The organism is Alkalicoccus chagannorensis DSM 18086, assembly GCF_000429725.1.
Classification (GTDB): domain Bacteria; phylum Bacillota; class Bacilli; order Bacillales; family Salisediminibacteriaceae; genus Alkalicoccus; species Alkalicoccus chagannorensis.
In genome coordinates this window covers 1-51,084 of record NZ_AUCK01000028.1, presented here as the reverse complement: position 1 = coordinate 51,084, position 51,084 = coordinate 1, and the positions used below count along the sequence as shown (strand labels likewise).

Here is a 51,084-nt window from a genome sequence, read left to right as displayed (position 1 = left end):
GGAACGATTCCACTGCCGGGACACTGCCGATGATGCTCGGTACATCATGAACAGCAAGCTCCTCGACAGCACTTCGCCACACGGGATCCATGTCGGTTGTAAACGCCGTAAGAATCAGGTGGTGCGGCGGCGTCCGCACAAGCAGGGCCAGGACGTCCTCCTCTTCTTCTACTGCCAGCAGCAGCGGGTGATCGTCCTCCCCAAGATTATGTAAAATACCATAAGGCAGCCCATTAGCAGCCTGATTCGCTTCCAATTTTTCCTGTGTCATTGCCAAAGCTTCCCGGGCATGACGAAGTGTCAACGTGTTCATTGTTTGTGCTCCTTTCTCGTTTTTCATACAGCCAAAATGGGAACGTGAACTCTCTCTAGAACCTCTTCTACTAGGGATTCTCCTTGTGGGAGGCATGGACCATTATCGAATCCACAATCGTGTCTACGATGGCATAGACTGGCTGATTTCCATCAATCACGACATCGGCACTCGGTTTGATGGTATGTAACATCTCCAGGTATGCTGCCCTGCTGCTGGAGCAATAAAATGCCATACGACGTACAATCTCTTCCGTCGAATCATCTGCATAATCCCTGATGATTCGACGAGCCAGAGCTAAATCCAATGGTGTATCAATGAAGACGGAGTAGTCAATATATTCCCTCATCTGCTGATGAATGTAGGAGAAAGGAAAATCCAAAAGAACGTAATCCAACTTCTGCGTCCGTTGATTTTCTACGTCCTCTACTAAGTTCATTACATCCCATTCTTGATAATCAGCTCCTCGCTCAAGCCAATCTACCATATCCGAAGGACCGTCCAAATCGTAGTCATCAAAGAAAATGGCACTGGAGCGAGGCAGGGCCTTTCGCAACTGCTGCGTGACGGTTGTTTTCCCTCCGCCTAAAACACTCGCGATCGTGATGACCGTGGGTTTTCGTCTTTTCATAACATCCCCCTTGTCCAATCAAGATCAAGGGTCGTTTGCTTTCACGTAACGACAACCATTTCCTTCGTGGGTGAACCATCCGCGTCCCCGAAAGCTGACAGTACAACCGAGTAAGAACACTATCGTATAAGAAATATCGCCACCTCAATGCTACACCTTTTTAATGAAAACAATCTGTTTTCTGCCATGATGTTTTTGAAACTCATGTCTAAGTTGAAGAACTCAATAATGACAATTTTTTGTTAATTCCAATTCATTTCACCTCCTGAAGACACAACTGCATTTTCCCATTCTTGATATATACTAGAATCCCCAAATATTTGAGTACCTGAGCGCTCTTCAAATCCTATGGTAGAGGCAATATAATAATCATTTGGGTTATTGGCATCAAATACGATGATGAATCCTGAATTAAAGCCTGCTAATGAATGTTGCTCTTGCTCCTCATCAGAAAGATTGGCCTCATTCAATTGACTGCTAACATGGCCATAATAAAAACTGTCTCCAGTTTCCTCATTTTCTACGTATTCAAAGTCTCCCTCTCCTTCAAACGGAAAGGCTCTTTGCCCTGGCATTTTGAATACACCATTAAATTCACTTTCATAAATAGCTTGATAATCTGATTCCTCGGATTTTTTTTCATCCTCTTTTAATTTCAACGTAAGTTGAAGCATGGTGTTATCTAGTTCTTTATGTGAAGCATCCAATTTGTTTTTAGACTCCTCGACTAAGTTTCCTTCTAATTCACTCATATATTCAGTATTTATGCGGCTATTAAATTTAACAGTTTTTTGTTCGGAGAGCCCATTGCCTTGTAAATATTCAACCCTCTCTTCCACATCCTCTTCTGATCTGTCAGTATCGCCTTCGAAAACAGAGTCAAAAGTTTCAGCACTAATAAGATAAGTCGAAAACAGTACTAAAATACCCAAAGCTGACACAAAAGACACCACATATTTTATATTCATTTGAAACCCCCTACTTCTATATTTAATATTTATTACCTTATGATCTTCGTACAAATCCTTCTAGATCCTGATCAAACTAGGTATTCCCTTAGGGAAGGCCTAGTTTGATCAAGATCTGGAAGCGGGTTTTAAGTTAGAAAATTTGTTCAAGTTTCCTGGTTTACTTTATTCAATCGCAAATAATCATTGTTAAGGAAAGGGGTAAATATTATATAGATTGAAATTGCTAAACAAATCGCACCGAAGATTATGAAAGTGAATTGTGCTGAAATAAAATTAACCAAAAAAGATGAGATAGCACCACCAATTGGAAGGGCAGTAGATTGCAGAGTAAACGCAACTCCTGATACTCTTCCCAACAGATTATTCGGAACTCTTTCTTGTCTCATTGAGTTCCAGCTAATAATAATTAAGACGGCTGATCCATTCAAAAGCATTCCGAACCCTATAACTACGGGATAAATTGTAGTAGCTCCCAAACCAACTAGGGATAAAGAAAAAGCAATACTCCCGACCACAATAAGCGATTCATAGTTATATTTCTTAGCTAAGGTTGGAGCATAAATACCCATAACTAGCATAGGTAGAAATTCAAATAAAGTGAATGAGAACCCAAACATAAAACCTTCTAAATTGAGTCCTTCTCTCAAATAAAACTGAATTAAACTACCCACACTTCCAGTAGCTAAGAAGACTCCAAAAATAATTACAATTCCATGTGTGAGCCAGATATGTTGTCTGACATAGTTAGCACCTTGACTAATGTTTTCTAAAACAGATTCTTTAGTCGATTTCATATCACTATTGATATCGCGCCTTATGAAAATTATCAATATTGCAGAAAATAGAAATGACAATCCGTTCAACAATATATTAGACCAAGGTCCAAAAAAACCGATAATCACTCCAGCAAATACTGGGCCTCCAAGACTTATGAAAGATCTTGAAACATTAAATAAGCCATTTGCATCTACAATTTCCTTATTTGAAACAAGTTTAGGGACTGCAGCATCAAATGAAGGAGTAGAAAGTGCGCTTAATGTAGATAGAGCAAAGGTTAGTATAAATAGTGATAAAACGCCAATAGGCATTGATAATAAATACAGCAACAGGAAAACAGATATCACTAAAAACGCTAGTATATCTCCTGATATTAGAATGAATTTTCTACTATACCTGTCTGAAACAATTCCTCCTAATAGACCAAATATAAATCCTGGAATTAGAGAAACAGTGAAATTTACAGCCATTAAGGCTGCTGACCCAGAAATATCGTAGACTAACCACGGTAGGCCAAACCGATGCATCTGAGTTCCAATTTGAGACAAAATAACTGCCCACATTAATTTATGGAAATCTGGATTATTTTTTAATAAGTTAAAGTAATCAGATTTTATTTTAAATGATTCTAGAATTTTCTTCATAAAATTTCTCCGTTGCTGTAACTGTAAATGATATCATCAATATTTTTGCTTTCTCCTTGCCATAGTATATTTTCTGATAAATCATTACAACACCTATACATTTTTTAAAAATAAGCTTACTTATTTCCACCTAAAATTTTATGGATACGTAGATAATTGTTGTAATTCAATAGAGAAAGTAGTGAGAGGAGTTAGCATGAACTATACATTGTCAAGAATGCATTCAGAAATAATTCCTGTTTCAGGAGCAATTACTATAGGAATGTAACCGTCAAGTAGAAGAGATCACTTTTTCACAAATAAGATAGATCAAGATTCCCCAATTAAGACAGACCACCCTTTTCGGAAAAAATCGTTTTTCGGTATTTCATGCGGATACTGTCTGTTTCGTCGCCAAAGGTGATGATTTCGCTCCGATGGAGCAGGCGATCTAAAATAGCTGTCGTCAACGTAGGATCGCCGAGGAACTTTCCCCATTCATTCGGCCCTTTGTTTGACGTTAAGATAAAGGCAGCTTTATCGTATAGGTCGTAGATGAACTGGAAAAACAAATGGGCTTCGTGCGCTTCATACGTCATGTACATGACATCATCAATAATGATCAGATCAGATCCGATCCAATAATTCGCTTATAGCGGGTATTGGATTTTTTAATATGCTCCCTCGTTTTCAAGATATACATAAGGTGCGCCATGGACACAAAAGAAACTTGGAAGCCTTGCTGCACAGCATGAACGCCTAATGCGACGGACAGGTGCGTTTTACCTGCACCTGTTGGCCCCATTAAAATTAACGTGAAATCGTCTTCGACCCAATGCAATTCTTTCAACACATGAAATTCCTTTTCTCCTAAAGCGTTTTGTTCCTTAAGATCATAGGCGTCCAGCGTCTTCACTTCCGGGAAATCCGCCCATTTCATCAAGCGCTCGACCGTCTTTTGTTCCCGGCATTGCAATTCATAGGAAAGAAGTTCATGCGTGAACTCGTGATACGTCCAACCTTTCGCTTCTGCCTTGCGTAGAAGGGTGGGCAGCTCTTTTGCCGTCTCTGCCAACCGTAAGGTTCGGCATTGTTGTTGTAAGGAATCAAAAGGATGGCTCATGATTTTCGACCTCCACTCAAAACACTCAGGTAGGTCGCACTGGAGCGTTCGGGCGCTGCCAGATCGATGTACTTTTGATTCAATGTCAGGTCAGAAGCAGGCGGTTCCTGGCTCAGGTTTTGCAGTTCTAGGGAGGAAATAATATCGCGAAAATCATTACCGCTGATTAATTGCAGCTTCTGCACCTCTTTCAACGCGCCATCGGCACTTGTTGGATGGTGGCGGATAGCTTTTTGAATCACTTTCAGCTGATCAACCAAATGCCGTGGATACTTTTCCGAAAGGGCTTCGATAAACTATTGGATGCCCGCTTTATCTGAAAAAGCTTCGGTCAGCTGGTGAACCAATAGGCTCCGTGTTGATTCTTTCTTCTCCCGGTGTAGTGGATCGGAAATGACCAAGCCTTTTTCCAGTGAGAGTGCATGCTGAGCCAAGACCGGTCCCGTAGGTTTCAGTCGGATCAAGAGCGTCTGGTCTTCTGTTACTTGAAGATAGGCTTTATTGGCTGATGCTTCTTGGTACGTCCCTGTCGGAACGCTGTAACGATTCTGCAGGTAGCGAACGACATTGTCCTTCTGAATGTTTCTTGTTATAGTGATAGGGAGAACATCCTCAAACAGGTAACTCGTTGAGACGTTCCGCAAGTGTTGCTTTTCCAGGGCGTGCACTTCGGAAGGTCTCTTTTTTATGTTGTGGTGAACCTTGTGATTACCGGTGCGATTTAACCAAGCCAGACAGGCGTCATTCCAGTTATCCAATGTCTCGAACAGTCGATGTTTGCTGAAGTTGTATTTCACAAACTTCACGACCTGCTCCACTTTCCCTTTTGATTCCGGGTCGCTTTTTCGGCACAAGTATATCTGAAAGCCTCGAGCTGCTTGATACTTGGTGAACGTCGCGGTCAATATGAGATCTCCCGCATTCTCACTTACGGCAAGTAAAGCATCTTGGTCGTACACCATCTCTACGGGCATCCCCTCGTAATAAGCAAAGGCATTCTCATGACATCTCACAACGTCCGATGTTCGAAAAGGCCGATCCAGCCACTCAACATATTTGTACCGGGAATGGGACAAGATGAAGGCGATAAAGTAGAGGTGTTTCCTTCCGTCTGCAATTGTTTCGACGACCGTTTGTCCAAAATCCACCTGGGCCTGCTGGCCCGGGAAGCTTTCAGGAATCGATGCATACTCCCGCTGTCTCACCGTTTTTGGAATGTGGTATATCTCCCGTAGCTCCTTGACGTAATTTCGCACCGTATTCTCTGCGGTCTCGTTGAACTGCATTCGTTCTTCCAGCCAGTCATAGACTTGAGCTCCGGTTAGATCTGGATGTTCCTGCAGCCACTTGAAAATCTCATCCCGGAAGGGATCCAACTTTTTGGAACGTGTACGCAGGGAAACAAGGAAATCTTCGAACTCCTCCGGCTCCATGCCTATGTACTCCTTCACCGTATTTCTCGACATTTTCAGTTTCTTAGCAATGGCATTCATAGAAAAACCTTGATCTTGCAGCTTACGAACTTCTGCATATTTCATGAATCTGCTCACTCCAATCTCCTCACCTTCAATAAACTAGGGCAGCCTATTGAAAGTGTCATATTTGTATGGAAATTGGTCAATCTTATTTGTGAAATGTTGCTCTCCCTTAATTGTGATAAATTGCTCTCTCTAGTTTAGCGTTTACAAGGAATCAGTGAAAATACAAAAATTGAAATAGAAGACCCCTATTTTACAGCTTTGTAATGGATTAAATTCAAAAGAATTTATTGCTCATACAATATCAGATGAATATAAAGAAATATCAGAAGAATTTGCTTCTGATATTATAAATAAGATTGGGGGAACTCCATAAATAATGGAGGATACTTCAGATCACCCTGATGATTATGACTCAGAAAGGCATAGCAGAAAATTGATCTTTTTATAAAATTCTAATCTATAATGATAATGAAATTATAATACTAGAGTATGATTTCAATAAAAATGAGCTCTTGGAGCACGAAAATCCCAAAAGAGATTATTCATCAATACTTATTCCAAACAGCAAAGGTGAGATAAAATAATTAAGCTAAATGCTGTAACTCTTCCAAGTGTCAGTAAGTATTTAGAAGAGCATATTAATACAAGAGATAACATTTACCGTTAAATGGAATTATACGCACTTAATGAGAACGCTCAAATCATAGGTCCTGAAGTAGGAAACTTCCTTAGTATAATGACCAAAATGATGAATGCAAGTAATGTTTTAGAATTAGGCTCTTCGATTGGCTATAGTACAATATGGTTTGCTAAGGCATTAAATGAGAATGGAAAAGTCATTTATACAGATTTTTCCAGTAATAATGCCGAAATAGCTAGAGATTACTTTTCACGCTCGAATGTAGAGAATAAAGTTTATATTCATGTTGGAGACGCTCTAGAATTCACAAAAAATAACAAGGATATTTACGACATTGTTTTAATTGACCTAGAAAAAGAACTATACTTGCAAGCATTTGATAGTATATTGGATCAAGTACGTCAAGGTGGACTAATAATAGCGGATAATACAATGTGGGGAGGCCATGTTAGATGGGAACTTGAAGACGATAAAACAAAAACAATAAAAAAATATAATAAACGTACTAGCGAAGATGAAAGGCTACAAACAAGCATTCTGCCTATTAAAGATGGATTAACCTTATCGATAAAATTGTGACATTTCAATTGATATACTCTGATTTTTTACTATGCAAGATATTCAAGTGTAATTCTCTTCCCAACAAGTCAAAAAAGTATTCGGCATTTTTATAACACGATCGAATATCTTGATAAGAATTATTATTCACTTCATAGCTCATACCTAAATAGTAATAAAAATTACCTATAAAAGACATATTTTCCGCTTTTATGGATTTATCTATGCCTTCTTTAATCAATGCAATTGCATCTGTATAATTTCCGCTATCAAATAACGTTTTAGATTTGTTAAACATCACCCTTAAATAATAAATATTTATGTTATGCCTGGGCGAAATAATAATTTCTTCATCGAAATTAATCTTGTTGTAGTAAAACAAAGCTAAATCGATCTCTTGATTTTTGGCGTATAAGAAGGCAATTGTATTGTAAATTCTTTCTTTCAAAAAATCTCTCATGATTATCAAATCATATTTCTTTTGAATTAGTTCTTTTAAACTTTTAATTGCTTCATTGAAATCGATTTTCTTTATTTCATAAGCGCTCAAGTAATACTGCCATTTTAAAAAGTGTTGATACCATTCATTTTCTATATTTTCATAAAGCTCTTTAACAACAATCTCGTTTACAACTTCATACTTTTGTTGAGTTGTTAGTTCTTCTATGTACACAACTAATTTATCAATTCTAGAGAATGAATCAGAAAACAAAATATTTATGAAATATCTAAGAGGTTTTTTAAGTTTTAAAGATATAAAATAAATTGTATCTAAGGCAGGCGTTATGTCACCTCTCTCTATCATTCTAATAGTAGGTTGTGTACATATACCATCACTGAGCTGCTTTTGAGTCATATTGTTAGATGTTCTCAATGCAACAATTTCTTTACCAAGGCTATTCGTACTCATACTTGACACCTCACTAAATTTTAAAAAGGGGAGGACAAAAATGAAAAAAATTTTATTTGCAATGTTTTTAGCTTTTTCTGTAGGATTCATGGATAATCATGAAATGGATATTTTTAGTGCAGAAGATCAGGATAAGTATTCTCCATTGGACTCGCCTTACGAAGCATAAATTCTAGTTTTATAATATGATTTGCTTACATGAAATTGTTTTCAATTCTGGGATCAGTTATTTATCCCCAGTTCAATAAGTGACTAGGTAAGCTGATACCTTGAATGAGTGGCTTGCGATGCTCTCTCAAAATATTTATTCGCTTGAGCATGGACCTAGTCACTGTCGAACTCGGGCATTACTCTTAATTCGAAATTATATTGAAGCTTAATTTTTTTTGAATAAGAAATGAAAGGTTCCCATTAGAAAACCAACAACAAATAAAGTTAAACCAAAGGTATTTATTAGAAAATTAAATTTCAAAAAGTAAATACCAAAGCCACTAATAATCAGCAAAATTGAAAAAGTTAAAATTTCAAATGAATCTTTTTTTTCTGTGAACTTCCTAGCTAAGAGATTAATACCAATTCCTAAAATTAAAGCTATTACTAATAATCCTGACTCATTGAATACGATAAATTGTTACCTCCTTGGCTTATGTAAAGGTTCTTAATATAAAATATGATTGATTTAGAATACTCAAAACGATTGAAATAGTTTTTATAATCATTGCTTTAATTAATCTTTTGAAAAGCTTAGCTTTAATTACATTACATTGTCAACCGTATTTTGATTAAGCCAAGGAGAATATAGTATGCCTGCTCTCAGGACTTTTAAATACCTAGGACACTATTCGACACAGAAGGTAATCTTCTTAGTTCGTATTGGTAAAAGTATAGCGAATAGTGGTCAATAGGTGAGGTTTCTGGTAAAGTACCTTGGTTGCACCTAACCCCATCGCAAATGTAATTACTTGGGTATTTAGTTCTCTATTATGTCTTTGTGAAATAGATGAATCCTTTTGCAATTTATAATATAAGTATATTTATATTTTTAACCCTTCTAAAGCTTGTGTATAGAGATATAAACCAATAGAGTTAGGATAGATATTTTGAAATATTACATAAAAAAGGAGATTTAAAATTTATGAAAACATTTTTGGCATTATCTAGTTTAACATTGCTTTTCTTCGTTTCAGAGAAAACTGTGCACGCTGAGTTTGAAGATTTACCGAATGACAGCGATGCTTATTCTATCGATGAGTTGGAAAGTATGGAAGTTGAAGTTGATGAATATTTAGCGGAATACGAGGATGTTTTTATTCACAACAATGGAGAGCCAATTGAGAAAGACATTGTCTCAGATTATATTTCTGGAACGGTGAACTTCGAAGACGATAATCATTTAATGGGGTTCTCAATAAAGAATGAGGGTATAGAGACGGACTTTCACTTTTCTAATATTACTGAAGAAGAGTATAACTCCAGTATAGAAAATGAGGCGGAAAAGAATTTAAATATGCAAGTAGAGGAAGAGAATGTTGAGGATTTAGAGCGAGTTAGTCCTCTCGAAAAAATGGTTGAGAATTTAGAAGACGACAGTGATGAGATAGAGCTTTTAGGTGCCTCAACACAAGAATTTGGTGCAGAGGCCATAGATAATCACACTACTACCATATATGATTATGTTGACAGTAGTGTAGTCGCTGGACAGATAAATTCAACTATTCTATATTCGAACAGAGGAACTACAGAATTTAACAATGGACCTGGTTCTGTATGGGATGTAAAGTATGAAAATCAAATGGATCCGGCACAAGGATATAACAGTAACGAACAACACACGCGATCTAGTCTAGAAGATTATGATACTATGCACTTAGTTGATCACAGCCCAGAGAACGTAGCATCGGGAAATGAATTATCTATAAGCCTAACATGGGGTCCACCTGAGGTTCAGTGGTCATTTTTCATTCCAGACATCGCAGTCACTGATTACACCAGTCGAGCATCTGACTATGGGAGATGGGAGTTTGACTATAATCTAGGACAGGATGTATCTAGCTATCCACATACTACACGTCCTGGAATTAGGGCAGTAAACACACAAAGTATTGCTGCATTCTCCCACAGCATCTATGGCGATTTCTATAGAAATTTGTCAGCGCAAGGGATTGGTCATCAGACATATACGAGAGGGTTAGATGATTTATAAATAAAATTAAAAGTTCAATTGATGTTTTAGGTTCAAATTCAATTGTAGGTATAGGGGTATCGGTATATAACCGATACCCCTATCTTAATTAAAAATGCGTATGTTTATGTTAGTGATGCAGTTAAATACTTATAGGAAAAAGATCATACCATCGAAAACCAAAGGCTTTTCTTTTGATCGCTTTTTGAATAGCCGAAAGTGAAGCTATTCAATATCTCCTTCTCCCAGTTTCCGAACTTGGTCAGAAAAGGCTTTAACTGCTAATCTAAAGTGGCACTTACAGGATTTTTAGGAAAGGTGTAACCGTCAAGTAGAAGAGGCTCTTACGTGGTTTTGGGGAACGCGTACCTCTTCGCATGTTCGTGTCTGTCGTTCATTTTTTACTATAATAATATGACGACAGCTTATGACATAAGAGATCGATGTAATACACGTTTCCGTAATAAGTCGAAGGAACCTCTCCCATACATGAACATGATGGTCTTTTTAATTTAAATTGATGCATATTGGTCCTCTGATACATCGTTGCTCCACGGAAGAAGAACGGTATGACGAATCTCAACAGCACCATGGTATAACTCATCATCCGAACGTTTTCCATATTTCTTCTGACCGTCCCTCATTATCTAAATCGAGAGTATCTAATGCTGAGGACTCATCAAAGTATACTATTTTTTTAATTTAATTTAGCCTCCATTTAAATGAAACGCAAGTTCGCATTTAATTTTAACTTTTTCAATTCGTTTCTAATTATTAATTATATAAATTATCACCAACTTTTATTGAAGAAGATCAACGTATTATTTTTTAATAAAACAATCGTTCGAAAAAGTACACTTTTTCGAACGGATCATTTTCTCCGTCGCCAGCGATCATTTCTCGTTCCAAAAAGCCTCAGCCTGTAATGCGAACGTTCATATTTTTAACTAGCCTTTTACGAACGACAATGTCAAGTTGGCTTCCGAATTACGAAGAAAAGGATGCTGAAGATTTTCCCCATGTCAATTGCTGGTTCTTGATGAACATTGAGATCGGACACCTTCTTTGAACAAGCGTTTCAATTAGGCATCCCTAGATACCAGTATCGATTGGATATTTCCTCCATTGTATATGATTGTCATTACAATAACAATATGATGTCATTTAATCATTCAAAACACTATATATAGTAACTAATGACTTTTCCTCTCCACCTACAAATTGCTCAGGACTTCCTCTCCCACCTTCTTATCACCCTTCACGCATACCTCCTCCATGCCAAGCGAGTATATCTTCCTCCCCAGCCCCCTCGTTCATGCTCTGTTCATCATTCCCTGCTAAGGTGGGTTCAGATAGAGAGATGGGAGGCGACAGGAATGCCGCATGTAGGAAGATTGACGATGAAGCGCAGCTTCGTCTGGCTGACGATACTGGTGTGGGTAATGCTTGCGGGAGTGATGAGCATGGCACCCAGCGCGCAGGATCAGACGGTGAATACAGGAGAAAACGATCTGCCGGAGGACGCTCCTTCGGCAGTAACAGAGTAACGGATCGCGACGTACTTTCCAGGCGAGGAGGAGATGCTCGGCCTGCTTGTATTGAGCGGCTGGGATAAGACCGCGGACGTCGAGGCGGTCAGCGAACGGCTGGCAGAGGAAGACTTGGAGGCAGTGGAAGGCTTTATCCCGTATCATCAGATGCCGGACGTGGCGCAGGCATCTTTTCTTTCGGATGATGAGAATGTGATCATGCTGCCGTTTGCATTGGTGGACGGGCTGGAGCTCGATAAGGTAGAGGAAACGGTCGGGACCGTGACGGCGGTGGCCGACGAGGCGGTTGCTTCGGGAGAGGTGGTTGTGACCGGTCCTGCCGGCATCGCTTCGGATACGGTCGCCATCTTCGGGGATGCGAACGTACTGCTCCTGCTCGGGACGATCGCGCTCGTATTTCTGCTCCTGATCGTCATTTACCGCTCGCCGTGGCTGGCGATGATTCCGCTGGTGGCGGCGCTGTTCGTCTACCAGGTGACGGACCGTCTGCTCGGCCTGCTCGCTTCGCAGGGCTGGCTGGTCATTGAAGCGCAGTCGCTTTCCATTGTCATGATTCTTCTCTTCGGAGCGACGGTGGACTATAGTTTGTTCGTGTTCTCCCGGTTTCGTGAAGAACTCCGGCAGCGGGAGGATAAATACGAAGCTATGCCTCGGGCCGTCCGCGGGGTCGCTGCTCCGATCTTTTTCAGCGGGGCGACCGTCTTTGCGGCGATGGTCGTGCTGATCACAGCTGACTACGGTCCTTACCAGAACTTCGGACCGGTCTTTTCCATCACGATCCTGATGGTGCTTGCTGCAGGACTCACACTTGTACCGGCCTTGTTCACAGCAGCCGGGCGACGGGCTTTCTGGCCGAAGGTGCCCAAAGTAGAATCGTTACCCGAAGAAAACCAGCATCCGTTCTGGGCCCGTGTGGCCCGGATCGTCACGAAGCGCCCGCTTGTGACGACTGGTCTTGTGACGGCGTTTCTCGTTGTGAATGCCCTCAACGTCACGCAGGTGCAATATTCTTTTAACCTGCTGAACTCGTTTCCGGACGACATGGACTCGCGGGTCGGTTTTGAACAATTGGAGGAAAGTTTCCCGCCGGGAGAGCTCGCTCCGGTGACCGTCCTCTTGGAACAGGAAGACGGCCTGACCGGCGAGGATGCTCTCGAGCAGACCGAAGCGCTCGCGGCGATGCTGGAAGAACGAAGCGATGTCCTGAACGTCGAGGTGCCGGAAGCGGAGGCATTTCAAGCGGGAGACGCGCTGGATGAAAGCGGGCAGGCGGTGCTGCTGGAGTTGATTCTCGCACAGCAGCCGTACGAAGCAGAATCGCTCGATGCAATCGAAGCGATGCGGACCGAGGCTCCCGAGCTGCTGCAGACAGCCGGCTTCTCGGAAGGCAGCCTCTCCTTTGCCGGCGAAACCGCGAATCAAGCCGATGTAAGAGACGTCAATGACCGCGACACGATCACCGTTGCTGCGGGCGTCACGCTCGTGCTATTTATCATGCTCGCCTGGCAGACACGCTCCTTGGTCGCACCCATCTACATGATGTCGACGATCCTGCTGTCGTATTTGTCTGCGCTCGGCATCGGCTGGTTCTTTTTCACGACGGTGTTGGAGTTTGATGCAATCAGCTACCGGATTCCGCTCTATTCGTTCGTCTTTCTCGTTGCGCTCGGCGTCGATTACAACATCATGCTGATGTCGAGAATCCGCGAAGAGACAAGGCATGCTGCAACCAAGGAAGCCGTCCGGCGCGGGGTCACCTTGACCGGCGGCGTCATCTCCTCGGCGGGGGTGATTCTCGCGGCAACGTTCGGAGTGCTCACCACGATGCCGATGATGGAACTGTACATGTTCGGCTTTGTCGTCGGACTCGGCATTCTCATCGATGCCTTCCTCGTGCGCGGGATGCTCGTGCCCGCTATTGCCGTGCTCCTCGGCCACCGCAACTGGTGGCCCGGAAAAAGACAGACATGAGGCTGACAAGGCTTCCTGTGTGTAAAGAAGTAGTTGTTTGACTGGATTAAACGAAAGGCCAGCACCGGAACTTACTGCCGGGGCTGGCCTTTGAAACGTCTATCGCCATGTTATAACGGTAAGTGAACGAACAGGACGAGCAGCATCGTCCCGAAAATAAGAGAGCCAAAATCGGCCAATGCCTTGTTTGCCGGTTCATGAATAGGATTTCTGTCATGATAAGAGCGGAAATGACAATCGAGATCATCGACGGTATGACGTCCATGCTGAAATTACCTGCCTCTTTATCGTCTGTTGTCTGGAGATAGCGAGCAGCGTCACTAAATGGATTTTTCCCTTTCGGTTGGAGGACAAACGTTCACCGAAGTCTCCTTCATAATAATTCCTATTCATCATCGCGAGGCTTTCCTTTATCATTAGATAGAGTACAGGGAGAATGATGCAGAACTAAGCTCCGACTCAGAAGTCACTCTTGTCCTTACTCTGCACAAACGACATATTGCAAGTACAAAGGAGAGTCTACTATAGGACAAATCAAAGTCTATGGATGCAAAAACCAGTTGAATCAAAAAAAAGCTGTCATGTCTTCTGTCATTCACGCCTTTATGGTTGAAGCGTTCTCGTTTCCGGAAGACAAAAAGTTTCACCGGTTCTTCCCGATGAAGCAGGATGATTTCCATTACCCAAGCGACCGGACGGAAGCCTACACCATCATTGAGATAAGTCTTTTTGAAGGCAGATCCATGCAAGCAAAGAAAGACCTGATCCGCCTATTGCTCCACCGACTGCAGCAGGAGCCTGACCTCGCCCATGAAGATATAGAAACCACCATCTTCGAAACCCCGAAATCCAACTGTGGCATCCGCGGTCTGCCTGGAGATGAGTTGGCTCTGAACTATAACGTGAACATGTAACTGACTCTTCTTATCGGCTGTTACTAAAGAATATTCATGAAACCTTTCTGCGGCTACAAATAAAACCGCTCGGACTCCTCATAGCAGCATCGCCATCCTGCATGAAAGTCTTCCCATCAATAAAGCTATTTCTCCTTTTATTTTGAAAAAAAGCTGTACCAGAGCGGTTGCAACCGATTGTTGCGCTGTTGTTGGCAGCAGGCAACCGCTCTGTTTGGTATGATGGTCGTAACCTGATCGAGAGAAGGAGCTTGTTCTATGTCCCTGGGTACTTCTATTCGTCACAAACGAACGTCGTTACAATTATCACAGGAATACGTCGCCGAGCAGCTGGACGTCAGCCGGCAGGCCGTATCGAAATGGGAAACCGATGCATCCAAGCCGTCCACAAAAAACTTGGTCCTGTTGGCTTCCCTCTTTGACTGTGAGGTGCACGAGCTGACCTCCCCCGAAGAATCCAGGCAGGGGCAAGCCTCTCTCGAGGAGCCGTCTTCAAATACGAAGAATGCCATCCGCATGCATATGGCCGCCGTTTTTGGACGAGTGTTCCTTTTGGTCGGTGCTGTGGGATTTTTAGGCGTTCCCGGCTCTGATGACATGGGAGGTCTTCCCGATTGGTATTCGCAAGTGTGGTGGGGAGCGATCTTTCTTATTGGATGCGTGTTGACGTGGATCGGCTCGTGGGATTATTTCCACCGAACAGCCGGGTCCAAGCGAATCGTCTGGATGGACGGGCTTTTCGTGACTGCCTTCCTGCTCTATCCGGTCTGGCCGTTTGACCCAGGCATCAGCACTCTGCTCAGCCTGGCTCTTGGCACCGTGGTCCTGATCCTCATGAATCTCGTTTTCTTCCTCCCTGCCTGGAGAAAAACGACACCCCCTGCATGACGGCATGCAAGGGGGTGTTGGCGATTCTTTTCCTTTCTCCTATCACCCTGCCCGGCTTCAAGCTCCTGTGGGAATCTTCTTATTCCTCCGGATCATTCACATAGCCGATAAACAGCGGCGCCTCCATCACTTCAATCCCTCTTGAGTTTAAATATTATCCTTAAAATGGTAAAGTTTTATTATACAGTTTATCCTACTTTGATTAGAACAAGCACGCGAAGAATTGTTTGTAAATTCTCATTTTTACAACAAATCAAATTGGAGGATTATATGAATATTATTAGGATCTTGAACTCGAAGTGGAGAGGTTTCTATGCTGCGATCATGACAAGTGTATTTGCTCTCATCTTAGCAGCAATTTTAGATGTACCTAATATAGGCCCTATGGTTTTAGGTTTCATTACTGGAATTATCATAGCATACGTCATTAATTTACTTTATATTAAATACCACGAGAAAAAAGAAAAAGTGGAGAGCAACTAGATTGGCATCTCTCGCTTTCTTCCTCCCGGCCTGGAGAAAAACGACACCCCCTGCATGACGACATGCGATGGGTGTCGGCGATTCTTTTCCTTTCTCCTATCACCCTGCCCTGCTTCAGGCTCCTGTGTGAATCTCCTTATTCCTCCGGTTCATTCACATAGCCGATAAACAACGGCGCCTCGGTCTCTTCATCCTGAATGGTGAACAGGAACGGCCGGTCGACGACCATCTCGAAGTCATGAGCCGGCTCAGACTCTTCCATCGCTACGCTGGTGGCTGCGGCGGCCTCGGTCCCTGTTTCGTCTACTTCAATGAAAGTGTCATGAAGCACTTCGCTGATAGAAGGTCCGCCTCCTTGTGCCATCCTGGAAAAATCGGCCTCCCCTCCGTTGAATGCTTTTGTCATCCCGAGCTCTTGCAGAGGATCATTTAGTTCCATCTCTTGCTCCATCGTAAAACGGGGCAGCCGAAACATCCCGGTTTTCTCCTCAAAGGATGGTGGACCCTCTTCTCGCAGAAAGTCGATGGTTTGTTCGAGGGAGCCCTCGTCTTCGTTCGGTAGAATCACATTCATCGACCACGCTTCTTCTTCTCCATATGGTAATGACACGGCTTGAAAGGCATCTTCTTCACTATAATCATAGGTTGGTTCTTTTTCCGCATGCATCATCATCATGGCGTCGACCTTTTCTTCGGTGGACGTCGTAAAGGTTTGTTCCTGCGTCATGCTCTCTTCAAAAGGTTCCGTCCAATCGCCCTGAAAATATACTGCGTTAATTAAATACATCACAACTGTTTCAGGTACTTCGTCAATCATGTCTTCGATCAGGCCGTTCGTCTGCTCGCTTATCCATTCATTAATCGGTTCTTCATCTGTTAACGGTTCAACCTGGGCCTCGTAGTACGTCTCGAGCTTCTGAATAAAAGCATCTTCAAATGGATACTCCTCCTCTTTCCAGATCGAGTTGGCGATGGAGAGCTCCGTATCCGGATCCGCTTCTTCCAGCACGTGCATCCATGCCTGGAAGGAAGCATGGATGTCTTCCTCGTCCACGTCATGCAGCGCCAGCACCTCTGCCATCTCCTCTCTCGTGTCGCCATCCGCACCAGCCATCGTCATCGAAAGCGCCGTGCTGATGCTGATAGGAGATACTAAACCGTTCTCCTCTTCCTCCAGCGTTTCTTCAAACAGGTCCCACCCGAAATTGCGAGCGGCGCGCGGAACCTCTTCATCGACGTCCGCAGCCTCATAGGTCTCTTCTTCTGCCTCTGCAGACGCAGGGTCCTCGTTATCCGGTTCCGCTTCTTCCAGCTCGCTGTCCGTATTCTCTCCACACGCGGCAAGTAATGCGCCAAGTATCATGGTTCCGGAGCAGAGCGTTGATGTCTTCCATGCCATGCTGCATCCCCCTCTGGATTCTGTCTCCAGCATCTCTGCTGGCGTCTCTTACTTCTACAGTCGACAGCATGCCATGAAAGTTACAGATAACTGGAAATGAGGGTGCGAACCAGCGTCTTTGCAGAAAAAAAAGCAGCTTTTCCTTTTTACAAGGACAGCTGCTGTTTTTACGAGGCGGTGTTTAGATTTTTCATGATCAAGGATCCGGATTTCCTGGATTTATACGGTGGAGCGGCGGCGCGGATACAGCAGGATCCCTGCCAGAGCCAAAGCAAGGCCGGCAAGCAGCATGGACGGGGAAGCAGTGGCGGTAGCCGGGAGCTCGTCACCTTCTTCCCCGATGGTGATTGGTATGTCCAGTTCGTGCGTGCGGCTGCCATCTTCCGCACTCTCTTCAAACAAGGTGACGGTCAGGTCACGAGTCCCTGCTTCATCCATTTCTACGACATCAATCTCCAGATCGAACTCTCCCCATTCGGGGCCGCCGGCTGTCGCAGTCGTAAACCCATCCAATATCTCAGTTCCATTTTCCACAACAACGTAGGAAACCGTTGCTTCGAAGACACGGGCCTCGCCTTCAATATGAATCGTGTGATCATCTGCTTCGGCACTGAAGATGCGGAACGACTCGTTCTCATAGATCGTCTCTGTCTCAGCCGATGCCGGCAGCGCGAAAAGAAAACTGGAAAGCAGCAAGAGTACAACCAAGATGCCTTTCATCACGATACATCCTCCCTTATGAGGAAAACCGGATCCCTTCTCTCTATAGTATCCTATCCTGCCTTTCATTAACAGAATTTTTTGAATTTAATGATTCGTGCTTTGGAACATGGAAATGATGCATCCCTTTCCTTTTCCGCCTATCGTTCAGCAGAGGTCGTCTCTCCATGCTACGGGGTCATCATCATGTCCTCTTGATCGATTTCCTCGGCATTCTCCACAATCTCCTCCGGCACGGTAATCTCTCCGACTTCATCAAAGTCGTACAGCGTCATGGCCATGTCCTGTTCCATCGACACTTGCTCGCCCATCTCTTCGATTTCGATCACCATCTCGAGGTTCGCGTCCGTCTGATACAGGGTTTCTTTATCGATGACGACCTCCATGTGGAAGTGATCGACTTCCAGTAGTTCTTCCGATGCTCCGACGTCATCAAAATCACTCAGCACGTCTTCCCCCAGGTCGCTCTCCATCAGCTCCATGATGTCGACATCTTCCCCGCTGACGGCCAGAACGTACGTATCATCGGTTTCGTTCATGACGACATCATCGGCGACTTCCTGCAGGTAATCGGCCTGCTCGGTCGGGTCCATCTGCATGTCTTGACCGAGGTCCTCTTCCAGTCCATCCCCCGGGATAAAGAGCCATTCCGCATCAGAGACGTCCATCCCAACCACGTTGTTCATGTACTCGCCTTCCTCGACATGATACATCTCGATCTCCTGCTCCTCCTCCGCGAACGGATCGGAGACGACCGCGTTTTGATACAGATGGTAAGGATCCTGCGTGATTTCCATGGTCGATTCCATGCTGATCTCCAAGTCGCCCAATTCCGCCTCTCCCGTGCCGATGAGCTGCGTCATCGTTACGTCGGCGCGGTAGGAGTCGACCTCTTCCATGTTCTCCCCGGAGGCGCTGAGCACCTCCTCGACGCTCATGTTGTCGTTTCCTTCTCCGCAGGCGGCGAGTACAGCCGCCGCTGCTACTGCTGTCAGTCCGAATTTCTTCATGTGTGTTCTCCCCCTATGTATGATCGTTTTTGATTTTTTCGACGCAGAAGCACCTTCGATTGGTTCTCTAGATGGACTCAGGTTTCGGGTTATTCGGCGCCCTTATCCTGTCTCATTCGAGAAGCTGCTCCAGCATCTCCTGTCATTCTCCATGTTGCAGAAGATTCCTTCCTGTTCTCAGCACATCCTACAGCAGGCATACGTCCAGGAACAAAAGCGCAAAGCGCCTTTTGCTCGGAATGGCGTGCGGAAGCGCTGCAGGTTTTGAAGGGAAGAACACGTGCTTCGTTCTTCCCGTGCAGCGTATGAAGCCGTCGTCTTCTTGTATGAAAACTTATACATTCCTATCACTCAAAGAACGCTGTCGATGCCTGACAGCCTCCAGTTTGTGGACGCTCGTCTTCTGCGACGTTACGTGATCGGATAATCCATGACCACGACGTCTTCAATGACACCTTCCAAAGCGCCTAGGAATGCCACATGTTCCGGATGCGTGATGTAGTGATCCAAGGCGGCTTTATCTTCAAACGTGACCCGCAGCCCCAGCGTATAACCCTGCATCCGTTCTTGTTCGTCTGTTTCATTTCTTCCGGCAGTCAAACCTGTAATGCCAGGAATTTTGTCTTGGAATCCCTGCAGCATCTGCAGGAGCGCTGCCTCTTTTTCCGCGGTTAGTTGGTCATTGAATTTAAAAAACACCATGTGCTCATACATTCGTTCGTCCTCCTCGTTATTGTCAGCAAGCTTCCCTGTATTCTATCCATATGTGTGCATCGACACAAACAACTGCTCTTTTTCACGATGTTTTTCGACGTGTGCTGGCGTGGATCTTTCCAGTCGTATGCCTCTTCATTCGGACCCCTCAATGGCGTGCATACGTTCTTCCTCGTGCATGTGCAGATGAATGTCCGTATAGCCGATATGCATGGAAGGCTGCCTCCTTCTTCTGTCTTTCATGGATCGTTTACCTGAAGCGGCCGTCTAGAGAGAAGGCTAGTTTATTTGCCTTGATCAATCAAACCATCACTTCCCGACTTCTTCGACCCATTCGAGGAGCCGCTTCTTTGGATAATAGATGCTGCCGTTGATTTTGACATGTGGCACATCCTTATATTCTTTCGTTAACGCCTGCGCATCTTTCTTCTCGATGCCAAGCGTATAATGAACGTGCTTTTCATGAATCAGCTCTTTTTCCTCGTGCTCCGATAGGTGATCCATCATGCTTTTCGCACTCGGATTCCGAAAGTTTTTCATGCCATCCCCAATAAAATAGGATGCTGCAATCAAGCCGACCGCCAGCCAGAAAAAATCCATTTCCATCAGCTATCTACCTCTTTTCCCTGTATGATACCGCTTTGTTATCCTTGTTTGATACATCAGAACCCCCCGGCACCACCGCCTGCACTCGTGCCAGTCGAACTGAAGCTGCTTGGTGTCCCGGTAACCGTCATCTTTCATGCGCTTCCATGATGTGGGTGACGCTACTGATGCTGCTATTTTCAAAACGATTAGTCACCCCGGGGGTTTCGCCCTTGCAGCCATTGATGTGTACATCGAGATCATGAATGATTCGGTGCGTGCACTGGAGATACTCTTCCTTCTGCTATACTGCCGCCAGCCTCACGACCATCTCGACATTTTTGAAGTCCTGCGTCTGTGTCTCATCATCGATCTATTCATGAGATCACATTCTACAACTCTTTGTTCCTGCTGCGTTTCCCTTTTTCCTCAACCAGATGATAAAAACAGAGCGCCTACGGAAACTAGAAAAAGAGCCATGAGACTAGCCTTGATCGAACCGCTGTACTTTGGCTTTTCGAGGTATCTCTCCAAAAAATGTACATAAATGATGAGGAGGAGCATGCCGATATTCAACATCACGAATCCCTGCATATCCTCGGCTGCCAAAGCCCGCATCGCCATGAATCCGATCAAGAAATAGCCGGCATGCCCAAGTGTGAAGTGTACATACTGTTTCATTTTCCGCTCCCTCCAGGTATTTGTAGTACTTAGTCGGATCTGAGAGTGTTTGTCTGAACCCGCATTTTCGAAACGTGTCTTCTAAAAGAAATCGTGGACACGGGGACCCATCATTCCTTGTAAAATTTTTTCTTGGACGGGAAGAAGACAGCTGCTGACAGTATCATAGAGACCACCAGCATGGCCAGTGAAGCTGCAATTATTGTTAGGCGTAACGGGATGATGTCAGCAGTTATACCAACAGCGAGGATAAACAGCACTTGCAGCAAGCTTTGCACCAGCTGAAAAATACTCGTAACACGACCCATGACTGTCGTCGGAACGTTATTTTGATAAAAGGTGGTAATTCCTGCATTTAAAAAGACGTTGAAAAATCCTAGTATGACAAAACCGGTTACGATGGACATAAAAGACCAAGAGAAAGCATAAATAACATAACCTACGGTAGTCATCGTGATGCCAATGACAATCATGAATCGCAACGAAAACAGATGGGAGAATACTGACAAAAGAAGAGCGCCTACGACAGATCCAACGCCAGTAATACTAATCAAGAGACTGTATTCAAGCTCCGACAATCCAATAACCTGCTGCGTAAACACCACTTCTTGCGCATCCATCGCATAGGAGAACAGCATCGCTGCAATAAAAGCCATGTAGACAGCAGCAATGTAGTTATTCTCTTTCAGGAAGGCTATGACAACAGAAAAATCACTTTTCACTTGTTGCCATGTGAGTTTCGGAACCGCATCTTCCTTTATTAATTCCGTTTCAGGCAGGATAGATAAGAGCAGCGCAGCAGCAATAAAGAGACCAGCATTCATCCATAGTGTTATCTCCACTGAGGTTAACAGAATCAAACTTCCTGCTATTGCAGGTCCTACGATGAATGCCCCTGACGTCGTAAACGAACGTATCGCATTAAATCGCTTTCTCCTCGGCTGTTCGACAACCATCGCAACATAGGTCATGGAGGCCGGTCCAAAGAAAGATTTAGCAATGCTCAAACATACCAGCAGACTGTAGATGACTATCATATTCGGTGCAAAGGGAATGAGAAAAATAAAAACAGCCCTCACCACATAAGTGATCATCATTACTTTTCTTTTGCTTCGATAATCGATAAAGCTTCCGGTCCAAAACTTCGTCAATATGTTGGTAAGCGGACCAATGATCCAGAGGCCTGCCACTGCTGCCGCTGATCCAGTTAATTGGTAGACAATAATATTGATAGCTACAAGATAGATAAAATCTCCTATACCTGCAATCCCGATAGACGAAAGTAAAATAGATAGCTTTTTCCATTCCTTATGTTTGTTTCCCATTTCCCTAACTCCCGGTCCTGCGACGTTTGGCTTATGAGATGTGTTGATGAATTATGTCATGATTCCTCCTTCCTAACCGCAGTCCAAATGAAACATACAAGTTTCTATCCGGTCTTTCATGTGGCCACCTCAGGAAACTCGTTTCTGGACAATGCTTTAAAAAGGAGACGGTCTTCTTCCGACTCGAAGTATCCGCTTGGAATGACAACCACCTAAATATTAGAAAAATAGCCAAGCGCCTTTTGGTCGGACCTATCAACCAACATAAACAGATCAAGTCCTCGTATTCCTTCCTCATATGGAGGTCTTTCAACAAACCTTTCGGAGTGGCGTTCTGCCTATGTTGTTACAGGCCTGTATCATCTGCCATCGGATACCTACTCGGTTGATCATCTCTCTAGTCAGCTTCCCGGCTCGGCAGTCTCACGAACTTGAGCGAGAAAAAAGCCGCCGCAAAGAGAGAGAAGGCAAGGTTTTCCGACCAGTCTATTTCTGCACCTCCGACCCTATCGATCACAGCGAGCGTGATTACAGAAAAGAAAAAGGTAAACAACATGTGCTTATAAGCCCGCTTGAGAAAGTCCATCTTCTCCCTCCTTTTCGCCTAAGCGTTGGTTTCAGTCCAAGACTTCCACCGATTCGATGGCATTTTCGCCGTGATACAGGGTTCCGTCATCCGACTCTTCTGAAGAATCCCCCGCTTTCATAACCGAGACATACCAATTTTCTGCGAACGGGACAGCCTGTTCTTCTTGTTCGTCCGTGATGATGATTGCGTACTCGTTGCCGTCTTGAGAGGTGGTGGTTCCTTCCGTACTCGACGTGTCATGCAGCGAAATGCCGGTCGTGAGCCTCACGGCAGCATAACCCCCGTCTGTCTTGAACGATTCCCCGATATGAAAGTTATCCTGAACCCGGTTCGCCACCATCAATTGATCGCCTGAGGTTGTGTGAATGATGAGAATCTCTCCATGCACGCCCTCGGAGAAATCCTCCAGTGCTTCTTCTTCTGTGTTAAAGACTTCTGCTTCTGAATCAGAAGAACCAGCAGCGCTGCACCCTCCAAGGAAACACACGACACTAACTGCTGTCATCTAGGTGATTTTCATGATTATCCCTCCAGCCCGCGTTTGCCGGGATGTCGGCAAAAAAGCCGCACAGCCTATCTGTTACGTCCATATTCTCGTATCCCATTTTTATTGAATTAGCTGCAAGCATCCGCTTCACTTCCCGCTGAGGAGCGGGCAAGCTCTCACTGAACCAAACAAGGAAGCCAATGAGCAGCAGGGAGAGCATCAACGAAGACATCGTTACAGCAAAGGACATGCCTGTTATTAAAAGGATCAACGTCCCCGCGAACATCTGAAAGAACGAGATCACCTATGCCTGCCTCCCCTTAAACGCGCTGAGCCCGCTTTTCTTTGCTCCATAGACGAATGTGAGACGCTCTCTTATTCTGGAGCTGCCAATTCTACTTTCATCCGATCCGGGTCTTCAAAATAAACAGCGTAGTGATCCTCTCCTCCAGCGTAAGGATGCTGCTCTTCGTAAAGAATAGGAATGCCACGTTTTTGCAATTTCGCTGTCACCTCATCCACCTGCTGACGCGATGAGGCGTGAAAGGCGAGGTGATTCAGCCCCACCCGGCATCGATGATACGGTGGTTCTTGGAAGCGATCTTCTACCTGCACAAAAACAAGATACATGTTCCCCAGCTTCCAACTGCGCCCATGCTCCCACTGTTGAAACAACGTGTAACCCATCTCTTCAAGAAACCATCCCCAAAAAGCAGCGCTGCGCTCCAGATGAGAGACGTAGCATTCAATATGGTGTACAGCTCCGGTGGACATCCAACTCCTCCTTCTTAGAACAAGGTCTCACGGCGCCTTTTAATCAGAGAAATGTCACAGGTCTTCCATACAAAAACCACCATGTCTCTGGAAGAGATATCTGTGCACCGATCACACTGAAAGCACCTACGCTTTTTTCTTGAGTCAACTATCCCATTTAAACCATTTTATGTAAATGAGCAGATGGATGTCTCCTCTGCTCTTCTATCTTTTCTGTCGATAAACGATAACAACCTGCCCGATTTCTTCGTTGCAAAGAAAAGGCTTCTTCTTGCCCCTTTACTCATCAGAACCCCCCGGATCCGCCTCCACCTCCACCAGCTCCGGCACCGCCGCCTGCACTCGTACCGGTCGAACTGAAGCTGTTGGAAGCCGCGGCCGTGTGCGAGGAAAACTGCGTACTTGCAAACAGGCCGGCGGTCATGAAGACCGGCAGGGAATTGTCGGCCTGCATCGATACGGCTTGGTCCTTCATTTTCGGCATCGATTTGCTGAGCTCTCTCACCGATTTGACGTTCAGACCCAAGCCGTAGATAAAGGCAATTCGCTGCTCCTCAGGATCAAGCCTCTTCCAATCTTCCTGCTCATAGGCAGCGACTTCTTTCTTGAAATCGTGCCACTCACCGAGAAGCCGCCAGCCTTTTTCCGTCCGCGGCTGGTGCAGGGCCGCGGCTGTGATACCGGCGAGGCCGACCAGCGTGAGCAGGCCGGCCGGAAGCAGCAGGCCGAAAATAAAATACGGGACAGCGGCTGCAATCGCAAGGATGCCGACCGCACTGCACAAAATCCGGAGGCCGGTACGCGGAATCTTCAGTGCGGCCTCGTTTTTCTCTTGAAGGATTTCCTTGTACCAGTCGATTTTTTTCTTTTCAAATTCATGGTACTGCTTCTCCTGCTTGAGACACTCCTCCATGTCGGTGAGACGGAACGTTTCGCCGTCTCCCATGTCGTCGAATAACATCGCAGTCAGCATCTGCTCATGGCCGTTCATGCCTTCGCGTCGGATCAGGCGGAAGCGGTCCGCGTCTTCCTGCTCCGCATAGCCCTGCCGGACCAGATCGAGCAGCGAGGCCGTCAGCAGTTCGGAGGTGACGGCGGGCTGTACGTAGAACATCGTCGCCGGCAGGCTCATCTGCAGCTCCGGTGCGCCTTTCTCATAGCTTTTGGCGAGCGCCCGCTGTTTGTTCGGCAGATACTTGCGGCGGTCGATCCAGATCGGCAGAAGGGATGCGAGCGCAAAGAATCCTATCAGGAACGGCGCTGCTCCTGCCATCAGGCCGGCACGATTTTCTGCCGCCGCGGCTGCCGCTGCGGCTTCCTCCCGCTCCTCTTCCAGCACCGCTTCCAAGGAATCATCGGACGTCCGCTGGGCATCGGGGAAGAGCTCCGCATCAAAGGCAGCCCGGATATCCCCATTTTCCCCGGAAGGGACGCGTCCAGGATCGAAGACAGCCATGTGGTCCTCCTCCAGGGAGCCGGCCCCTTCCAAGGCATCGAATCCTTCGATGATGACATCGCTGCTGTCTCCCGGCGGCTGCACCCGGATCATGAGGTTTTCGTATGCGGTCTCGTTGGAGTGGTCAAAGAAAGCGTGGAAGAAATCGCCGAAATCGTCATAACGGACGACCGCGTCCTCGATAGTATACGTGATGTCCACTGTGAACATCTCGTCTTCTCCGGGACGCTGTATGCGGTATTCGCTGTCCCCTTCTACTTCCACGTCCAGCGGCTCGCCGTCTTCCGATGCTTCCAAAGCGAAAATCGTACTGCCTTCAGGTTCGATGAGGTCACGGATGACACCGTTAAAGTCTCCTTCGAACTCGTACGTGAAGGATTCCTCCACCTGCGCTGTGCCGTCTTCTTGTAAGTAGACATCGATCTGCGCCTCGGGAATGGTTAGTTCGAATGCGGCAGCCGGCGAGCTCCACACGAACCAGATCAGCAGCCCAAAGCAAAACCCTGCTCCTTTTTTCATGTCCCTCACCTCTTGCTTATACTATACGATGCAGACCAGGAAAAGGTTTCTTCTTTTAGCAACCGTCTCGTCCATCCGTACTCCTTGCCTGATCAGGCATCCATCGGCCACATCGCCTGGTGATAGGCCATGTCCCAGAACAAGTATTCAAAGCGGGTCGTGTTCAAAAAGATTGTCTCGAGCTTCTCCAGTTCGCTTTCCGGACTGTCCGCCGTCAGCTCGTCCAGCAGGTCGATGCACCACTGCGCGGTCTGCGCAAATTCCTCGGAACTGTACATGCGGATCCATTCTCCGTACAGCGGATGATCGGCGGCTCCCGGAATCGCGGCGAGTTCTGTCCCGATTTCCCAGTAGCTCCAGGCGCATGGCAGCAGAGCGGCTATGAGTTCACGCAGGGAACCGCTCTGACCGACGTGCAGCATGTAGTGCGTGTAGGCGAGTGTCGTCGGAGACGGAGAAGCTTCTTCCAGCTCCTGCTCGGTGATGCCGAACTTTTTCGCGTAGTCGCGGTGCAGCTGCATCTCTTCGTTCATCGTCGAGTCCAGCAGCGCCGCAAACCGCCCCATCGTGTCGACGGTTTCTGCTTTCGCTGCCCCGATGGCAAACAGCTTCGCGTACTCGATCAGGTACAGGTAGTCCTGCACCATGAAGAAGCGGAACTTTTCTTTATCCAGCGTGCCCTCTCCCATTTCTACGACAAACGGATGGCGGTGATTCTCTCTCCAGATCGGCTGGAGCTTGGCATGAAGCCGTTCACTGAATCTCATTCTGATGCACTCCTCTTGTGATGTGTCTTTTTCTCCACGCAAAAAAACTTCTTCCTCGAAAGAAAGAAGAGAACAAGGGAGCCGCTGCTGCCCTGCCACTGCTTCCCTCCGCCAGCATCATCTGGATCAGGTGAATAAGGGTCGAGACCGTGTCTCTCTCAGCTGCCGCGCAGCTCCCCCAGCGTGGTGGTTCTATATCAGTGCCTTCTTTGTACCACACGAGGCCGCCATTTGCAAATTTTCCCTTTTCCATCCCAGGTGGCTCCCTTTTTGTCCGCGGCGCCCAAAGCGGAAAGCTCCTTTTGGTTGGAACGGCGTGTACACCAGGTTCTTCGCGCACATCGGCTTTTCGTTCTACCCGGGCGCCACAGTCAACACCTGCATTCCTCAAGGCACGTCGGAGCCATCGAATGGGTGACGCTCTTTTTTTAGGCTATGTTATCGTTCGTTGTTGATGTCATCCGCTTTCGGCGGACACTTGCTCAGGGGCTTGTCCTCCACGACCCCTCGCGAGGCGAAGGAGAAACAGGAAATACTCCACGATTATCCTACATGTTTGTTCATTACTTTTTTGTATAATAGTGATATAGTAATAAGTATCTAATTAGGTATTTTTATTCACTTTGATCTACCATTACTGGGAGGAATGGCTTTGGACGTATCTCAATCTTTTCTAGACGCGATCGATGATAACTTGGTTGTTATCAATCGAGAAGGAACCATGATATACAGCAATAAAGCCTGGAACGACTTCATAGAAGCAGAGTTCCCTGATCATCTTTCCCCCGTGGATAATTATTTCAATTTCCTTCATCTGGCTGGAATCTCCACTTCACCCTACCAGCTGCTGTCGCTCTTCCACGGCATCACGGACGTGTACGAGCATGTTTACCGGTGCCCCTTTTCCCGTTCGGAAACGTGGTTCAAGCTGGAAGCGAAACCTTTAGGGACGAAGGAGAAGAACGCCCTTATCTTGATTTCTCACACCGACATCACGCTCTCGATCTGTATGGAAAAAAACGCAATGGAAGTCATCGAATCGATGAATGATTCGTTCATCTTACTCCATGAAGACAATAAAATTAAATTCATGAACCATAAAGCCGAAGTCTCCCTCCATAAAAAAAGAGAAGACATGTTGAATCAGGATATCCAGGAAAGCTTAAACGTCTCTGCTGCTCATCCACTTGTCGATACGTTGGAGGAGGTCCGTGAAACACAAGCCCGACAGACCCTGGAGTTTTATGCCGAAACGTTGAATACGTGGTTTGAGATCACGTTTCTCCCCCACAAGAACGGGGATGTCGCCTGTTTCTTTCAGAACATCAATGAACGAAAATTCACGTTGCAGGCTTTACGGGAAGATACCTATTTTGACAGCCTGACGTCCCTTCCGAACCGAGGTCAGTTGATCAGGGATATGGATGAATTGACTCGCGACCGCGTCCCCTTCACCCTCGTGACGGTGAGCATTAAGGATTTTCAGGAAACGAATAATCTGTACGGACATGAAGTTGCTGATCAGCTTCTTAAGAAACTGGCTTTTCGTCTGCAGAAATCCTTCCTTGAACATCGAATATACCGGTATACTGGGGATGAGTTTTTATTGACCTTCGAAGGAACGTTATCCAGCGATGAGATGAAAAACATCTTAGAGAAACTGCATGAAACGGTGGAGCCTCCCTTTGAAGTGGGTCCGCTGGATATGCTCTCAGTGTCCTGCCGCAAAAGCGTTGTCTCTTCTCCGAAAGATGGCGAAACAACGCTCCATCTGCTGCAGGCCATGGATGCGACGAGACTCAGCTTGAAAAATCACGCCAAAGCGGAAGGTGACGTGATGTTTTACAGCCAGGAGCTGGGGGCAGAACACGTAAAAACCTTTCTTATCAAGCGGGATCTTCTGCAAAGCCTGGATACCGAAGACCTCTTCCTTGTTTATCAGCCTCAAGTGCATGGGCAGACGGGCGAAGTACTTGGTCTCGAAGTTTTGTCCCGGTGGGAGCACCCCGAGATCGGAGCGATACCTCCTTCCACATTTATATCAACAGCAGAGAAGAATGGACTGATCACTGCGTTTACTCTGCAACTACTGAAGCGGGGCCTGGAGCTGCTTCGCCGGTTGCAGCAGGAGTACCGATATGCTGGAACGATGGCATTCAACATCTCCTCTTCTTCTTTAAAAGATCATGCGTTTATCGAAGCTTTACTGCAGCTTCCGCGTGACTTTCAACTGCAGGCAGATAGCATCGAACTCGAAATTACAGAAACCATGGAACTCACTTCTGACTCGCACATCCCAACCCATTTGAGAAAACTCTGGGAGGAAGGTTTCCGCATTGCTTTGGATGATTTCGGCACAGGGTATTCGAAAATAAGCTACCTGGATCAGTTCCCGATTCACCAGATTAAAGTGGACCGCTATTTTGTTCAGCAAATCCCCTCGTCTCAGGATAAAGCGCCGGTGCTTGATGCCCTGTTAGAGCTCGTTCGCAGTGTCGAGCTGGAGTTACTCATCGAAGGTGTAGAAAGGTCGTATCAGTTGTCCTATTTGTTAGATAAAGGCTGTACGCAATTTCAAGGCTATTTCTTTAGTCGACCGTTAACAGAAGACGAACTTATACCCTGGCTCAACGAAAAGCGATCTATTGTTCAACAATTTTCGTCGTTTGACTCCTGACGTGCCGGGTCCCTTTTTGTCGTAACTTCGTGTGCCCAAGGCTTGTTGAAGGAAGAAAGGGTTCTTCGTTCTTCCCGCGCGACGCCGTCTTCTTTCTATGGCATCTTTTTTACGAGCCTGAAAATAACGTCTTCGATAAGCTCTCCACATGTAGAAGGCACCACTGCTCCTCGGCGGTGGTGCCTGTTGTCTCTCTTCGTTTCGTTTAGTCATCGACACCGAGGACGTCTCCGGTGTAGGCATCCACATACACGTCCACGTCGTCGTCGACGTGCTCCACTTCGATTTCATACACGAGCAGGCCGTCTTCCCATTCGAGGTCGATGTCATCCACATAGCCTTTCCCAATGTAGTTCAGAGCGATATCCGCTGCCTGCCGGCCGGTAAGCTGTTCGTCCTGTGTCTCTGCTTCCTCGGTGGCGGAGACAGAGGGTTCCGGATCCGCTTCTTCCGATTCAAAAAGATCCTCCACTGCTGTCACGACGTCTCCGGTATACGCGTCGACGTGCAGCTCGTGCGCTTCCCCTCTCGCCTCGAGCTCCACCTCGTAGACGAGGCGGCCATGGTCGACCTCCAGCTCTGCTTCATCCAATGCGTCTTCGGCCTTTGTTTTGGCGGCTTCGGCGGCCTCTTCCGCTGTGATCTGCTCCTGCTCGGCGGGGCTCTTGTCGAGTTCTGAGAGATCTGCGTCAGGCTCGTCGCCGGTAAGGGCGAAGGCGGATGTGCCTCCAATGACGATCATCGCTGCCAGCGCCAGCATGGTTCTTTTCATCCGATCCTCTCCTTCTGTGATGAGTATGGTGCTCTTGTTCTACTCTACCCAGAAAAGATGAGAGCATCGTGAAACGAACATGAGAACTTCATGAGAAAGGAAGGCCTGCCCCGCCTCTTCCGAAAAGCACACGCGTGTTTTTTCTTCCGATGCTTACTCTTCGAACACGACGGACAATACTTCCCCTGTATAGGCGTCGAGGATGATGTCTGCGTCCACGCCGCTCGCTTCGTTCTCAATTTCAATCTCGAACACGAGCCTGCCGTCCTCTTCTTCGAGATCGACACCATCGACTTCGCCTTCGTGCTCCTCCAGTGCTATCGCGACAGCTTCTTCTTCTGACAAAGGTTCCAGCGGTGTCTCTTCCTCCAGCGTAAACAGGTCAATCGAGCCGTTGAAGGCATCCAGTTCCATTCTCCCGCTGCGGTCCTCCACCTGGAACGTGACGCGGTAGTAGGGCGCATGATCCTCTCCCATCCGTTCCACCGTGTCGATGCTCACATCCCCCGACACGGTCTCCTCAACGATGGCGCGCACCTCGTCTTCGCTGAGAACTTCCTGTGCAGGTTCCTCCTCGCCTTCCAGCACCCGCGTCTGTTCCATGTCCAGCACGTCCCCATCCACCGCATCGATCAGCGCCTCGTATTCACCGGAAGCGGTAGTAAAAGACACGTGATACCCGTCGGATTCCAGGTAGAGGTTCGTGACGTCAGCCTGATACCGGTTCTCGATCGCTTCGATCACCGTGCTGCCTTCCATGGTTTCTTCCTGCTGGAAAAAGAACAACAGCACCGCAGCCAGTACCAGTGCGGTCGCCGCAGGAATCATCATCAATTGGATGGTTTTCTTCATACCTGATCCTCCTCCGGAAATTCGACCGTAAAGGTACTTCCCTCTCCAGGGCTGCTGTCGACGTGAATCGTGCCGAGGTGTGATTCCGTAATCTGCTTGGCAATGGAGAGGCCAAGACCCGTTCCTCCGCCGGCCCTCGTACGGGCTTTATCGACCCGGTAAAAGCGGTCGAAAACGAACGGCAGATCTTCCTCTGCCATGCCGATGCCTTGATCTGCGACCTGGCAGATAACCCTGCCCTCTGATCGATAGACGCGCACAGACACCGCATGCTCACTGTATTTCAGTGCATTCTCGATCAGCAGGTACGCGAGCTGCTTCAGCTGCAGTTCATTGCCTTCCATGACAGCACCCTCGTCTGTCTGCACGTCGATCTCCCGTTCATAGACGACGGAGAGCTGCCGGGCCGTCTCGGCAAATAACGGACCCGGGTGCACCGGTCCTCTTTCCGCCGCGCTGTTGTCACCCGAAGCGAGGGCCAGCATCTGGTTGGTCATCTCTTTCATTCTCGAAGCCTCGGAAGAGATCGCCCCGACGGCTTCCTCCAACACTTCCGGCTGGTCCCGTCCACGCCGTTTCAACAGCTGCGCGTAGCTGTCGATTACGGTCAGCGGTGTTTTCAGTTCATGAGAAGCATCGGACACGAACTGCTGCTGCTTCTCGTAGTTCTCACGCAGCAGGTCGATCATGTGATTGAACGTCCGGCCCATGTCCGCCAGCTCGTCCTTGCGTTTTCGTTCCAGATCAATCTTTTTGAACGTTCCCTGTGCTTCAATGTCCTTCATCGTAGACACGAGCGCCTGCACCGGCCGCAGCACAAACCCGCTGAGCGAGCGCGCGGCCAGAAAGGAAGGAAGCAGGATCACCGCCGTTGCCAGGATGAGGACGAAGCGCAGAATCTGCAGCGTCTCCTCGTACATCGGCATCGGCTCTGTCACCTCCAGCGTGACGACCGCGCCCTCCTCCCACAGCAGCGGGACCTGGGCGGAAGCATAAGGGCCCCCTTCAAATTCAAATACCCGCGTCGTCTCTCGGCCTGTCTGCGGCTCCGGTGTCGGAAGCTCGGCCAGGGCGATGTTCTGCGTCGTGACGGTCAACAGGCTGCTGCCATCCGGGCTGATCACCCGGATCATGCCGTCGCCGGATACATAGGATTCCAGAAAGGAGGCCGGGTCCTGGTCCGGCTGCGCACTGACAGCCTCGGTCATCGTCCGGGCCTGATCCAGCGTGCGGTCCTGTTCCCCGTCGAGCAGATTCTGCTGGAACACGAGATAAATGCCGACGTTGACAACGAGGAGGATGACCAGCAGCAGCCCCGTCGAATAGAGCGTCATCCGTTGGGCCAGCTTCATTCGGCTTCATCCTTCAAGACGTAGCCGACCCCGCGGACCGTCTGGACGTACGTACTGTCAAACGGCTTATCCAGCTTCTGCCGCAGGTAGCGGACGTAGACGTCCACGACGTTCGTCTCCCCGGCGTAATCAAACCCCCAGACGCGGTCGAGCAGCTGCTCGCGGGACAACACGTGGTACGGGTGTTCCATCAGATAGATCAGCAGATCGTATTCCCGCGGCGTCAAATCGAGCTTTTCTCCTGCCCGCTTCGCCTCCCGACGCGGCAGGTTCACCTCCACGTCGGCAAACGACAGCGTCTCCTCGCCCTGACTCTGGCTGCCGCCCCCGCGCCGCAGCAGCACACGGATCCGTGCCAGCAGCTCCTCCATATCAAACGGCTTCGTGACATAGTCATCCGCCCCTTGATCCAGGCCGGTCACTTTATCGACCGTCGCATCGCGGGCCGTAAGCATCAGCACCGGCGCCTGTTTGTGCTCACGCCGAATCCGCCGCAGCAGCTCGATCCCGCTCAACCCCGGAAGCATCCCATCCAGAATAAACAGGTGGTAGTCGTTCTCCTGGATGTTCAGCCAGGCTTCCATCCCGTCATGCACGATCGCCACGTCATACCCTTCATACTCCAATTCCAGCTGCAGCACACGCGCTATTTTCTCTTCATCTTCGACAACCAGCAGCTTCTCTTTCATCGAAGCACCCCCCGAATAATCTCATTTTCTTCAGTCTTACTCCTTTTCAAGGGAAAAAGCAAGCGACCAGAAGCGCACGGCGGCCGGAACACGGTGCAGCGCAGGGTGTCATCTGTTCGCCGTACCAAGAAGCAGCCGGCTGCTCCTTCGTCTTGGACTCCGGTCCGGCAGAAACCCCGTCGACTCGGGAGGCTAAGCTCGACGCCCGGCCCCGTAAACCTCGATGCCCCGCGGCAGAACCTTGTCGCCGCGGAGAAAAAGCCCGCCAGATCGCTTCAGCCCCGCCAGACGAGGCGGGATGTACGTCGAGGTATGCGCAGAACCCTGTCGCCGCACGCCGAAACCCCGCCGGCATGAAGCACCCTAAAGCAGGATTTCCGTGCTTCCTGCGCCGCGCGCCGTCTTTCTCCTATGGCATCTTTCTTACAAAAACAAAAAAGCCTTCCGGACAGGAAGGCTTCGGGCAGCAAATGTACTCCGGCAGAGGAAGAGACGATCGTAAAGCAGAAAGACCTCGTTGCTCATCTTTCTCCCTAAAACCATTTCCGGCAGGACGTGCAGTACAGGGCGTCCCCACCTCTTGGAACCTTTCTGCCGCAGGAAGGGCATGGAACAGTTCGCGTCCCCTCCTGCGCGACTTCATCGGCTCCCTTGGACATCATCGCCCCGAGGCGCATCGTCCCACTTCCAATATTGCGGATCATGAACACATACATCAAGGCGGCAATGGCTAACGCTGCGAGCATCGTAAACATGGGCTTCCCTCCTTCCTCTCGTTTACGAAGCAGACCAAGATTGGTTCCCATCCACCGCTTCGTCTCTTCATCACTGCCATGCGCTACCCAACTACCAGCTGCACAAACAGAAAGAGGATCATGCTGGTCATGACACTGATACCGAGCATTTTCTTTTTCTGCTTATCCCAACGCTGCAGCTTCCTGCCCAGTACCAATACCATGCTCATGATCATCAGACTGAACAGCGCGATCAATCCTTGTTCCCCCATCACTCCGCCGTCTCCTTTCTTTCCTTTTGTCTTCGTCCCATGTCCCCGGAAGGCACCTGTCTTTCTGTTCCTTCTCCAAGCTGGAGGAAGTATCTGTTTAAATATCGGGAAGTACTGCGGCGAGTCCCGCCGAAGGAGCAAGCACCGCGACGGCAGAGCCTTTTTGTAACCTCGGTAGTTTTTCCATGATCAACATCCCCTTTTGATCGACTTTTCGTTGGGGTCCAGCTGCTTCAACAGCTTTCGATATTCCCCTGCTTCATCCTCTTCTACTGCAAGCACCGTCGTAAAACCCGACCGCTCGTAGAGACGATTAGCCGGTGCATTGTCTGTATCGACGCCGAGCGCGAGTTCCCGGTAAGAGAGCGAAGCGGCGTACGTGATGAGGTAGTCCAGCAGCAGACGACCGATCCCGCGCCCCTGATCTTCCTTCCGCACGATCATTCTCGACACATACAAACGTCTGCCCGGGATGACATAGTGCGGATCCTCGTGCTCAAACACGAGCGAGGCTTCTCCGCGGCAGAGGCCGTCTTCCACATAAACGAACGTCTCCCGATTCCCCTGCACCAGCTCTTCGTAACACCAGGCAGCCATGTCTTTCTCTTCATCGACATTCCAGATCGCCGAACACCGCTGAAACGTCTCCGGCGTGAGGCGCTCGATCGTGTAGGTACGCATACAAAGGTCCTCCGCATTCCATTTTCTTCAATTCTACAGGAAGTCCCAATCGAATGGTATCCCTTTGAGAAGACTATTTTTCCGTGGGGCCAGCCATCTGGCTCAAAATTCGGACCAGGCGTCTCCTTTTGTTATCCCAGCGGCACCTTCCTCCTTCAAACTGGCTCCATTTCGGAGCTTTGGCTCAAAAAAGCAGCGAAGCGACCGGCCTGAAGCAGATTTCCGCCTGCTTCGAGCAGGCAAGCGTCTCCTTTTTCCCACGAAGCGACGTACTTCCCGTCATTCCTCTCTACAGACCAAAAATGCAGCGGATGGCTGCTGCTGTTCTTTCAGCAGGCGTCTTCATGTCTTTCAGTCGGGAAGCTTCCCGGAGCATAGCGTTCCACGTCTGCTCTTCTGCGGGACGGTCAACGAATGGAAAAAATAGTTTTCCACTATGTCACAGTGTGATACACTCATGCTATGACATAGTCTACTTTTAATATAAAAGGAGCATCCCAATGAGCGACACGCCTGCGAGGGTCATCAAAAAATACATCCCCATGTCCGAGACGGCGTTCTACATTCTGCTTAGCCTGGCGCCGGAACCGCGGCACGGTTACGGCATCATCAAATACGTCGAGTCGATCACCGGCGGCCGGCTCGTGCTCGGGTCTGGAACGGTGTACGGCAGCCTGACGAAGATGCTGAAGGACCACCTGATTCTCGTCTATGCCGATGAAGAACGGAAAAAGACGTATGAAATTACGGATCTCGGAAAAAAGGTCCTTCATACAGAAATGGAGCGGCTGGAGGAGCTGTATCACAATGCCCAGGCGCATAAGGAGGGAAAGTCATGAGCAGCTTCCGCAAGTGGAGACCGTTCTGGAGTTTCCACATTCATCAAACCGAGCGCTGGCTCGAAAAGATGGGAGAAAAGGGATATACGCTGACGGCGGTGGAACCGAAAAAGAGCCGGTTTCATTTCGCCTCCCGCCTTCCCGATTATGAAACGGTAGCCATTACGTATGACAAACAAAAGCGTCATCGACTGCCGAAGGCGATGACAGAAGACGGGTGGAGCGTTTTAGCGACGACTAAAAAGTGGGGCTTTTACGCCAACGAAAAACCAGCTTCGGAAGTGCAGACCTCCGTCGTCCGCAACGACTTGATTGCGCGAAACAACCGACTGACAACCTTCTGGTGGATCTTTTACGGATGGGTCCTCTTCTCGCTGTTGACCCAGGCGATGCTTCTGGGATTCATGTACTTTCAGACCGATGCCGGATTCACCCGGGTCGACAGTCCGTTCTGGTGGATCACGTATACGTTTGCGGCGGTGCAGATCGGGGTGTTTTTCCTTGGAATCTATCACCTGATTGCGCTGAAAAAAGAAGCCTCCCGCCTGCAGGAGAAGCCGCCCTCCCCTTCTCCACCCGAGGCCGCAACGACAAAAAAACACCAGCGCAGTGTGATCAAGCCGTTTTGGATGTACGCACCGGATTCGCTCGAACGGTGGCTGGAGAAACAGGAAGCAGCCGGGTGGCGGCTCGTGCATGTCCGGCCAGGCGGCTTCTGGTTCCAGTTCGCTGCGAAAGAACCTCGGACCGTCGCTTACCAAACGATCCTTCACCGTCGCAGTGATATCGATTCGCCTTCTCTTCACCGAGACGCTGGATGGGAGGCAGTGTATGATAGAGAGAGCGGCTGGCAGCGATGGTCTATCTGGCGGAAGCCTTATGCAGTGCAGGAGGAGAAACCGGACATGTTTGATGACCCGGAAGCGCGAAAAGAGACGGCGCTGCGCGTACCGAAACTGTATACGCTGCTATTTGGCGCGCTGCTGCTGCTCTTATCCTGGAACTTCTTTTCCTTGATGCTTCCGGATGCGCTGGAGCAGGGCTACGGATCGCTTTCGGCGATGCAGCAGTTCAATGTCACGATCTATCCGATCCTGATCGTCAGCTTCCTCCTCATTCTGCTCCGGCTTTGGGCGTATTATGTCCGGGAGCGGCGCCGGGCTCACGCCAAAACGTCCGGCTGAGAAACAGCTGTTTTTCCTCTTTCGCCGCTCGTATGATATGATCACAGCACGATACTTCTTTGAAAAAAAGAGAACTATAAAGGAGAGGTTTACATGTCCAACGCCATTGAAGAAACATCCACCTTTGAGGAAGTTATTGCTTCCGACGAACCTGTCATTGTCCGCTTTACAGCAGGATGGTGCCCGGACTGCCGCCGCATGGAAGCCTTCTTCCCGACGGTAGAGGAACAGTTCGAGCATCTGCCTATGTACGAAGTCGACCGCGATCAGCTCCCGGACATCGCGGACAAATACGATGTCATGGGGATTCCAAGCCTGCTTATCTTCAAAAACGACGAGAAGATCGGTCACCTGCACAGTAAACACGCGAAAACACCGGAAGAGACGCAGGAATTCTTGTCCGGGTATTTCAAGTAATATAAAACTCTAAAAAGTCAACAACCGTCCTCCGGAGCGCCCGGGGGACGGTTGTTGTTCATGCAAGAACGAGTGGGGGCTGCATACAGGGGAAGGCCAAGCGGTGTCAGAACTTCCGAAGTAAGAGAAAGTTAATACATATTTGAACCACTCTCATCATTTCAGCTAATTTATAAAAATACTTTTGCATTTGACACTGAACAAGAGTCCTAGCCAAGTATATTCACCGAAGTAAATAAATTCGGTCGTTAATAATGACAAGGGTTTATAACTTCTACTGATCTAATGATTTTATCTAAGCAGTCATTTGATCACCACAACTCTCAACTGATGTCCTTGTTGCTACACGAAACGCCGAATTGATAAATCGAATGAACGAACTCCATAGCAATACCTTCGCCATAAAGAAACTACTACAATGTATTCTTCATTTAGATAAATGAGGTGAAGATTCAATTTTAAACAGAGTGGCTTTCATGATAAATAATGCAATTGGTATCCAGCCAAAAAAAAGAATAAGTACGGGTAAAAAGTAACTCGCAACCACGTAAGTGCCTATAGATAAAACGATAACTACCGTGGTAAAAGGATGAATGAAACCAAACAAGATTGATTGTTTAAAGTACTCTTTCATTCTCAAATTAAAATGAGCATAAAGAGGAGGGAAATAGACATACAAAAAGGTTAGGACCATCGCAAACAAAAAAACAAAGATGAAAAACAAGATTCCCCAAAAAGATTCCATGTATTGATAGAATAAAAAGTCGACGTACAATATTCCCGTAAGCGCCAAAAAGATAAAACCAACAAACGCTTTTTTAAGGAAATTTTGTTTGTATTCATTCCAAAAAAGAGGGAAAATTGTTATTTTTTGGACTTTTTGTGTAAAGAGTTTTCTCAAAACTGCATATACTGCAAGCGTAGCAGGCATCCACCCAAAAACAATGCCGCCTGCTAAGGTGAATAAAATCCACAGCACATGCAGATAAATTACTCGCAAAACCCACTCAAGAGCATCATTTAACGCTTGATAAAATGGTCCGAACATTATCCATCCCCTCCTTTCTCATCTACTTTATGCATTCAATATCACGGTGAGCTACAAAAAGATCAAACAGAAACAAGCATTGAGGGGATATACAAACAACACAAAGTCTTTCTCATATCCATGATGAGATAGCAATTAATTCCGTTTTCCCTTATACAAAAGGTGAGCTTTTTAAATGTAAAAGTCTTATATTTCCTGAACTCTAATCAGTCAATTATTCTTTTACTGCGCCCCCTAGAATCCCAGAAATGAATTGTTTTTGTAGTATCAAGAACAATATGATTACCGGAACAACGGAGATTGTTGCACCCATCATCACTTGTCCGTAATCAATGCGGGATAGACCAATCAAACTTGATAACGCTACAGGGAGAGTCTCCATCTCACTAGTATTCAACACAACTAAAGGCCACATGAAGTTGTTCCATTGAAACATGAAAAGAAAAATAGCTACGGCTGCAAGAGCAGGTCGCATGGTAGGCAAGGCAACTTTGAAAAAAATCTTCAATTCACCAGCTCCGTCAACACGCGCAGATTCTAATAATGAATAAGGGATAGCTTTCATGTTTTGCCTCATTAGAAATATCGCAAACGGATACGATAGCTGCGGTAATATAACGGCTTGATACGTGTTTAGCCAATCCATAGCAGCAAACATACGGAACAAAGGAATTAACGTGACATGGTAAGGGATCATCATTGCAAGAAGGAGCGTGAAAAAGATTGCTTCTCGTCCTTTAAAAGAATACTTTGCAAAAGCATACCCTGCCATGCTTGCTATTAATACTGCTAATACTGTAAAAGTAACAGCGATGAATAGAGAATTGAACAACGAGCGAAGAATCCCTACTGATTCGTTAAGGTTAGTGAAATTCTCCCATAAAAACTCCCCAGGGATTAATCGAGGCGGCATGTTAAACACTGCTCCCGATGGATTTGTCCCGCCAATGAACATCCAATAAAACGGAAATAAGGAAAGAAGGACACCGATTAATAACAAAACATACAATACTATTTTATTTAGAAGTTTCTCTTTATTCATTAGTCACGGTCACCTCCAACCTTCATCTGTATCCATGACAGTATTGCAATAATTACAACCAAGACATAAGCAATTGAAGAAGCATAGCCAAAATCGAAATACCTGAACCCGTTATTATATAAGTACATAATTACAGTCAATGTAGCATTGTTGGGTCCACCGTCCGTCATTATGTACGGCTCGTCAAATAATTGTAACGTTCCGATTGTCGACAAAACTGTTGTGAAGAGTAATACTGGTTTCAACTGAGGTACCGTAATAGAAAAGAACTTTCTAACCCGTCCAGCTCCATCAATTTCAGCTGCTTCATAGAGATCCTTCGAAATATTTTGCAGACCTGCAAGTAGAATAACCATATTGTACCCAGTCCAACGCCAGGTAATTACTAACATTAATGCGACCTTAGCCCAAAAACCATCAGAGAACCAAGCAATAGGATCAATTCCTAATTGCATTAAAACGAAGTTAACGAGGCCATTATTTGTATCAAGCAGGATCAAAAAAACCAGCGCTGCTGCAACCAAGGATGTTACAGAAGGCAAGAAGAAAGCTGCTCGAAAAAAGCCGTTCATTTTCACGAACGTAGAGTTCAACATGACTGCTAACAAAAGAGCAAGTGACAACATAATTGGGACTTGAACAATTAAGATAAGAAAAGTGTTTCCAAGTGCTGTATAGAACAAATTGTCAGTGAAGAGACGGGCATAGTTGTCGAGCCCCGCAAAAACCATCTCTCCTCCTTCAGAAGTTTGAAAACTCAGTAAAAAAGATGAAATAGCAGGATAAACAGTGAACAATGCAAAAAATAGCACTGCAGGTGCTATAAATACATATGGAGCTGTTTTTGGGTTTATCCAACTTTTTTTTGTTGAAAGAGCTTTCCCCTTTTCATGCGTTGCCATCCTCTTCCCTCCAGTAGTGATCCATCTGAATTTGGTGTTTTTTATATGGGAGCAAGGGTCTGATTACTTTATGTAATCAGACCCTTGAGGTCCCCTGTTCCTTTAATTATTTCTTTCTCTTCCAGTTTCACTTTCAAGGCGGTTAGCTGCATCTTCCAATCCTGGTAAAACTTCCGAGCCCTCTAGAATAATGTCACTTTGAGCATCTTGAATTATATCTTCAGCTCGAGGTGCATCCTCGGTGAAATTTGTAGGCTCGATATCTTCTGCGACATCAGCAAATATTTCAAAAATCGCTGATTCGTTAAAATACCCCACTGGTTCAGAAAAGTATGGCTCATCGTATGTTTCAATTAGAGATGGGAATAAACCATATTCTTCAAAAGCGGCCATTTGAATATCGACATCTGTTGTAAAGAATTCTGCAAAAGCATAAGCAACATCTGGATTCTCACTCTCATTCATTACTGCGATTTCAGAACCCCCGGAGTTAGCTGCCGAAGTGCCCTCTTCTTCAAAGACAGGAAGTTCAAATACATCCCAGAGTCCTTCTTGATCGTCTGCTTGATCCATCAACGTTCCGCTCATCCAGACACCATTAATCGATGTAGCAACCTCTCCATTCACGTGTGAAGAAACAAAAGAATCCCAGTTTGATGCATTATGAATAATACCGCTCTCATACATATCTTGGTATACTTCAAATGACCGTTCAAATTCATCAGATTCTATATCAATATTGCCTTCTTCATCAAAGTAATAGCTTCCTTGCTGGTTAGCAAAAACGCGCGTCAACGCATCGTCTGAAGACACTTCCTGGGACACCATCTGCACACCTACTTCGTCATAAATCTGTTCACCAGCCTCAGCAAAATCATCCCATGTTTCAATTTCATCAGGGTTTACACCTGCTTCTTCAAAATAGTCAACTCGATAGAAGACTCCAGCAGGGCCTATATCCCATGGCATAGCAACGAAATCGCCATCTTCATTTTGGTTATTTTCAACTTTAAATTCTGTGAAATCATCTTCGTATTCATCAAACCCTCGTTCTGAGAGATTCATAAATCCGTCAGGGAATTGATTCATGAAACTATCAATTTGCGGAGCTTCTAGAGATACAACATCTGGAAGACCAGCCCCACCCGAGAGTGCTACAGTTAACTGCTCGACAACATCATCAGTTGAACTATCTTGCACGTCAATCGTGACATCGGGATGTTCTTCCATGAACTCTTCCGCTGCTAATTCTAAAGAAGATGCAGCAATGTTCCATGACCAAACTTCGATTTCCCCAGATAATTCTCCATCACCGTCTGCTCCATTGTTCTCATCCGCGCCATCATTTCCATTATTTTCTTCTTGATCATTTTCGCCACCGCCACACGCTGCTAGGATGGCTACCAGGCTAATCCCCGTCACTGCCAAACGCAAACTTCTCAATGTTTCTTGCTTCTTCATGTTAATTCCCCCTCTTTGAATGCGGTTACAAAGTTTCTTAGTTAAGTTAATTAACTTATTGCAATGGTAGCTTTTTGTCATAAAAAAGTCAACTCTCTTTTATGCCCACACAGCTATGATGTTAACGCTCTCTAACTTTTACTTTAGGTTCAAAAGATCCGGTGTGAAAAGATCCGCTAGCACAATGGTTACGGCCCCAATAACAGTAGCACGATCTTCCAATTCAGATTTGGTGATATCGGTATTTTTCACTTCATCTGTCAAAGCTTTTTTAGAAACGACTTCTTTCAAAGGATCAAGGATGAAATTGTCCGCTTTAGACACGCCTCCACCGATAATAAGCTTTGCAGGATTCATTAAATTGATCATGTTTGTCATGCCAATACCTAAATATTTTCCGGTCTCGCTCAAAATATCTTGAGATAATTCATCGCCTTCAATTGCACATTGGTAAATAAGCTCACCGCTGATTTCATCCCTTGTTGATGTTTTATTCATTAATAAAGACTTTCTTCCGAAGGATAATTCACGAATTGCCCTTTCAGCAATTGAATCTCCTCCAGCCACGGTTTGAAGACAACCGTAACTTCCACATGAACACTTTCTTCCATTCAAATCAATGATCGTATGACCAACCTCCCCTGCAACTGAATTATTCCCGTGGTACAAGCGATTGTTAAAGATGATTCCTGCACCTATACCAACACCGACGTTGACACAAATCAAATTGTCGAATCCACGCCCGGCTCCAAACCATAATTCGCCCAACGCCATAGCCTTTGCATCATTCTCAACGAAAACCGGAAGATTCACGGCCTCCTTCAATGAATCTTTAATGGGAATCTCCCGTAAATGATAACTTGGCGCAAACCTTGCAACTCCCTTCTCATTGTCTACAATGCCATGCATACCAACACCTACCCCGACAATCTGCTCCTTCTTGACATTAGATACTGTAATTAAAGACTTAATCATTTTTATCATCAACATTGTCAACTCGTCGGAAGAGATATCTTTATGCAGATCCACTTGATCATTGACTATTTCTTTCGCATTTAAATCCGTTAATACTCCTCTTATTTTTCGAGCGCCAACATCCAATCCAATAGCGAAAAATTGACGATCGTTAATGGTTAAAAGAACTGGTTTTCGCCCACCTTTTGAGGTACCCATGTCACTCTCTTTAACTAGATTCGATTCAATCAATTCACCTACAAGTTTTGTGACTGTCGGGGGGGTTAGTTTCGTTTCTTTAGCAATCTCGGCCCGAGAAACAGCACCCGCAGATCGAATTTTATTCAAAACTAGCGAACGATTGAGCGATTTCATCAATTGAAAGCTACCAGTAATGTTTGACATTGCCATATCCATCTCTCCTATCAAGATCGATTACGTTGAAATTTATAGCATATAAACATCATTCTCCCTTACATCGAGTAAGGCTTCAAGGTAAAATATCGTTAAAGACTTTTGAAAAGCTCTTCATCTTTTAGGGAATTACAAACTTTTAGAACCAAAAATCCATCAGTATCTAAGAGGTCGCTAAAATCCTTCTTTCATTTTTATGCCACTTAATTAAAATCTATTTATTTACATTTAACTCCCTAGTAAATCAAGTTTCTAGCCCTGATTATACAGCGTAAAACTTCAACACGGACCTTGTTAATTAATTAATTTAATTAATATATAGTTTCGTTATTAATATTCATCAAAATCGTCTCGTTTTTAACAAACTAATTCCGTTTTTTGATAAAGAAAAAATGAAACCGATTACTTATAATAATAGATATTACAAAGAAGGAGGTAAAACGATGAAACTTCAAATGGGAAATGCGTATTTAGAAATGGGCTCGAAATACCTCACAACATTACGTGATTCGAATGACATTTTAGGGGATTTCAACAGGTTATCTGAAAGACTAGCAGAAGACGGATATCTACTCATCCGTCAATTTCACAACAAAGAGAATATACAACTTGCTCGTCAGGCACTTGTTGACCGGTTAAATAACCAAGGGAAAATCAATACCGATTATCCTCTGATTGATGCTATTGCCAAAGAAGATGTAAAAGGATCTTTTTTTGGCGGTGTTCCCTCTGATGAAAATCAAGATCTAGCTCCTTTTTATGAGCTCGTAACGAATGAAGAGGTTATGGATTTTTTTAGTCATTTACTTGGAGAGGAAGCACTTACTCTTGACTACAAGTGGCCACGTGCCGTTCCACCAGGAGGAAACACAGGTGCACATTACGATATCGTTTACATGGGCCGTGGAACAAAAGATTTGTATACGATGTGGACACCTTTAGGTAATGTCACTTATGAGCAAGGTCCATTAGCTATGCTGCTTGGATCGCAACATTTTGAAAAAGTCAAAAATTCTTACGGGAAAATGGACGTTGATCGTGATCATGTTGAAACAGGGTGGTTTTCGAATGATCCTATCGAACTTGTAGACCATTTCAATGGACAGTGGGCTACAACCGAATTTGAGGCTGGAGATGTTATTATTTTCGGCATGTTCATGATGCACAGTTCTTTCAATAATGACTCTGATTCTTTTAGAATGAGTGCAGATACAAGATATCAAGCAGCATCCGAAGCCACAGATGAGCGATGGGTCGGTAAAAACCCTAAAGGACACTATGCATGGGGCAAAGAAAAAGACCTTATAACAGTAGAAGAAGCAAGAAAGACTTGGGGATTATAAAGTAAAAACGGCCGTCTTCTCTTTTCACTCTTAAAGAAAGACGGCCGCGATAATTCGTATCGGAAGTGCTATCGGTAGATCAATTCACGGATTAATCAAGAAAGGAGAACCCGATGCACATAAAAATTATGAAGTCTTTGTGGGGGATGGAAGCTCCGATAGATGAAATATTAAAGAGTATTCATGATCAAGGGTATGACGGTGTTGAAGGACCTCTTGTACGAAATGAGGATCGAGCTGTTTTTAAAGAATTGCTCAAAGCATACCAGTTAGATTTTATCCCGCAAATAAATACTCAAGGCGATCATAGTGACTCATTTCAAAGTCAAGTGTATGAAGCTATGTCTTTTAACCCTTTGAAAATCAATAGTCACAGCGGAAAGGATTCAATGAGATTCAAGGACAAAGTAGCTTTCTTTCACAACAGCATTGAGATTGAAAAGCAGATGAATATCCCGATTTCCCATGAAACTCACAGATCCAGAATCTTATTTACTCCATGGGAAACAGCTGAAATATTAAAAGAAGTACCGGAGTTGAGGATCACAGCTGATTTCAGCCATTGGTGCTGTGTATGCGAAAGAATGTTAGATGATTTTAAAGACGAGTTGGATATCGCCATTCGTCATACCGAACATATTCATGGTCGTGTAGGTTTTGAACAAGGTCCGCAAGTATCTGACCCACGTGCTCCAGAATTTCAACCTTACTTATTAACATTTGAGAAATGGTGGCAGCAAATCTATGACTTTCACCAGCAGCAACATGCTTCATCTTTGACTTTCACCCCTGAATATGGTCCTCCGCATTATTTACAAACCATTCCATACACGAAGCAGCCGATGGTAGATTTAGACGAGCTGTGCCTAGAAATGGGTTCAAGATTTAAAAGCATGTTAAAAAAATAGAGCCAGGAGAAAATACATCCTCCCATCTTTTACTGTAAAATCAAATTTAGAGAGGTGATATTTTTGTGCATATTAAAAGCGCGATTGTGAATCACAACAAAGGATGGAAGATGGAAAAACATGTTCACCCAGAACCAGAATTGACTGTCGTATTAAAAGGTTATGGGCATATTCATATGAACAATTCATCTGATCGAATTGTCCCTGGAACTGCGTTACTTATTCAAGGTCAGCACGAGCACTCCTATACATCTGACACGGATATACAATTTGCTATTATTCACATTAATCGAGATCTCATAAAAGATGTCCAACCTTTTTTTTCTATGGGAGAGCCAAAGAAAATATGGTTTCTTCCTACACCGCTGCTATTTGAATACGAGCAACTTTTTCACTTATGGCTCAAAGCTATTTCTAGAAGTTCAGCCCCCCTTATTCTTACAAATTGGATGTATTTATTACTGAATTTCGTTGAACAAACAGCTAACAACCTCACACTTCCGTTAACCATACAGGAGGCCGGAAAATATATTGAAACACATTTGCATCAACCGTTAAAAATATCAAAACTAGCAAAGTCGTCTGGCCTGAGTGAATCTGGATTCAGAAAGAAGTTCCAAGCTGTCTATCACCAGTCACCTAAAGAGTTTCAACAACTAAAACGATTTGAAGAAGCATGTTGGAGACTAAGAGCAACTAACGAGACTATAGAAGAAATCTCCGGCGTCCTCGGCTTCCATACCGTCCATTCATTTAGTAAATGGTTTCGCGAAACCAGCGATGTTTCCCCCAGAGAATGGCGTAAACAACAGCAACAATTATAATAATTACATACATGGAGGATTACATTTTTCTTTCGACTAATCTCCATTTTACTTCACAAAGTGTCGACTCGTATCACTACAATTGTGTCAGATAATGAGGGATATGAAAGAGAAAAAATATATTTTTATCACCTCTAGTCCATTCTTCAAAGAAAAAAAGGCTTTTAAACTGCAGCTTATGTCCTTTCTTCCTTTTCCAATCAAATCGCTGTCATTTGTCTTCGTCAGGGAAGCTAAAAGCACAAACCTAATATGCTGATACTTCCTCAAGTTATGCAACCTATCGAAATTAAATGCGGGTGAGTCGCTTCACTTCATTTTAGATCCTCGGCTCAGGATGCGAGCCACTTCAGTTCCACCAAAACTAGGACGTTTCACCACAGCTCCGCTCCTACGTTGATCCTCTTCCTCCCTTTTCAGCCTTCCTTTTGATATGATGAAATCGATGAACGTGACCACGTTTAGAGGAGGAGAACGCATGAATCATTTTATCGCTCACCGGGGATGGTCGGACCGGGCTCCGGAAAATACCCACCGCGCCTTCCAGCTTGCAGCGGAGCATCCGCAGGTGGATATGATCGAACTTGATGTGCAGGAAACGAAGGATGGAGAACTGGTCGTTATCCACGATTTCACCGTCGACCGGACGACGAACGGATCCGGGCTCGTGGCCGCGCATACGCTTGCGGAGCTGAAGGAGCTTGTCATCAAGGAGAAGCTGTATGGACAGGCTTTCGAAGAACGCATTCCGACGCTGCAGGAGGTCTTCGAACAGCTGCCGGAAGACATGCTGCTCGATATTGAAATCAAGAAAGCGGGAGACCTGTATCCGACGATCGAAGAAAAGCTTGTGCAGCTGATCGTCGATCACGACATGCAGGATCGCGTGATGATTACGTCGTTTGATCACGAAAGCATCCAAAAAATCAATCAGCTGAACCCTTCCCTGCGAAAGGGGCTGCTTATTTACGGCCGGCCGGTCATGCTGGAAGAACAGCTTCGAGCGACAGGTTCGACGCTCCTTGCCATCCACTACAGCTTTCTTACCAAAGCGGTCGTGGACGCCATGCAGCAGGCAGGTATCGAGATCGGCGTCTGGACCGTTGATGACCCACAGGAAATGAAGCGCATCCTGGACCTGGATCCGGCGATCAGGATCGCGACGAACGATCTGACCCTTACAACCGATTGGGCGGAAGCCTAACCGCCGGAACAGCGCCGAGAGGCTTTTTGTTAAAGCAGCTGCTTTCTACCGTCTCCCCTGAACCTACTCAAAAAAACGTGCCGGAACCTCCCCTTATGGAGCGAAGTCTCGGCACGTTTTTCTATCCATGAAAAGAAAAGCGCGGATGGAGCCGTCGCTCCTTTTTCTTTCTCGCGTCCCTCTTCTGGTATATACTCTATCTAAAGGAAGTAACTGGTTATCCACATACCGGCAGCTGGCCTGTACCATTCGCTGCACGTTGGTATCCGTATGCCCAATAAAGGAAAGAAGAGAGGAATGAGACGATGAAAGAGAAAGAACCAGCTCCGACCTGGAGAAAGAGATACGTTGTCGTTTTTACTTTCGCTCTCATTCTTAGTTCCGGCTTCGTTCTACAGGAGTTTTTTAACAGAGACTACGGGGAGCCGATGAATGCCTGGTACGGGTTCGTTGGTTCGCTGATCGCAGGACTCGGAATCATCGGACTCGCTGTCGCCGATCATGTGAGCGGATTGTACAAGAGCAGGAGCAACCTTATGATGGTCATAGCATGCGGGGGGATCTTTATCGCCGGCGGTTCCATCTCCCTCTATTATCAAATCATGTATTGAGACGGCGCTACGCCGGAGGACAACTTGAAAAGGACGGTGATCGAAATCAAGTATACGGCTATTGGCGCATTCCTCGGAGTCGCTTTTCTCATTACTGCCATCGCTGTGGCAGTCGAGTCTTTTACCACAACAGATCCGGGAGACCTGACCGCGCCATCCAGCGCTGCAGTCGAAAATTACATAGAGGAAGAACACCTCGATCCTATTAAGATTGCGGAATTCGAAACGAAAACCTTTGTTTTCACCGAGAGCAGCGAGCACACCCTGCAGGAAACAGAGGAGTCTGGTGACCTTTCCATTTCTTCGTCCTCATGGAGCAGCAACAACGCCAAGGTGACCGTCGGTGTCAGAGAGACGGAAACGCCGATGGCCTATGTCCTTTTCCAGGACGAAACGTTGTACGAGGAAGCAGAGCAGATCCATATTTCTTCTGACAATCAGGACATGATTCACGATACAGGATCCGGGGACAGAGCCGCCATCATCTCCTATGGCCGGGCCGAGCTTGATACCGACTACGACGTCACGTTTTATGATTCCGACGGACAGGTCCTTTACGAAGAAACGCCCGTGTCGTCGACGATGGGGCATGCGGTCGAGTAGAAGCATGTAATTTTCGGAAGGGAGGGCGTGCCACGATGACATCCTATGGTAAGGTGCTTCTTCCGCAGCGAGAACGCTTAAGGAGGAAAATCAGCCTGATTGCATTGGCGTTCGCACTTTTGAGTACTTCCGCTGCCTGCGGAGGCCAGGAGCAGGGAACAATTGTCGATGGGCTCGAGCATGAAGATAGGTGGGACCAGATTCTGGTCGTTCCTGACATCGACGAAGAAGCGCTGCAGGAGAAATCGAGCAGCGAGTGGATCGAAGCAGCGCAGGACCGGGACGGTGCCTATTATGGGGTTGACCCTGATGAAAACGAAGACCTCGACATCGGCATGCAGGTACTGATGAAGTGGAGCGGAACGCAGGAGGACTCTCTCCCTCCACAGCGGGAAGCAGACAGCATCGTTGTACTATCTGAATAGGCGAAAAACGAAGGGTGGCGTCTACCGTGGAGACGCCACCCTGAAGAAGAAAGGCGATACTTTTCTCCCAGCTTCTCTGCCCTTCTGCCACCTCTATGCTCCTTTACCACCATTCCTCAATCTTCGTTGCCGGAATCATTCTGTTGAACCGACGATGCCTCTGTTTCCTCCCCGTACTTCTCTTTCAGATATTGACCGAGAATCGAGTCGTTGACTCCCTTTTTGACAGCCGATTCGATGACAAAATAGAGAATGTACATACCGACTGCACTGAAAATGAAAAAACCAATAAGACCTCCCATGCCAGTCCCTCCTGTTTAAGCCATATTATTCTCCAATCTATTTCATATAAAGACGGTTCGCCATGCTGTTTCTATAAATGAGTCCGTCAGCCATGATCCTCTTCTCTAAATAACTTCTCCAACGACATCTTCTCTCCGTTTCTGCGGGTATCTTCCACGAAAGACAGAGCAGCACCGCCTATTTGATTCTTACGATGTCGAAACTCCGCCATCAAAGCATCTCCTTCATAGCCTTCCTTGATTAGATCTTGTAGAATCTCCTCTGAAAAGTCGTTAAAACCCACGTCTGTTGATTAGCCAATAACTACCACAAAAAATAGAAAAGAAGACACCGACCTGATAAGATGTAAAGCGTCTAAACCAACATCATCAGAGAAGGTGTCTCCCATGAATCAGTTTACCACAATTTCCGCTTTATTTGATCAATTGATTGCCGAAGAAGAGCTTGAACAATGCTTAAAAACATACGGCTACGAGGATGTTGCCCGTAAATTTCGTGTTCGAGATCTGATTGATTTTCTTTTAGCTGCCGCCCTCGAGAAATGGGAAGGCTACCGGGATGGCGCCGATCAGATGGCTGCTTCCGATCTTGCTCCTGTGAACTTTTCTACGATCAGTAAGAAGGCAACGGAGTTGCCATACGAAGTGATCAAGGATCTGTTTCATCTCTTGGTAACCCGATGTAATCGGGCTCAGCGTCGATCAAAACCAATCAAACATGCGTTACTTCTGATCGATTCTACAACGATGACGGTTGGAGAAACTCGACTCCCCTGGGCTCCTTTTCACGGAAAACGTTCAGGAATCAAACTGCATGTCGCCTATACACCCGAGACCGGCATGCCGTTTGAAGTCAAAGAAACGATTGGACGGGTCCATGATGGACCCGCAGGCGTATCTTTAGCTAATCGCTCATTTATTCTTGTGGCAGACCGTGCATACGGCAAACATGCCCAGTTGGATGAGTACGAAAGACAAGATCAGCGTTTTGTCATTCGCCTAAGAGAGAACGTCAAATACCATCGCCCTCACGGGCTTCAACGTTTTGTCCCAACCCATTCGAACGTGACAGACGACATCACCTGTCAACTTGGAACGGAACAATCCCGAACCGCGCACCGGTTTCGGGTGGTTACATTTCATGACCACAAAGGTCACCCGATCCGTGTTGCAACAAACATACGCGATCTCTCAGCAGAAGCGATTGCATCCATGTATCAGACGCGTTGGCAGATCGAATCGTTCTTTCAATGGATCAAGGGGCAGTTGAATGTACCGGTTCTGTTTGGCACGACGAAAAATGCGGTCTTTTCTCAGCTGTTTGCGGCACTGATGGCATATATCCTTGTGAAATGGGTCTTTGAATCCGTTAAAAAAATCGTCCGAAAACCTTTATCTCTAAAGGGTTTTCTGCGCATGTTCCTGCATCATACGCTTCCTTTAGAATGGAAAAGCGCCCTGGCCACCTGGTTGTATGAACGGAGAACCAAGGGCTATTTATCAAACCTAAATTTTGGTTAATCAACAGACGTG

Annotated in this window: 53 protein-coding genes, 1 pseudogene and 1 riboswitch; of the genes and pseudogenes, 19 read left to right on the top strand and 35 right to left on the bottom strand. The window is 46.3% G+C overall.

All coding sequences use genetic code 11. The features are described 5' to 3' along the window. From G477_RS0112735 to istA, 7 genes and pseudogenes are all read right to left on the bottom strand, one after another. Positions 1-313 (bottom strand): hypothetical protein (locus G477_RS0112735; RefSeq protein WP_026698273.1); only part of this gene is annotated, 313 nt, incomplete at its 3' end. Positions 314-383: 70 nt separating this feature from the next. Then, on the bottom strand, positions 384-944 hold the full coding sequence (locus G477_RS0112730) for a nucleoside/nucleotide kinase family protein (protein WP_026698272.1): 561 nt from the start codon (positions 942-944) through the stop codon (positions 384-386). 242 nt (positions 945-1,186) lie between these two features. Beyond that, on the bottom strand, positions 1,187-1,912 hold the full coding sequence (locus G477_RS0112725) for a hypothetical protein (protein WP_026698271.1): 726 nt from the start codon (positions 1,910-1,912) through the stop codon (positions 1,187-1,189). Positions 1,913-2,058: 146 nt separating this feature from the next. Then, positions 2,059-3,336: an MFS transporter gene (locus tag G477_RS0112720; RefSeq protein WP_026698270.1), complete on the bottom strand. Its 1,278-nt coding sequence runs from the start codon at positions 3,334-3,336 to the stop codon at positions 2,059-2,061. A 323-nt stretch (positions 3,337-3,659) separates the two neighbouring features. Next, positions 3,660-4,438: pseudogene (istB, locus tag G477_RS21715) on the bottom strand (IS21-like element helper ATPase IstB). After that, complete coding sequence (locus G477_RS21560) at positions 4,435-4,698, bottom strand: hypothetical protein (RefSeq protein WP_245575518.1); 264 nt, start codon at positions 4,696-4,698, stop codon at positions 4,435-4,437. The pseudogene istB and the gene G477_RS21560 overlap by 4 nt, the downstream one beginning before the upstream one ends. Before the next feature lie 36 nt (positions 4,699-4,734). After that, on the bottom strand, positions 4,735-5,976 hold the full coding sequence (gene istA, locus G477_RS19610; protein WP_245575511.1) for an IS21 family transposase: 1,242 nt from the start codon (positions 5,974-5,976) through the stop codon (positions 4,735-4,737). A gap of 610 nt (positions 5,977-6,586) precedes the next feature. Here istA and G477_RS19605 point away from each other — a divergent pair. Continuing rightward, positions 6,587-7,138 (top strand): O-methyltransferase, encoded by a 552-nt coding sequence (locus tag G477_RS19605; RefSeq protein ID WP_051288010.1) that lies wholly within the window; start codon positions 6,587-6,589, stop codon positions 7,136-7,138. 4 nt (positions 7,139-7,142) lie between these two features. Here the strand turns inward: G477_RS19605 and G477_RS0112700 are convergent, their stop codons facing one another. After that, positions 7,143-8,027 (bottom strand): helix-turn-helix domain-containing protein, encoded by an 885-nt coding sequence (locus tag G477_RS0112700; protein WP_026698269.1) that lies wholly within the window; start codon positions 8,025-8,027, stop codon positions 7,143-7,145. 40 nt (positions 8,028-8,067) lie between these two features. On the opposite strand from G477_RS0112700, the gene G477_RS21620 reads away from it, so the two are divergent. From G477_RS21620 to G477_RS0112670, 6 genes are all read left to right on the top strand, one after another. Beyond that, positions 8,068-8,196 (top strand): hypothetical protein, encoded by a 129-nt coding sequence (locus G477_RS21620; protein WP_281171153.1) that lies wholly within the window; start codon positions 8,068-8,070, stop codon positions 8,194-8,196. 966 nt (positions 8,197-9,162) lie between these two features. After that, positions 9,163-10,230, top strand: a complete 1,068-nt coding sequence (locus G477_RS0112690; RefSeq protein WP_026698268.1) for a hypothetical protein — start codon at positions 9,163-9,165, stop codon at positions 10,228-10,230. A 1,355-nt stretch (positions 10,231-11,585) separates the two neighbouring features. Then, on the top strand, positions 11,586-11,756 hold the full coding sequence (locus G477_RS21235) for a hypothetical protein (protein WP_156897351.1): 171 nt from the start codon (positions 11,586-11,588) through the stop codon (positions 11,754-11,756). 33 nt (positions 11,757-11,789) lie between these two features. Next, positions 11,790-13,730, top strand: a complete 1,941-nt coding sequence (locus G477_RS19600) for an MMPL family transporter (RefSeq protein ID WP_156897350.1) — start codon at positions 11,790-11,792, stop codon at positions 13,728-13,730. 524 nt (positions 13,731-14,254) lie between these two features. After that, the gene (locus G477_RS0112680; RefSeq protein WP_026698267.1) at positions 14,255-14,644 is read left to right on the top strand and encodes a tautomerase family protein; all 390 of its coding nucleotides are present in this window, start codon (positions 14,255-14,257) and stop codon (positions 14,642-14,644) included. 258 nt (positions 14,645-14,902) lie between these two features. Then, positions 14,903-15,532 carry a helix-turn-helix domain-containing protein gene (locus tag G477_RS0112670; protein ID WP_026698266.1) on the top strand — a complete coding sequence of 210 codons (630 nt, stop codon included), beginning with the start codon at positions 14,903-14,905 and terminating at the stop codon, positions 15,530-15,532. Positions 15,533-16,151: 619 nt separating this feature from the next. Here G477_RS0112670 and G477_RS19590 read toward each other — a convergent pair. The 13 genes from G477_RS19590 to tenA all read right to left on the bottom strand — a co-directional run bounded on the left by G477_RS19590 (position 16,152) and on the right by tenA (position 27,041). Continuing rightward, a complete protein-coding gene (locus tag G477_RS19590) occupies positions 16,152-17,414 on the bottom strand; it encodes a serpin family protein (RefSeq protein ID WP_051288008.1) in 1,263 nt (420 codons plus the stop codon). Positions 17,415-17,633: 219 nt separating this feature from the next. Beyond that, positions 17,634-18,134 carry a Gmad2 immunoglobulin-like domain-containing protein gene (locus tag G477_RS20585; protein ID WP_051288006.1) on the bottom strand — a complete coding sequence of 167 codons (501 nt, stop codon included), beginning with the start codon at positions 18,132-18,134 and terminating at the stop codon, positions 17,634-17,636. Positions 18,135-18,304: 170 nt separating this feature from the next. Then, positions 18,305-19,144, bottom strand: a complete 840-nt coding sequence (locus G477_RS0112650) for a DUF6612 family protein (protein WP_026698264.1) — start codon at positions 19,142-19,144, stop codon at positions 18,305-18,307. A gap of 411 nt (positions 19,145-19,555) precedes the next feature. Further along, positions 19,556-19,858 (bottom strand): Dabb family protein, encoded by a 303-nt coding sequence (locus G477_RS0112645; RefSeq protein ID WP_026698263.1) that lies wholly within the window; start codon positions 19,856-19,858, stop codon positions 19,556-19,558. A 309-nt stretch (positions 19,859-20,167) separates the two neighbouring features. Further along, on the bottom strand, positions 20,168-20,464 hold the full coding sequence (locus G477_RS0112635; RefSeq protein WP_026698262.1) for a hypothetical protein: 297 nt from the start codon (positions 20,462-20,464) through the stop codon (positions 20,168-20,170). A 408-nt stretch (positions 20,465-20,872) separates the two neighbouring features. Beyond that, positions 20,873-21,124, bottom strand: a complete 252-nt coding sequence (locus tag G477_RS0112630; protein ID WP_026698261.1) for a hypothetical protein — start codon at positions 21,122-21,124, stop codon at positions 20,873-20,875. A gap of 110 nt (positions 21,125-21,234) precedes the next feature. Beyond that, entirely contained in the window at positions 21,235-22,449 is a 1,215-nt protein-coding gene (locus G477_RS0112625; RefSeq protein WP_026698260.1) for an MFS transporter, read from the bottom strand. 397 nt (positions 22,450-22,846) lie between these two features. Next, on the bottom strand, positions 22,847-23,035 hold the full coding sequence (locus G477_RS0112620) for a hypothetical protein (RefSeq protein WP_026698259.1): 189 nt from the start codon (positions 23,033-23,035) through the stop codon (positions 22,847-22,849). A 31-nt stretch (positions 23,036-23,066) separates the two neighbouring features. After that, positions 23,067-23,543 carry a hypothetical protein gene (locus G477_RS0112615; protein ID WP_026698258.1) on the bottom strand — a complete coding sequence of 159 codons (477 nt, stop codon included), beginning with the start codon at positions 23,541-23,543 and terminating at the stop codon, positions 23,067-23,069. Next, entirely contained in the window at positions 23,530-23,829 is a 300-nt protein-coding gene (locus G477_RS0112610) for a hypothetical protein (protein WP_026698257.1), read from the bottom strand. The genes G477_RS0112615 and G477_RS0112610 overlap by 14 nt, the downstream gene beginning before the upstream one ends. Before the next feature lie 71 nt (positions 23,830-23,900). Beyond that, positions 23,901-24,299 carry a VOC family protein gene (locus G477_RS0112605; RefSeq protein WP_026698256.1) on the bottom strand — a complete coding sequence of 133 codons (399 nt, stop codon included), beginning with the start codon at positions 24,297-24,299 and terminating at the stop codon, positions 23,901-23,903. Between the two features lie 286 nt (positions 24,300-24,585). Beyond that, positions 24,586-26,274, bottom strand: a complete 1,689-nt coding sequence (locus tag G477_RS0112600; RefSeq protein WP_026698255.1) for a DUF2207 domain-containing protein — start codon at positions 26,272-26,274, stop codon at positions 24,586-24,588. A gap of 92 nt (positions 26,275-26,366) precedes the next feature. Next, a complete protein-coding gene (gene tenA / locus G477_RS0112595; protein ID WP_026698254.1) occupies positions 26,367-27,041 on the bottom strand; it encodes a thiaminase II in 675 nt (224 codons plus the stop codon). 86 nt (positions 27,042-27,127) lie between these two features. Then, positions 27,128-27,231, bottom strand: a riboswitch (TPP riboswitch). A 462-nt stretch (positions 27,232-27,693) separates the two neighbouring features. Here tenA and G477_RS0112585 point away from each other — a divergent pair. Further along, a complete protein-coding gene (locus tag G477_RS0112585; RefSeq protein WP_170203879.1) occupies positions 27,694-29,718 on the top strand; it encodes a sensor domain-containing protein in 2,025 nt (674 codons plus the stop codon). A 205-nt stretch (positions 29,719-29,923) separates the two neighbouring features. On the opposite strand, the gene G477_RS0112580 is transcribed toward G477_RS0112585, so the two are convergent. The 7 genes from G477_RS0112580 to G477_RS19580 all read right to left on the bottom strand — a co-directional run bounded on the left by G477_RS0112580 (position 29,924) and on the right by G477_RS19580 (position 35,070). Further along, on the bottom strand, positions 29,924-30,490 hold the full coding sequence (locus tag G477_RS0112580; RefSeq protein ID WP_026698251.1) for a PepSY domain-containing protein: 567 nt from the start codon (positions 30,488-30,490) through the stop codon (positions 29,924-29,926). Between the two features lie 153 nt (positions 30,491-30,643). Then, a complete protein-coding gene (locus tag G477_RS0112575) occupies positions 30,644-31,342 on the bottom strand; it encodes a PepSY domain-containing protein (RefSeq protein ID WP_026698250.1) in 699 nt (232 codons plus the stop codon). Further along, complete coding sequence (locus tag G477_RS0112570; protein ID WP_026698249.1) at positions 31,339-32,694, bottom strand: HAMP domain-containing sensor histidine kinase; 1,356 nt, start codon at positions 32,692-32,694, stop codon at positions 31,339-31,341. The genes G477_RS0112575 and G477_RS0112570 overlap by 4 nt, the downstream gene beginning before the upstream one ends. After that, on the bottom strand, positions 32,691-33,383 hold the full coding sequence (locus G477_RS0112565; protein ID WP_026698248.1) for a response regulator transcription factor: 693 nt from the start codon (positions 33,381-33,383) through the stop codon (positions 32,691-32,693). Before G477_RS0112565 ends, G477_RS0112570 begins: the two co-directional genes overlap by 4 nt. Positions 33,384-33,916: 533 nt before the next feature. Further along, positions 33,917-34,138, bottom strand: a complete 222-nt coding sequence (locus G477_RS0112560) for a hypothetical protein (protein ID WP_026698247.1) — start codon at positions 34,136-34,138, stop codon at positions 33,917-33,919. 83 nt (positions 34,139-34,221) lie between these two features. After that, positions 34,222-34,392, bottom strand: a complete 171-nt coding sequence (locus G477_RS21230; RefSeq protein ID WP_156897349.1) for a hypothetical protein — start codon at positions 34,390-34,392, stop codon at positions 34,222-34,224. Between the two features lie 186 nt (positions 34,393-34,578). Further along, entirely contained in the window at positions 34,579-35,070 is a 492-nt protein-coding gene (locus G477_RS19580) for a GNAT family N-acetyltransferase (protein ID WP_051288003.1), read from the bottom strand. Between the two features lie 500 nt (positions 35,071-35,570). On the opposite strand from G477_RS19580, the gene G477_RS0112540 reads away from it, so the two are divergent. The 3 genes from G477_RS0112540 (at position 35,571) to G477_RS0112530 (ending at position 37,510) form a co-directional block, all read left to right on the top strand. After that, complete coding sequence (locus G477_RS0112540; RefSeq protein WP_205622340.1) at positions 35,571-35,909, top strand: PadR family transcriptional regulator; 339 nt, start codon at positions 35,571-35,573, stop codon at positions 35,907-35,909. Next, positions 35,906-37,093: a DUF2812 domain-containing protein gene (locus tag G477_RS0112535; RefSeq protein ID WP_026698245.1), complete on the top strand. Its 1,188-nt coding sequence runs from the start codon at positions 35,906-35,908 to the stop codon at positions 37,091-37,093. The genes G477_RS0112540 and G477_RS0112535 overlap by 4 nt, the downstream gene beginning before the upstream one ends. Positions 37,094-37,186: 93 nt before the next feature. Beyond that, positions 37,187-37,510, top strand: a complete 324-nt coding sequence (locus G477_RS0112530) for a thioredoxin family protein (RefSeq protein ID WP_026698244.1) — start codon at positions 37,187-37,189, stop codon at positions 37,508-37,510. A 427-nt stretch (positions 37,511-37,937) separates the two neighbouring features. On the opposite strand, the gene G477_RS0112525 is transcribed toward G477_RS0112530, so the two are convergent. From G477_RS0112525 to G477_RS0112505, 5 genes are all read right to left on the bottom strand, one after another. Continuing rightward, positions 37,938-38,558 carry a YesL family protein gene (locus G477_RS0112525; RefSeq protein ID WP_026698243.1) on the bottom strand — a complete coding sequence of 207 codons (621 nt, stop codon included), beginning with the start codon at positions 38,556-38,558 and terminating at the stop codon, positions 37,938-37,940. A 214-nt stretch (positions 38,559-38,772) separates the two neighbouring features. Beyond that, complete coding sequence (locus tag G477_RS0112520) at positions 38,773-39,600, bottom strand: carbohydrate ABC transporter permease (RefSeq protein WP_026698242.1); 828 nt, start codon at positions 39,598-39,600, stop codon at positions 38,773-38,775. Then, a complete protein-coding gene (locus G477_RS0112515; RefSeq protein ID WP_026698241.1) occupies positions 39,600-40,502 on the bottom strand; it encodes a carbohydrate ABC transporter permease in 903 nt (300 codons plus the stop codon). The genes G477_RS0112520 and G477_RS0112515 overlap by 1 nt, the downstream gene beginning before the upstream one ends. Positions 40,503-40,604: 102 nt before the next feature. Further along, positions 40,605-41,963 carry an ABC transporter substrate-binding protein gene (locus tag G477_RS0112510; protein ID WP_051288001.1) on the bottom strand — a complete coding sequence of 453 codons (1,359 nt, stop codon included), beginning with the start codon at positions 41,961-41,963 and terminating at the stop codon, positions 40,605-40,607. Between the two features lie 138 nt (positions 41,964-42,101). Next, positions 42,102-43,328, bottom strand: a complete 1,227-nt coding sequence (locus G477_RS0112505; RefSeq protein ID WP_245575509.1) for an ROK family transcriptional regulator — start codon at positions 43,326-43,328, stop codon at positions 42,102-42,104. Positions 43,329-43,774: 446 nt separating this feature from the next. Here G477_RS0112505 and G477_RS0112500 point away from each other — a divergent pair, with 446 nt between their 5' ends. The 7 genes from G477_RS0112500 (at position 43,775) to G477_RS0112470 (ending at position 49,249) form a co-directional block, all read left to right on the top strand. After that, the gene (locus G477_RS0112500; RefSeq protein ID WP_026698238.1) at positions 43,775-44,674 is read left to right on the top strand and encodes a phytanoyl-CoA dioxygenase family protein; all 900 of its coding nucleotides are present in this window, start codon (positions 43,775-43,777) and stop codon (positions 44,672-44,674) included. Between the two features lie 113 nt (positions 44,675-44,787). After that, positions 44,788-45,582: a sugar phosphate isomerase/epimerase family protein gene (locus G477_RS0112495; protein ID WP_026698237.1), complete on the top strand. Its 795-nt coding sequence runs from the start codon at positions 44,788-44,790 to the stop codon at positions 45,580-45,582. A gap of 65 nt (positions 45,583-45,647) precedes the next feature. After that, positions 45,648-46,406, top strand: a complete 759-nt coding sequence (locus tag G477_RS0112490; RefSeq protein WP_026698236.1) for a helix-turn-helix domain-containing protein — start codon at positions 45,648-45,650, stop codon at positions 46,404-46,406. A gap of 478 nt (positions 46,407-46,884) precedes the next feature. Then, positions 46,885-47,610 (top strand): glycerophosphodiester phosphodiesterase, encoded by a 726-nt coding sequence (locus G477_RS0112485; protein ID WP_026698235.1) that lies wholly within the window; start codon positions 46,885-46,887, stop codon positions 47,608-47,610. Positions 47,611-47,915: 305 nt separating this feature from the next. Then, positions 47,916-48,221: a hypothetical protein gene (locus G477_RS0112480; RefSeq protein ID WP_026698234.1), complete on the top strand. Its 306-nt coding sequence runs from the start codon at positions 47,916-47,918 to the stop codon at positions 48,219-48,221. Positions 48,222-48,245: 24 nt separating this feature from the next. Next, on the top strand, positions 48,246-48,824 hold the full coding sequence (locus G477_RS0112475) for a hypothetical protein (RefSeq protein WP_026698233.1): 579 nt from the start codon (positions 48,246-48,248) through the stop codon (positions 48,822-48,824). A gap of 35 nt (positions 48,825-48,859) precedes the next feature. Then, positions 48,860-49,249, top strand: a complete 390-nt coding sequence (locus G477_RS0112470) for a DUF3221 domain-containing protein (RefSeq protein ID WP_026698232.1) — start codon at positions 48,860-48,862, stop codon at positions 49,247-49,249. A gap of 116 nt (positions 49,250-49,365) precedes the next feature. Here G477_RS0112470 and G477_RS19575 read toward each other — a convergent pair whose 3' ends face one another. Both G477_RS19575 and G477_RS21615 read right to left on the bottom strand, forming a co-directional pair. Then, positions 49,366-49,551: a hypothetical protein gene (locus G477_RS19575; RefSeq protein ID WP_035212009.1), complete on the bottom strand. Its 186-nt coding sequence runs from the start codon at positions 49,549-49,551 to the stop codon at positions 49,366-49,368. 86 nt (positions 49,552-49,637) lie between these two features. Further along, the gene (locus G477_RS21615) at positions 49,638-49,763 is read right to left on the bottom strand and encodes a hypothetical protein (protein WP_281171151.1); all 126 of its coding nucleotides are present in this window, start codon (positions 49,761-49,763) and stop codon (positions 49,638-49,640) included. A gap of 175 nt (positions 49,764-49,938) precedes the next feature. Here G477_RS21615 and G477_RS0112455 point away from each other — a divergent pair, with 175 nt between their 5' ends. Next, positions 49,939-51,072, top strand: coding sequence for an IS4 family transposase (locus G477_RS0112455; RefSeq protein WP_026697487.1), 1,134 nt, complete (start codon positions 49,939-49,941; stop codon positions 51,070-51,072). The last annotated feature ends 12 nt before the right edge of the window (positions 51,073-51,084 follow it).

Coding starts and splice junctions, on each gene's coding strand:
- G477_RS19580 (WP_051288003.1), bottom strand. CDS start 35,070: ATGCGTACCTACACGATCGAGCGCCTCACGCCGGAGACGTTTCAGCGG.
- G477_RS0112565 (WP_026698248.1), bottom strand. CDS start 33,383: ATGAAAGAGAAGCTGCTGGTTGTCGAAGATGAAGAGAAAATAGCGCGT.
- G477_RS0112620 (WP_026698259.1), bottom strand. CDS start 23,035: ATGGACTTTCTCAAGCGGGCTTATAAGCACATGTTGTTTACCTTTTTC.
- G477_RS0112690 (WP_026698268.1), top strand. CDS start 9,163: ATGAAAACATTTTTGGCATTATCTAGTTTAACATTGCTTTTCTTCGTT.
- G477_RS19590 (WP_051288008.1), bottom strand. CDS start 17,414: ATGGCATGGAAGACATCAACGCTCTGCTCCGGAACCATGATACTTGGC.
- G477_RS0112530 (WP_026698244.1), top strand. CDS start 37,187: ATGTCCAACGCCATTGAAGAAACATCCACCTTTGAGGAAGTTATTGCT.
- G477_RS0112650 (WP_026698264.1), bottom strand. CDS start 19,144: ATGAAGAAATTCGGACTGACAGCAGTAGCAGCGGCGGCTGTACTCGCC.
- G477_RS0112635 (WP_026698262.1), bottom strand. CDS start 20,464: ATGGAAATGGATTTTTTCTGGCTGGCGGTCGGCTTGATTGCAGCATCC.
- G477_RS0112700 (WP_026698269.1), bottom strand. CDS start 8,027: ATGAGTACGAATAGCCTTGGTAAAGAAATTGTTGCATTGAGAACATCT.
- G477_RS0112570 (WP_026698249.1), bottom strand. CDS start 32,694: ATGAAGCTGGCCCAACGGATGACGCTCTATTCGACGGGGCTGCTGCTG.
- G477_RS0112670 (WP_026698266.1), top strand. CDS start 14,903: ATGTCCCTGGGTACTTCTATTCGTCACAAACGAACGTCGTTACAATTA.
- G477_RS0112495 (WP_026698237.1), top strand. CDS start 44,788: ATGCACATAAAAATTATGAAGTCTTTGTGGGGGATGGAAGCTCCGATA.
- G477_RS19600 (WP_156897350.1), top strand. CDS start 11,790: ATGCTCGGCCTGCTTGTATTGAGCGGCTGGGATAAGACCGCGGACGTC.
- G477_RS0112515 (WP_026698241.1), bottom strand. CDS start 40,502: ATGGCAACGCATGAAAAGGGGAAAGCTCTTTCAACAAAAAAAAGTTGG.
- G477_RS0112505 (WP_245575509.1), bottom strand. CDS start 43,328: ATGGCAATGTCAAACATTACTGGTAGCTTTCAATTGATGAAATCGCTC.
- G477_RS0112645 (WP_026698263.1), bottom strand. CDS start 19,858: ATGTATGAGCACATGGTGTTTTTTAAATTCAATGACCAACTAACCGCG.
- G477_RS19605 (WP_051288010.1), top strand. CDS start 6,587: ATGGAATTATACGCACTTAATGAGAACGCTCAAATCATAGGTCCTGAA.
- G477_RS0112510 (WP_051288001.1), bottom strand. CDS start 41,963: ATGAAGAAGCAAGAAACATTGAGAAGTTTGCGTTTGGCAGTGACGGGG.
- tenA (WP_026698254.1), bottom strand. CDS start 27,041: ATGAGATTCAGTGAACGGCTTCATGCCAAGCTCCAGCCGATCTGGAGA.
- G477_RS0112630 (WP_026698261.1), bottom strand. CDS start 21,124: ATGAAACAGTATGTACACTTCACACTTGGGCATGCCGGCTATTTCTTG.
- G477_RS0112485 (WP_026698235.1), top strand. CDS start 46,885: ATGAATCATTTTATCGCTCACCGGGGATGGTCGGACCGGGCTCCGGAA.
- G477_RS0112455 (WP_026697487.1), top strand. CDS start 49,939: ATGAATCAGTTTACCACAATTTCCGCTTTATTTGATCAATTGATTGCC.
- G477_RS0112500 (WP_026698238.1), top strand. CDS start 43,775: ATGAAACTTCAAATGGGAAATGCGTATTTAGAAATGGGCTCGAAATAC.
- G477_RS20585 (WP_051288006.1), bottom strand. CDS start 18,134: ATGAAAGGCATCTTGGTTGTACTCTTGCTGCTTTCCAGTTTTCTTTTC.
- G477_RS0112615 (WP_026698258.1), bottom strand. CDS start 23,543: ATGACAGCAGTTAGTGTCGTGTGTTTCCTTGGAGGGTGCAGCGCTGCT.
- G477_RS21235 (WP_156897351.1), top strand. CDS start 11,586: ATGCCGCATGTAGGAAGATTGACGATGAAGCGCAGCTTCGTCTGGCTG.
- G477_RS0112605 (WP_026698256.1), bottom strand. CDS start 24,299: ATGTCCACCGGAGCTGTACACCATATTGAATGCTACGTCTCTCATCTG.
- G477_RS19575 (WP_035212009.1), bottom strand. CDS start 49,551: ATGGGAGGTCTTATTGGTTTTTTCATTTTCAGTGCAGTCGGTATGTAC.
- G477_RS0112730 (WP_026698272.1), bottom strand. CDS start 944: ATGAAAAGACGAAAACCCACGGTCATCACGATCGCGAGTGTTTTAGGC.
- G477_RS0112480 (WP_026698234.1), top strand. CDS start 47,916: ATGAAAGAGAAAGAACCAGCTCCGACCTGGAGAAAGAGATACGTTGTC.
- G477_RS0112525 (WP_026698243.1), bottom strand. CDS start 38,558: ATGTTCGGACCATTTTATCAAGCGTTAAATGATGCTCTTGAGTGGGTT.
- G477_RS0112600 (WP_026698255.1), bottom strand. CDS start 26,274: ATGAAAAAAGGAGCAGGGTTTTGCTTTGGGCTGCTGATCTGGTTCGTG.
- G477_RS0112520 (WP_026698242.1), bottom strand. CDS start 39,600: ATGAATAAAGAGAAACTTCTAAATAAAATAGTATTGTATGTTTTGTTA.
- G477_RS0112560 (WP_026698247.1), bottom strand. CDS start 34,138: ATGTTTACGATGCTCGCAGCGTTAGCCATTGCCGCCTTGATGTATGTG.
- G477_RS0112470 (WP_026698232.1), top strand. CDS start 48,860: ATGACATCCTATGGTAAGGTGCTTCTTCCGCAGCGAGAACGCTTAAGG.
- G477_RS0112580 (WP_026698251.1), bottom strand. CDS start 30,490: ATGAAAAGAACCATGCTGGCGCTGGCAGCGATGATCGTCATTGGAGGC.
- istA (WP_245575511.1), bottom strand. CDS start 5,976: ATGAAATATGCAGAAGTTCGTAAGCTGCAAGATCAAGGTTTTTCTATG.
- G477_RS21615 (WP_281171151.1), bottom strand. CDS start 49,763: ATGGCGGAGTTTCGACATCGTAAGAATCAAATAGGCGGTGCTGCTCTG.
- G477_RS0112575 (WP_026698250.1), bottom strand. CDS start 31,342: ATGAAGAAAACCATCCAATTGATGATGATTCCTGCGGCGACCGCACTG.
- G477_RS21620 (WP_281171153.1), top strand. CDS start 8,068: ATGAAAAAAATTTTATTTGCAATGTTTTTAGCTTTTTCTGTAGGATTC.
- G477_RS0112725 (WP_026698271.1), bottom strand. CDS start 1,912: ATGAATATAAAATATGTGGTGTCTTTTGTGTCAGCTTTGGGTATTTTA.
- G477_RS0112625 (WP_026698260.1), bottom strand. CDS start 22,449: ATGGGAAACAAACATAAGGAATGGAAAAAGCTATCTATTTTACTTTCG.
- G477_RS0112535 (WP_026698245.1), top strand. CDS start 35,906: ATGAGCAGCTTCCGCAAGTGGAGACCGTTCTGGAGTTTCCACATTCAT.
- G477_RS0112720 (WP_026698270.1), bottom strand. CDS start 3,336: ATGAAGAAAATTCTAGAATCATTTAAAATAAAATCTGATTACTTTAAC.
- G477_RS0112540 (WP_205622340.1), top strand. CDS start 35,571: ATGAGCGACACGCCTGCGAGGGTCATCAAAAAATACATCCCCATGTCC.